The organism is Micromonospora salmantinae, from assembly GCF_022230905.1.
Classification (GTDB): domain Bacteria; phylum Actinomycetota; class Actinomycetes; order Mycobacteriales; family Micromonosporaceae; genus Micromonospora; species Micromonospora salmantinae.
The window spans coordinates 227164-283558 of sequence record NZ_JAKKFG010000004.1; the positions used below are offsets into that span (position 1 = coordinate 227164).

The following is a 56395-nucleotide window of genomic DNA, read 5'->3' on the forward strand; positions in this document are numbered from 1 at the left end:
GGACGGGGCAAGCTCCCGGACCACCCGACCGGCCAAGCCGTGCGCGAGGTTGAGGTGGTGCACCGCGGCCAGCGCCGCCGCCGGCTCGGTCCGACCCGGCGCGTGCACGCCGGAGGCGTAGCCCAGGTACGCGGAGCACCACGGCTCGTTGAGCGTCGTCCAGGTGTGCACCCGGTCACCCAGCGCGCCGACGATGCCCGCCGCGTACTCCTGGAAGCGCAACGCGGTCTCCCGCGCCGCCCACCCGCCGGCGTCCTCCAACTCCTGCGGCAGGTCCCAGTGGTACATGGTGGCCACCGGGCGGACGCCCCGCTCCAGCAGCCCGTCCACCAGCCGCGAGTAGAAGTCGATGCCGGCCTGGTTGAACCGGCCGGAGCCGCCCGGCTGCACCCGGGGCCAGGAGATGGAGAACCGGTACGCGCCGAGCCCCAGGTCGGCGATGTGGCCGAGGTCGTCGGCCCACCGGTGGTAGTGGTCGGCGGCCACGTCACCGGTGTCGCCGTTGAGGGTCCGACCCGGTGTGTGGCTGTAGGTGTCCCAGATGGACGGTCCGCGCCCGTCCTCGGTCGCCGCGCCCTCGATCTGGTACGCGGCGGTCGCCGAGCCCCAGACGAAGCTCTCCGGGAAGTGGTGTTGCGTCATCGTTCCGTCCCCTGGATCTCGCAGATGTAGCCCGTCGAGGTGCCGGCCACCAGTTCGGCGCTGGCCGTCCCACCCTCGTAGCGCACGTCGAACTCGGCGCCCGGACCGTTGCCGGGTGACGGTACCCGTACCCGGGTCCGCTGCCCCTCGGTCGGTGCGTACACCCGCAGCCGCACATCGTCGGCCCACTCGTAGTCCGGTCGGTCGGTGCGCGAGCCGAACGGGATGACCGCGCCCGGTCGGGCCAGCACCGGCAGGCTGTCGACGTCGTGCTTCTCGGTCAGCCAGGCCGGGCCGGTGACCTGGGCGCCGGTGACCAGGTGCGTCCAGGTGCCCGCGGGGACGTAGTACGTGACGTCGCCGTCGGCGCTGAGCACCGGGGCGACCAGCACGTCCGGGCCGAGCATGTACTGCCGGTCCAGGTGCGCCGTCGCCGGGTCGTCCGGGAACTCCAGGAACATCGGCCGCATCACCGGCGTCCCGTCGCGGTGTGCCTCCTGGGCGGCGGCCGCCAGGTACGGCATCAGGCCGAGCTTGAGGTGAGTGAAGTGCCGCAGCACGTCCACGGCCTCCTCGTCGTACGCCCACGGCACCCGGTACGAGCCGGACCCGTGCAGCCGGGAGTGCGAGGAGAGCAGCCCGAAGGCGACCCACCGCTTGAACACCGCCGGGTCGGGAGTGCCCTCGAAGCCGCCGATGTCGTGGCTCCAGTAGCCGAAGCCGGACGCCGCCAGGGACAATCCGCCGCGCAGCGACTCGGCCATCGCGACGAACGTCGACTCGCAGTCGCCGCCCCAGTGCACGGGGAACTGCTGCCCGCCGGCGGTGGCCGAGCGGGCGAACAGCACCGCCTCGCCCTCGCCGCGCTCGGTCTCCAGCAGCTCGAAGACCGCCTTGTTGTAGAGGTACGAGTAGTAGTTGTGCATCCGCTGCGGGTCCGAGCCGTCGTGCCACACCACGTCGGTGGGGATGCGCTCGCCGAAGTCGGTCTTGAAACAGTCGACGCCCATGTCCAGCAGGGCCTTGAGCTTGCCGGTGAACCAGCGGACCGCGTCCGGGTTGGTGAAGTCGACGAGCGCCATGCCGGCCTGCCACTTGTCCCACTGCCAGACCGAACCGTCCGGGTTGCGCACCAGGTAACCGGCCTCGCGGCCCTCCTCGAAGAGATACGAGCGCTGCGCGATGTACGGGTTGATCCAGACGCACACCTTCAGGTCGCGTTCGTGCAGCCGGCGCAGCATCCCGTCCGGGTCGGGGAAGGTCGCCGGGTCCCAGACGAAGTCGACCCAGTGGAACTGACGCATCCAGAAACAGTCGAAGTGGAACACCGACAGCGGCAGCCCGCGCTCGGCCATCCCGTCGACGAACTCGGTCACCGTCTTCTCGTCGTACGAGGTGGTGAACGAGGTGGACAACCAGAGGCCGTACGACCAGGCGGGGACCCGGGCCGGACGGCCGGTGAGGGCGGTGTACCGGCGCAGCACGTCCTTCGGTTGGGGCCCGTCGATGACGTAGTAGGTGAGCGACTGGCCCTCGACGCTGAACTGGGTCTGGGCGACGACCTCGGAGCCGACCTCGAACGACACGTGCTCCGGGTGGTCCACGAAGACCCCGTAGCCGGCGCTGCTCAGGTAGAACGGCACGTTCTTGTACGCCTGCTCGCTGGCGGTGCCCCCGTCGGCGTTCCAGATGTCGACGGTCTGCCCGTTCTTCACGAACGGGCCGAAGCGCTCGCCCAACCCGTACACCGTCTCACCGACGCCGAGGGCGAGCCGTTCGTGTACGTGCCGGCGGCCCTCGGCGTCGGTGACGACGCCGATGCTGCGTGCGGTGGACGCGGTGACCAGCCGGTCGCCGTGCAGGAAGTCGACCCGCCACCCGTCGATGAGCGCGACCCGCGCGGTCAGCTCGCCGGTGGTCAGCGTCGCGCTGAGCCCGGTGACGTCGACGGTGACCGGGTGCGTCTCGTCGGTGCTCAGCCCGAAGTGCGGCTCGCGGGGCAGCCCTCCGGTGTGGTGGGCGATGGTCACCCCGATGACGCCGGGGGCGGGGGAGAAGAAGCGGACCGTGACCAGGGGGCGGTTGAGGGTGTCGCCGCGGCCGGTGATCTGACCGGTCGGTGCGAAGACGGTGAAGCCGCGCTCGTCCGGCTCGATCGACTCCACGGTGCCGGGCCGCAGGACGCTGACGCCGGGGCGCAGCTGCCAGTACCCGTCGGTGAACTTCACTTCTCGGCTCCTGCCGTGATGCCGCGCGCCAGAGTGCGCTGGAAGATGAGGAAGAAGAGGATGGCCGGCACGAGGCTGATCAGCGCGCCGGCGTTTGTGGTCGGAGCGTCCATCAGCCGGTCGCCCTGCAACGACGCGAGCGCGACCGGAATGGTCTGCGTCTGGTTGTCGATCAGCATGACCAGTGGGATGAGGAACTCGTTCCACGTCCAGATGAAGAAGAAGATGAGCAGCACCGCGAGGGTGGGCCGCAGGTTGGGGAAGACCACCCGCCACAGCACCGTCCACTTGCCGGCGCCGTCCAGCGCGGCTGCCTCCAGCAGCGAGCGCGGGAACGTGCCCATCACCGAGGCGAGCAGGTACGTGCCGAACGCGCTCTGGATCACGGTGAAGATGATGATCACGGAGAGCTGGGTGTTGTAGAGGCCGACCTGCTTCGCCACGTAGTACAGCGGGTAGATCAGCGCCTCCTGCGGCAGCATGTTGGCCAGCAGGAAGAGACCGACGATCCACAGCCGGCCCCGGACCCGGCCGATGCCCAGCGCGTACGCGTTGAGCAGCGACACGGCGACGCCGAGCACTGCCACCGAGCCGGCGATGACGGCCGAGTTCCAGAACTTCAGCGGGAAGTTCACAGTGGTCCAGTACGTGCGCAGACCCTTTGTGTAGAACTCCGTCGGCCAGCTCAGCGGGCCGCCCGAGGAGTAGTCGCCGGGCGACTTGAACGCGTTGAGCAGCATGAACGCGAACGGCACCAGCATGACGAGCGCGCCGAGGGTGAGCAGGGCGAGCACCACCCAGCGGCTGACGCCGCGGTGGTGTCGATCGCGTACGGGCCGGGCCGGCGGCACCGGCGCGGCGCTCGGTGTGAGCGTGACGGCCATGTCAGAACCCCCGGTCCCGGCGCTCGCTGCGGGCCTGCATCCAGATGAAGATCCCGGCCACCACCACGATGATCAGTGTCAGCACCATGGAGATCGCGGAGCCGTAGCCGACCTGCAGCTTCTTGAAGAACGTGTAGTAGGCGAAGTACGACGGCACGTTCGTGGCATTGTCCGGACCACCCCGGGTCAGGGCGAAGATCGGCCCGAACACCTTCAACGCGGCGATCGTGCAGGTCAGGGCCACCACGAAGGTCTCCGGGCGGATCTGCGGAAGGGTGATCGCCCGGAACCGGTGCAGCCAGTTCGCGCCGTCGACCTCGGCCGCCTCGTACAGCTCGGGGTCGACCCGCTGCAACGCCGCCATGAAGACGACCACCGGGTAGCCGATCTGCACCCAGATCATCACTGCCATCACGGCCGGCAGGGCGGTGCCCGGGTCGCCGAGCCAGTCATGGCGTAACGCGCCGAGACCGACCGCGTCGAGGAGGCTGTTGAACGCGCCGTCGGGGCGCAGGATCCAGCCCCAGACGATGCCGGCCACCACGACGGGCAGCACCTGCGGGAGGTAGAACGCGGCCCGCAGCGCGGCGGCGGTGCGGGGCTTGAACCGGCGGCCGATGACGTCGAAGAGCACCGCGGCGAGCAGCAGCCCGAGCACTGTGGGCACCACCACCATCGCGACGAGCATCCAGACGGTGTTGCGGAACGACGCCCAGAACACGTCGTCCTGCAGCAACTGCTGGTAGTTGTCCAGGCCGACCCACCGGGGGTCGCCGATGCCGGACCACTTGGTCAGCGACAGGTAGAGGGTGCCGACCAGCGGCGCGCCGATGACGAGGAGAAAGAGCACCGCTCCGGGGAGCAGGTAGAGCCAGTACGCCGCGTTGCGGCCGCGGCGTCTGCGGCTGGGCGCGGGCGGGGTGGGGGTCGCGGCCGGCGGTGTGGCGGCGACCGTCTCGGAGACAGCCATGGAAGATCCTTCCCGGCGGGGCGGGCGGGCGCGCCGGTCGTGCCGGTCGCGCCCGCCGCTCGCCGTGTCACTTGCCGGTGATCTCCTTGACGCCATCGGCGTACGGCTTGGCGATCGTGTCGAGAACCTGGTCGGGCGACTTCGAGCCGTTGATCAGGCCCTGGAAGCCGGAGACCAGCACGTCGTAGTAGCCGGGGACCGGCCAGTCCGGGTAGAAGGCGAGCCCGTCGGACTTGCTGACCGTGTTGAAGTCCTCGATCAGCTTGCGGTCCTTCGGGTCGCTGATCTTCGACGCGTCAGCGGCGACCGGAACACCACCGTTGTTGCCGATCAGGTCCTGGATCTCCGGACGCAGGGTGATGTCGATGAAGTCGTACGCCAGGCTCTTGGCCTTGCTGTTCTCCGGGACGACCCAGAGGTTGCCGGAGGAGCCGGCCTGCAGGGTGTTGCCGGGGAAGAGGAAGGTGTCCCAGTTGGCCTTCATCTCGGTCTTGAACCGGCCGTACCACCAGCTGCCCGAGACGATCATCGGAACCTTGCCGCCGATGAAGGCGGTGCCCATGTCCTCGGCCTTGAGGCTTGCCGAGTTCTTCGCGACGTAGCCCTTCTGCACCCACTGGGCGAAGGTGTCCGCGCCGTACTTGAGCGGGTCGGCCTTGAAGTCGACAGGGTTCTTGTAGAGCTGGTAGTTGTCGACGAACTGCCGGTCGCCCTTGGAGAGGGCGAGCTGGTAGAAGAGCTGCCCGGCCGGGTACTCGGCGCCGGCCATGCCCAGCGGGGTGATGCCCTTGCCGACGAAGGTGTCCATCGCGGCGGTCATCTCGGCCATCGTGGTCGGGACCTTGACGCCGTTGCTCTGGAACAGGTCCTTGTTGTAGTAGACAGTGACGTACTCGCCGTAGTTCGGCACACCGAACCACTTGCCGGAGCCCATCACGCCCTTGTCGCTGTACCGGGCGGTGGTCTGCAGGCTGGGGCTGAGCTTGCCGGCCCAGCCGCGCTTGTCGGCCTCGCTGCTCAGGTCGGCCAGCAGGCCCTGGGAGGAGAGCAGCCCGGCGGTCGCGTTGCCCTTGTTGTACTCCATGATGTCCGGGCCTTCGGACGAGTTGATGATCATGCCCGCGTTCTGCTGGATCTGCTCGAACGCCTTGCGCTCGAAGCGCACCTCGACGCCCGGGTGTTCGGACTTGAAGATCTCGATCGCCCGGTCCCAGCCGATCCCCATGGCGCTGTTCTCGCTCTCGTAGTGCCAGAGCTTGAGGGTCTTGGCGTCGCTGTTGTCCCCGCTGTCACCACCGCCGCAGGCGGCCACGGTGGTCGTCGCGGTCGCCGCCAGGGCGAGCGCGGCGACGAGCCGGCGGAATCGCTGCATTAGCATCCTCCTCGTTGAGTATCTAGCCGGTACTTCACGAGGCCCGTCGTCGCGTTGCAGCGCGGCGGCGGGCCATTTACTGATCGGCCCCCATTGGCTGGCGGCTTCGAGGTGCGGCGGTCGACCCCCGGATCTCCAACGCGCACGGCAGCAGTTGCTGGTGACGAAGGTCGGCGGGGCCGTCCAGGTGGCGCGTGAGCGCCTCGATCGCGATCCGGCCGAGCGCCGAACCGGGTGACGTCATAGCGGTCAGCGCCGGGGTGGCCAGTTCGGCGACCTGCGGCGAGGTGACCATCGAGACGACGGAGACGTCGTCGGGCACCGACAACCCTCGGCCGGTCAGCTCGCCGAGGATGCCGAAGATCGCCGTCTCGTTCATGGCCAACACCGCGGTCAGCTCCGGGGCCTGCGCGAACGCGGCGGCCAGGGCGGCCCGCCCGCCGGCCGCGCTGTCCTCGGCCGCGATCATCACCGGCTCCAGGCCGTGCCCGGTCATCGCCGCGGTGAAGGCGTCACGGGTACGCAGCGCGGGCCCGTAGCCGCTGGCCAACGTGGCGGCCGAGTGGTTGACGTAGACGATCCGCCGGTGCCCGAGGCCGACCAGGTGCGCGACGGCCTCCCGGACGGTCTGATCGAAGTCGATGTCGACGTAGGAAAGCGTGCTGGTGTCGCCGGTGCGGCCGATCAGCACCAGCGGCACCCCCGCCTCCTGGAGCACCGTGACCCGCTCGTCGGCCAGCTGGACCTCCATCAGCACGACCCCGTCGAGCATCCGCTGACTGGCCAGCCGACGCAGGTCGTCGAGGTTGCCCCCGCCGACCGGCGAGAGCACCAGGTGGTAGCCGGCGACGCTGGCCGCGGCGGCGGCACCGGTGACGAAGGCGGTCTCGGTGGCGCCGAGGCCGCGTTCGTCCATCGGCATCAGCAGGCCGAGGATTCGGCTGCGGCGACTGGCCAGCCCGCGGGCCATCGCGTTGGGCTGGTAGTCGAGCTGCGCCATCGCGGCGAGCACCTTGTTGCGGGTGGCCTGCGAGATCGGCCGGGTGCCGGTGAGCACGTACGAGACGGTGCTCACCGAGACCTGTGCGAGGCGGGCGACGTCGTGCATGGTGGCCACCGCGTACCTCCTCCGGCCTGGGGTGGGACCGCTCCCGAACTTCGTCGAAACGCTTCGACGAAGCGGTTCGACAGGACGCTAGGCCACCTGTTACGGCGACGTCAATAGCCGATGTCGAAAAGAATTCAGGGGCCCGCATCATGAGCGGCCCGCGCCGATCTTGCGGTTCCTGTTGCCGATATGGAGGGATACGCACCTTTTGTCGGGGCAGAAAGTGCAAGATCGCGGAGCCGAGGGGCCGGGTGCGGTGCGGTGCGGGTCAGGGCAGGTTGAAGAGGGTGGCGGCGCTGGTCCAGCAGACCGCGCGTAGCCAGTCGTCGCCCAGGCCCAGCCGGGCCAGCCCGGTCACCTGGTCGGCGTACGGGTACGGGATGTTCGGGAAGTCGCTGCCCAGCAGCACCTTGCCGGCCAGCCCCAACTCGCGCAGCCGGGGCAACTCCTCGCCGGGGAAGGGCACGAACTGGTCGAAGAAGGGCGTGAACGCCATTGTGGTGTCCAGCCGGACCCGCTCGTACGTCTCGGCGAGGTCCAGGAAGGCCCGGTAGTCCGGGGCGCCCATGTGCGCCACCACCGCGGTCAGCCGAGGGTGGCGCGCGAGCAGGGCGGCGAACGGTTCCGGGCCGGTGTTGGCGGTCCCCACCGGGGCGTGCCCGGCGTGCACCACCACCGGCACATCCGCGTCGGACAGCATCCCCCAGACCGGGTCCAGCGCCGGATCGGTCGGTGCGAAGCCGCCGACCTGTAGGTGCAGCTTGAACACTCGGGCGCCTTCGGCGAGGGCCGCCTCGACGTACCCGGGGGCCTCCGGCTCGGGGTAGAACGTGGCCGAGGCCAGGCACCCGGGGGTGTCGCGGGCGAAGTCCAGCGTCCAGCGGTTGAGTTCCGCCGCCATGCCCGGCCGGTGCGCGTACGCCAGGGCGCTGAACGCCAGCACACCGAGCCGGCGCAGGTGCGCGACCCGGTCGGCGTCGCTCCACCGGTAGCGGATCGGCCACTCGGTGCCGACCAACGGCCCGGCGGCGTCGAAGTAGGCCCACACCCGCCGCAGCAGGCGCGCCGGCAGGAAGTGCACGTGCACGTCGGCGAGGCCGGGCAACCCCAGGGCGCGGCAGAACTCCGGTACGCGTTCGTCCTCGGCCGGTGGGATCGCCGGCGCCGGATCGATCATATGTCGATGTCGAAACGGCTCAGCACCGAGGGCGCGATCAGGCCGACGGTGGCGAGCGCGGAGACGACGGTCAGTGCGATGCGCATGCCGACCACTTCGGCCTTGCTGCCGACGCGCAGGGCGATGCTGTTCGGCAGGCCGATCATCATCCACATGCGCCGCTTGATCGGGATCGGCCAGAGGATCGGCACGCCCGCTCTGGTGATCATGTCGCCGAGGATGTGCACGAAGCAGCCCACGCCCAGCGCGGTGCCGATCAGCGGATAGCCGCGTCCGCCCGGCAGGTGGGCGAAGGTGAACCAGGCCGCCCCGGCCGACGCGAGAGTGATGATCACCCACCCGGCCCGCTCGGCCCACTCGTCGAACAGCCCGCGCAGCGCCAGGCCGAACATGAAGAACAGGATGGTGATGACCGCCCACTTGCCGTACGCGGCGCAGAGCGCTGTGGTGCCCCAGCCGACCAGCAGTGTGAACGGCAGCGTGTGGGTCAGCGTCCGGTGCCCGTTGCTGCGGCGGGGGTCCTTGCTGAGCTTGGTGGCGTAGTAGACCCCGAGAGAAATCTTCTCCATCACCTCGGCGGCGAAGAGTGAGAAGACTCCGAAGGTACGGGCCACGGTGGCCCCACCCTGGTTCTTGGTCACCTTGCCCGACATGTCGAGGTCGGGAAAGAGCGCGCCACCGGCGCACACAGCGGTGCCCACCGCCAACGCGAGCGGCGACTGGTGGTAGTCGGCGAACTGCTCCAGCGCCCAGGAGCCAGCCAGCCACACCGCCGCGCCGGACAGCGCGTGTTGCGGTCCCATCATCTCGGCTCACCCTCCCCAGGGATCTTGAGCGCCCAAAACTACGCCACTGTAGTCAGCGTCGGCGCCGCAGGGGCATCACCCGGAAGGTCCACATCGGACCGTGTCACAGGGTGGGGGTGAAGCTCTGCCGGATCATCGGCAAGTATGCCGCGTTGACCTGCCAGTCGAACTCTTCTGTCAACCACGAGACGGTGTAGGAGCGGTCGGCCGAGGTGTTCGCCAACAGCCGGAAGCTGTGCACCGGAACGCCGAGGGCGTTCTGCCAGCCGCACTCCCACACCGCGCCGCCCTTGAAGATGTCCATCGCGGAGATGTCCACCCTGCGATAGCCCGGCAGCGCGGCACTCGCGGTCAGCCGAGCCTCCTCGGCCTTCCAGTGCGCCACCGGATCCGGGCGGGCCGGCCCCGCCTCGACGCTGAGCACCCGCGACCCGCCGGATTTCCGGAAGCAGGTCACCGAGCCCTCGGTCCAGCGCGCCCACCCGACCGGCGCGGCGATCCGGAACCCGGTCGGGTCGTCGTACCAGGTCCAGCCCTCGCGCAGCCCGTACTTCACGCCGGGTGGCGGTGACACCGCCACCACCGGGGTCGCCGACGGTGGCGGGGACGACGTGCAGGCGAACGCCGCCGGCCGGGAGGTCGGCGCACCACCGCCCGAGCCGGACGGTGTGGTCCCGTCATCGTGCCGGTTTACCAGCGCCAGCGTGACGCCACCCGCGACGAGCACAGCGGTGGCCACACCTCCCAGGGCGATCAGACGCCGTCGCCGGCCGGGTGGGCGCCGCGGGCGCGCGCTCGGGGCTGGCGTGGCCGGCTCGCCCGACGGGGCCACCGGTTCGACGGGGTGCGGCGCGATGGCCCGCCCGGCGCTGAGGACCGCCACGACCGCCGAGGAGCGGACCGACCCGGCGGGCTCGTCGTCGCTCGCCGCGGCGCTGCGCAACAGCGGCTCCGCCTCGGCGGCGGTCAACCGCCGCCAGGGGTCGCGCTGCAACAGGCCGATGAGGACGGGACGCAACGGGCCGGCCCGACGCATCGGGTCCGGTGGTTCGGTGGCCAGCGCGCTGAGCGTCGCCATCGCGCTCGACCGTGCGTACGGTGACTGCCCCTCGACCGTCGCGTAGAGCGTCGCGCCCAGCGACCACATGTCGGTGCGCGCGTCGGACACCCCTTCGCGGGCCCGCTCGGGGGCGACGAACTGTGGTGAGCCGAGCACCGTGCCGGGCCCGGTCATCACACCGTCGCCGCCGTCGAAGGTGGCCAGCCCGAAGTCGGTGAGCACCACCCGCCCGTCGTCGGCCACCAGCACGTTGGGCGGCTTCACGTCGCGGTGCAGCACCCCGGCGGCGTGCGCGGCCCGCAACGCGGCGAGCACCGCCAGCCCGATCCGGGCGGTGCGCTGCGGGCTCAGCGGCCCCTCGGCGCCGATGATCTGCTGCACCGATCGCGACGGCACGTACTCCATCACGATCCAGGGGCTCTCCCGGTCGTGCACCACGTCGTAGATGCGGACCACGTTGGGGTGGTTGAGCCGGGCGGCGGTGCGTGCCTCGCGCAGGGTTCGGAGCCGCAACTCCGCGCGCTCGGTCTCGGCCAGCCAGGACGGCGGCACGACCTCCTTCACCGCCACGTCGCGGTGCAGCATCTCGTCGCGAGCAAGCCACACCCGGCCCATTCCGCCGGTGCCGACCAGGTCGAGCAGCCGGTACCGACCCGCGATCAGCAACTGATGCACGGTCGCTCCCCCTCGGTCACCCCGGGTTCCACGATAGCCACCAATGCCGGCTTTCTCATCCACTGAGCGGCCTCGATCCACGACGGACGGTGGTTCGGATCATGGCCATACGGTGCAGGTCAGCGGGGTGGTCGGAAACTCTTTCGGACCAGTTCCCAGTCCGCTGCGGCCCCGGCCCAGTCCTCGTCCCGGGTGATCCAACCCAGCGTCCAGCGGTCGGTGCCGAGGACCTGTTGTCGGGCGTGCAGCCATGAGCCGTGCGGCGTCTGCCAGCGCAACTCCCACTCGGCTCCGCCGTCGCCCGCGGCGAGCCGGATCTCGTCGTACCCCGGCAAAGCCCCCGCCCCGGCCGCCGTTCCGCGGGCGGTCCGCAGGAGTTCCAGGGGGTCGACGGCGCCGCCTTCGGCGACGCTGAAGGCCCGGCCGGTCGCCGGGTCCTGGAAGCACGCCACAGTGCCGTCGCGGGAGGTCAGCCACGTCGCCGGTACGGAGACCCGGAAGCCGGCGGTGTCGGCGTGCCAGACCCATCCGGGCGGCGGCCGGAGTTCTTCGCCAGAGGTCGGCGTGCCGGCCCGCACAGGCGATCCGACGACGTCCGGGCGGACACAGGCGAACGGGGGCGGGGGGACGTTCCGCCCGTTCGGTGGCGGGCCGGGGCCGAACGGCCCGCCGTTGGGCGGCCGGTTCGGCGGCGGCGAGGACCAGCCGGTGGGGTCGCTGGGCTTGTCGCCAACGAGGGTCAGCGCGGTGCCGACGCCGGCTACGACGGCCACCAGCAGCGCCACGGCGACCACCGCCACCCGACGCGCGGTACGTCCGGCGGTCGCCCGATCCGGGGCCGGCGTGGGGGAGGCGTCACCGGCTGCGGCCGGGACGGCCGGGTCGGGCAGTGGAACTGTGGGGTCCTGGTCGTCGGGGTCGTCCGCCGTGGCGGGCTGGCCAACCAGCCCTGGCGCCGGTCGGTCGGCCGAGGGGCGGTCGGTCGCCGACAGCGGGTCGGCGCGGCCGGTCGCGGCCGTCCTGAGCAACCGGCGGGCGGTGTCGTGGTCGAGGCGCTCGCGCGGGTCGCGGCGCAGCAACCCGTCCAGCACCGGGGCGAGCGCCCCGGCGTGCGGGGCAGGGTCGGGCGGGCCGGCGGCCAGCGCGCTCAGGGTGGCCATCGCGGTGCTGCGGGCGTACGGGGACTGCCCCTCCACCGCGGCGTGCAGGGTCGCCCCGAGCGACCACAGATCGGCGGCCACTGTGGACACCCCCTCGGCGGCCCGCTCGGGGGCCACGTACTGCGGGGAGCCGAAGACCATGCCGGGGCGGGTCATCGCGCCGTCGCCGCCGTCGAAGGTGGCCAGCCCGAAGTCGGTGAGCATCACCCGCCCGTCGTGCGCCACGAGCACGTTCTGCGGTTTGATGTCGCGGTGCAGCACCCCGGCGGTGTGCGCGGCCTGCAGCGCGTCGAGCACGGCCAGCCCGATCCGGGCCGCGCGGGCCGGTTCCAGCGGCCCCTCGGAGTCCACGACGTCCTGCAGGGTGCGGGACGGGACGTACTCCATGACGATCCATGGGCTGCCCTCGACCGCGACGACGTCGTAGAGCCGGACCACGGCGGGGTGGTTGAGCCGGGCCGCGGCGCGCGCCTCCCGCATGGTGCGTGAGCGCAGCTCGGCCCGTTCGTGATCGGCCAACCAACTCGGTGGAACGATCTCCTTGACCGCCACCTCGCGGTGCAGCATCTCGTCGCGGGCGCGCCACACCCGACCCATGCCCCCGCGACCCACCAGGTCGAGCAGCCGGTACCGACCGGCGATCAGCACCTGTGCACGCTCCTCCTCAGCCGCTGTCCGGGCTACACCCTAACCAGCGGATCGGAAGTCACCTATCGGTCGTCCGACTCGGCTCAGCAGGCGGCGTGGTCGGCGGCGGCAGCGAGCAGGTTCCCTTCCGGGATGGCGATCCGGGTCCGCCCGCCGCTCAGGCGGGCGGCGGCGCGTCGGGCCTGCACGGGGCCGTGTTCGCGACGAGCGGTGGCGTAGCTGGCGGCGGTGCGGGCCGCGATGGTGGCCCAGCCGTACCGCTCGCCGACCATCGTGCGGGCCCGGCGGGCCAGCCGCCGGGCGAAGACCTCGTCGCCGAGCAGCTGGCCGACCGCGCCGGCGAGCGCGTCCGGGTCGCTGTGCGGGAACGTCACCCCGGTCACGCCGGGTTCGACGATCTCGGCGAGGCCGCCGGTACGGGCCACGGCGAGGGGCGCCCCGGCGGCCGCCGCCTCCAGCGCCACCATGCCGAACGGCTCGTAGAGGCTGGGCACCACTGTCGCGTCGGTGGCGCCGAGCATCGCCGGTAGTTGGGTGGAGTCGAGGAACCCGGTGAACCGGACGGTCGAGCTGAGGGCCAGTCGCCGGGCCTCTGCCTCCAACTCGGTGCGGTACGGGCCGTCGCCGGCGATCACCACGCGCAGCCCCGGGTGTCGTTCGCGCAGCCGGGGCACGGCGTGCACCAGGTGCTGGACGCCCTTCTCGTAGACCAGCCGCCCGGCGTACCCGACCAACGGGCCGTCTCCGGCGAACCGTGCCCGGGCCGACGCGACCGCTCTTGGGCGGGCCCGCCAGGCCCGGTCGTCGACCCCGTTGGGCACCACGTCGACCTGGGCGGCCGGTACGTCGAACAGCGCGGTCACCTGGTCGCGCATGTAGCCGGAGCAGGTGATCACCCGGATGGAGGAGCTGCTGAGCCAGTGCTCGACGCCGTGGATGGTGCGGTTCATCTCCTCCGGCAGCCAGCCCTGGTGCCGTCCGGCCTCGGTGGCGTGCATGGTGGTGACCAGGGGGAGGTCCAGGTGCTCGGCCAGGGTGACGGCCGTGTGGGCGACGAGCCAGTCGTGGGCGTGGATGACGTCGTAGGAGCCGGCCTGGGTGGCGCGCAGGGCGGTGCGGGTGAGGGTGTGGTTGAAGGCCATGGTCCAGGCCAGCAGGGAGCCGGTGGCGAGGGGGAAGGTGACCGGGTCCTCGGGGGCGCGCAGGATGCGTACGCCGTCGGCGTATTCCTCCAGGGGTGCGCCGTCGGAGTGGCGGGTGACGACGGTGACCTCGTGGCCGGCGGCGGCGAGGGCGACGGAGAGGGCGTGCACGTGTCGACCGAGACCGCCGACGAGCACCGGCGGGTACTCCCAGGAGAGCATCAGCACCCGCAGCTGTCGGGCGGGGTTGATGTCGATCACGTGGGCATCGAGTGACATGCGGCCCCCTTTGAGTTGTCCCCGGGCGCGCGCCGACCGACACCGAATCGATGTCGCCGTCGCGTCTGGATCGGGGCCAATCCTGCCGGGATCGCGATAACCAGCGGCGACACCACCGTTGCGGTCGTGTAAAGCGCTACTGGCTCTTTCGCCGCACCCGCAGCAGCTCGGCCACCGACCATGCCTGGAACGGGCACCCGGTAGCGGTGTGCGGCGCGAGGCCATCGGCCGTCTCGCTCACCGAGCCTAACCCATATTCCACCAAATGAGCCTCAATGCCAACGAATACGTCATCGACGGACATCTTTCCCCGGCGTGCGGCGTCCACGTACGGGCCGAGCAACCACGGCCAGACCGTGCCCTGGTGGTAGCCCCCGTCCCGGTCGGCCGGGCCGCCCCGGTGCCGGCCCACGAACTCCGCGGAATCCGGGGCCAGACTGCGCGGCCCGAGCGGGGTGAGCAGCCCGCCCCCGACCCGGCGCAGCGTCGCCTCGTCCGGCTCCATCGGCGCGTACGGCAGCGACCACGCCAGCAACTGGTTGGGGCGCAACGCGTCGTCGTCGTGCAGGGCGGCGCCACCCAACGGGTACGCCGGCGCGGGCGCGTCCAGCACGTCGTGCAGCCAGCCGGTCGGGGCCGGGAACCGCTCCCGGAACGAGGCGGTGGCCTGCCGGTGGCGTCGCCACAGCTCGTCGGCGTCCTGCCCGGCCAGCTCGGTCAGCTCCGCGAGCCCGGCCAGCGCGTTGATCCACAACGCGTTGACCTCGACCGGCTTGCCGGTCCGCGGGGTGACCGGCACCCCGTACACCCGGGCGTCCATCCAGGTCAGCGCGGTGCCGGCGGCGCCCTGGGTGAGCAGCCCGTCGGCCGGGTCGACCCGGATCCCGTAGCGGGTGCCGGCGGTGTGGGCGTCGATCACCGCGCGCAGCGCGGGCAGCAGTTCGTCGCCGAGGTCGGTGTCGCCGGTGACTGTTACGTGCCGGCTCACCGCGTGCAGGAACCACAGCGTGCCGTCGACGGTGTTGTACTCCACCCGACCGGTGTCGGCCGTGTTGGCGAGCATTCCCTCGGACAGCGTCGCCGCGTACGCCCGCAGCAGCTCCCGACCCTCGTCGGCGCGACCCGTGCAGAGGAACAATCCCTCGTACGAGATCATCGTGTCCCGCGACCACGCCCCGAACCACGGGTAGCCGGCCACCACGTCCACCGCCGCCTGGTTCGTGCGCACCACGAACGCGTCGGCGGCCAGCGCCAGGGTGGCGTCCACGTCGTCGGCCGGCTTCGCCGTCGCCACCACCCGCCGGTTGCGCCGCCTCGCGGTCGCCACGATCTCCTCCGCCGGCGGCGGCTCGTCGTCGAGTCGACCGGCCCAGGCCCGCACCGACACCGTGTCGCCGGGCCGTTCCAACTCACCGGAGAAGCGGCCCGCGTACCAGAGGTCCTCGTCGGCGTTGAGGCCCCGGTTGGCCTCCTCGCGGTGGTGCACGCCCAGCCACCACTGCCCCTCGGGCGACCAACCCGGGCCGGCGAGCCGGTACGCGCCCTCGACCACCGCGCCGTCGGCCACCGCCTCGACCTGCGGGATCGGGCCGTCGGCCCGCCGTTCGCCGTGCGCGTCCCGCCAGGTGCAGGCGGCCGACAGCTCCAGCCGGACCGGACCACCGGCGACCAGCCGGTGCACCACCGCGACGCAGGAGCGGCCGGGCAGCATGGCCAGCTCCCGTTCGATCACCACAGGGCCGATCCGCCACCGCCACCGGGGCAGCCCGTCGACCAGGTCGAAGCGCTCCAACAGCTCGAAGCCTCGCGGGTCCACGTCGCCGGAGGCCCACTCGTGCGCGCCGAGGCGCACCCGCGCGCCGGACGGCAGGGTGACCGCCGGATCGAGGCTGACCAGTCCCACCTGGCGGGACGCCGGCGTTTCGCCGGGAACCACCAACAGGCCGTGGTAGCGACGTGTCCGCAGCCCGCCGACAGTGCCCATCGCGTAGCCGCCGAGGCCGTCGGGGACCAGCCACTCCCGGCTGGCCGCGCTGGTCAGGTCGCCGCAGATCTGCGGGCCGAAGTGAATGTCGATCAACTTTCCTCCACCGGCGGCGGGGTGTAACACGCCACGACGAGAATGGCCGCTGTGGTCAAGTACCGCGGCGACGTCAAAGATGTGCACGTGATCACTGACCGATCGTCCTCCGACGCCTCGCCACCCGACGCTGAGCGGCTCCGGCTCGCCCAGGCTGACGCGGGGGAGCAGGACTGGCGTGCATGGGGTCCCTATCTGTCCGAACGGGCGTGGGGGACGGTGCGGGAGGACTACAGCGAGCACGGTACGGCCTGGGACTACTTCCCGCATGACCACGCGCGGTCCAGAGCCTACCGGTGGAATGAAGACGGGATGGCCGGCGTCTGCGACGAACGACAGACCTTCGCGTTCGCCCTGGCCCTCTGGAACGGCAAGGACCCGATCCTCAAGGAGCGGATGTTCGGCCTCGGCGGCGACGGCGGGAACCACGGCGAGGACGTCAAGGAGTACTGGTGGTACGAGGACTCCACACCCACCCACTCCTGGATGCGCTGGCGCTACCACTACCCGCAGGCTGCCTTCCCGTACGACGAACTCGTCGCGGTGAACGCGTTGCGCGGCCGCGACGACACCGAGTACGAGCTGGTGGACACCGGGATCTTCGACGACGACCGGTACTGGGCGGTGACAGTCGACTACGCCAAGGCCTCCCCGACCGACCTCTGCATGGTGGTGACAGTCGCCAACCGGGGCGACCAGGCGGCCACCCTGCACGTCCTGCCCACCCTGTGGTTCCGTAACACCTGGTCCTGGGGCCTGCCCGGCGGCGACCGGATCCCCCGGCTGACCGGCCAGGGCACCCGGCTCGTCGGCGAGCACCGGGTGCTCGGCCAACTGCTGCTGGAAGGCGACGGCGGCCCGGTGCCGCTGCTCTGCGACAACGACACCAACGCCGAACGGCTCTGGGGCCTACCCGGTCGCTCCCCGTACCCGAAGGACGGCATCAACGACCACGTCGTCAACGGCGCGGCCACCGTCAACCCCGCCCGGGAGGGCACCAAGGGCGCGCTGCACTACGTGCTCGACGTGCCGGCCGGCGGGCAGCGCCAGATCCGGCTGCGGCTGACCCGTACCGCGTCGCCGCCGGCCGCCGCGCCGCCGCCCCCGGCCGACCTCAGCGACGGCTTCGAGGCCGTGGTGTGGGCGCGGCGGGCCGAGGCGAACCGGTTCTTCGCCGGAGTGATCCCACCGGCCGCCACAGCCGACGAGGCGCTGGTCGCCCGGCAGGCCATCGCCGGGCTGATGTGGGGCAAGCAGTTCTACCACTTCGACGTCAAGCGCTGGCTCGAAGGCGACCCGGGCTCGACACCGCCGCCGGCCGGGCGTCGGCACGGGCGCAACAGCGCCTGGTGGCACATGACCAGCTTCGACGTCATCTCCATGCCCGACCCGTGGGAATACCCCTGGTATGCGGCCTGGGACCTGGCCTTCCACTGCGTGAGTATCGCCCGGGTCGACCCGGGCTTCGCCAAGGAGCAGATCCTGCTCCTGCTCCGCGAGTGGTACCTGCACCCCAACGGGCAGATCCCGGCGTACGAGTGGGCGTTCGGTGACGTGAACCCGCCGGTGCACGCGTGGGCGGCGCTGAAGGTGTTCGAGATCGACGGCGGCCGGGACTACGAGTTCCTGGCCCGGGTGATGCACAAGCTGCTGCTCAACTTCACCTGGTGGGTCAACCGCAAGGACACCGGCGGCAACAACGTCTTCGAGGGTGGCTTCCTCGGGCTGGACAACGTCGGGCCGTTCGACCGCTCGGCGGCGCTGCCGGTCGCCGGGGTGCTGGAGCAGTCCGACGGCACCGGCTGGATGGGCATGTACGCGCTCAACCTGCTGGACATGGCGATCGTGCTCGCCGAACACGACCGGACCTGGGTGGACACCGCTACCAAGTTCTTCGAGCACTTCGCCTACATCGCCGCCGCCGCGTACGAGCAGGGGTTGTGGGACGACGAGGACGCGTTCTTCTACGACGTGCTGCGCCTCGCCGACGGCACGAAGGTGCCGCTGAAGGTCCGCTCCGTCGTCGGGCTGCTGCCGTTGGCCGCCACCACCCGGCTCACCGCCCGGACCCTGCACCGCCTGCCGGAGCTGGGCGCCCGGCTGCGTTGGTTCCTCACCAACCGCCCGGAGTACGCCCAGGTGATCGGCACCCGCCGCCTCGGCCCCGACGGCCGGCAGCAGCGACTGCTGTCCATGGTCGGCCCGGAGCAGGTGGTCCGCCTGCTCGCCCGGATGCTCGACCCGGACGAGTTCCTCTCCGACTTCGGTCTTCGTACGCTGTCCCGCGCCCACCTGGACAAACCGTTCTCGGTCACCCTCGGCGGGCAGGAGTTCTCCGTCGGCTACGAGCCGGCCGAGTCGACCAGTGGGCTGTTCGGGGGCAACTCGAACTGGCGCGGTCCGATCTGGATGCCGACGAACTTCCTGCTGATCAGCGCGCTGCGCGACTACGCGGCGTTCTTCGGCGACGACCTCCAGGTGGAGTACCCGACCCGCTCCGGGGTGAAGCACACCCTGGACGAGATCGCCGACGACCTCTCCGCCCGGCTGATCTCGCTCTTCACCCAGGACGACTGGGGTCGACGGCCGATCTACGGTGCCGCTCAGATGTTCCAGACCCACCCGGACTGGCGCGACCTGATCGCCTTCCCCGAGTACTTCCACGGCGACAACGGGGCCGGCCTGGGCGCCTGGCACCAGACCGGCTGGACGGCCCTGGTAGCCGACCTGATCCTCACCCTGCGCCGCTGACCCCGCCCGCCCTCGCCCCGCCCTTGCGGTCGGGTCCGAGTCCGCCCGCCTCTGCGCCTCGTCGGCATGATCGCGCTCGATCCAGGTTGTAGTGGCATCGCCGGCGTCGGGAGGCCACTCGATCCTGGATCGAGCACGATCATGTCGGTCGACGGAGGCAGCACCACCCTCGGGCTGCTCGAACTATTCGGTGAGCACCTTCACGGTGTCTGCTAGTCCGTCGTTCCGGTTGATGCCGACGAAGAATTCGCTCCCCACGTGGGTGACATCTTCGATCTCATCGACCAAGTTGTTCCCCGGAATTCCGATGTCACTCTCCACATCGCCTCCAGACCAGTTGTACTGGTACACCCAATTCCACCCGGTAGCGGGCGTTGAGGTGTTGATCGACTTGGTGTTCCAGATATAGTTCTCTGAGCAGTCAATGCCTTGGTCGGAACGATTATCGTGACTCGTCAGGTTGCTCTTCACCAGCGTCCATCCGCTCGTAAGCGCGCCGGCGCCGGGATGTGTCCACAGGCTACCCAACCGTCGGGCAGCATATTTGCCGGCTCCACCGGCGGCCGTGGCGCTGTAGCAGAGACCGCTGATGTTGCCTATCGGTAGACGCACTTCCCCGGTTGTGCCAACAGATCCGTCGGCGTTCAGGCGCACGATTGTCACCTTGTCGCTCAGAAACGCGGATTGGCTCCCCTGGGTAGCAATCAGGGCCGGGCCCTGGCCCAGATAGTTCGCGTTGTAGGCGAGGTCGTTACCGTGGCCGAGTGTGGGTATGGACCTTGGTGCCCCGGCGCAGACCCAGCTGGTGCCGTCCCAGGTTGAGCCGTCGCGCAACCACCTGGACAGGACGGGCTCCGCGCCGGCCGCCTTGGTGAAAATGATGTAAAGCTGGCCGCCTGGCCCTGCCACCATGCCTTGCATGACCGTGCGACCGTCCTTGCACGCACTGCTGTTCGGGATGTTCAGCCGTTCCGCCCCGCTCCTGTCCGTAGCAGCGTAGGCAGATGCCGCTGGGACGATAGCGATTCCAACTGAGAGTGCGAGCACGGTCGCGACGCTCGATAGTTTCTTCAATTCGGTGTCTCTCCTCTGCGGGTAAGGCGAGGGGAGGGTATCAGTTGATGTCGACTTGTCTATGCTGCCTGTGTCGTGGTGGCGAACCGGGCCTCGCCTGCTGCTTGGCCTCGATGATTCGCGCTGGGGGTGGGCCCCTTCGCCCGGCAGCCGCTGTGGTGTGTTGCCGCCGCGCGTGCCCGCTACCGGCGCACCGGTAGCTGCGGCGGCGAGCCTTGGTGCGATCCTCCGTAACCAGCCCGAGCACGCTGCAGCGGTCAGGTGGTGACCACGCCGAGCTTGATGAGGCTGTCGGCGGTGTCGGTGATGGTCGTCTCCACCGGGCGGGGCCGCCAGCCGAGGACGGTGCGGGCCTTGTCGTTGCTGATCACCGGGACCTGACCACCGAGGGCGGCGGCCTCACGGAGCGCCGGCTCGGTCTTCGCGGCCTCCCGGACCTCGTCGTCGCTCAACTCGCGGGCCGGCACCCGGTCGGCCAGGCTCGGCAGGTGTCGGGCGAGCATCTTCGCCAGGTCGAGGAAGCTGATCGACCGGCCACTGACCCCGATGAACCGCTCACCGGCGGCGTCCGGGTGCAGCATCGCGCGCAGGTGCAGGTCGACCACGTCCCGGACGTCGACCACCCCGAAGTGCATCCGGGGTACGACCGGCATCGCCCCCTGCAGGAATGCCTGCACCAGGCCGGTCGAGGCGGACACCCGCGACCCGAGCAGCGGCCCGAAGATGCCGGTCGGGTTGACGACGCTCAGCTCGACCCCACCGTTGTTCCGGACGTAGTCCCAGGAGGCGCGTTCGGCGAGCGTCTTCGACCGGTGGTACGCCGGGATGTCGTCGTCCACGTTCGTCCAGTCCGCCTCGGTGTACTGGCCGTCGGGCTTGACGGTGTAGCCCACCGCCGCGTACGACGAGGTCAGCACCACCCGCCGTACGCCGGCCTCGCGGGCGGCGCGCAGGACGCGCAGCGCTCCGTCGCGGGCTGGCCGGATCACCTCGTCGTCGTCAGTGGGCGGGGTGAACGGGAACGGCGACGCGTGGTGCAGCACGTAGCGCGCCCCGGCGACCGCCTCGGCCCAGCCCTCGTCGGCGGAGAGGGCTGCGGTGCGGAACTCGACCCGGCCATCCGGGTTCGTGCCCGCCTGCCGGACCCGGTCGAGCACCTCGTCGCCCTGGCCCGGCTCACGGACGGTGATCCGCACCCGGTAGCCCTCGTCGAGCAGTCGGGCGACGGAGTGCCCGCCGAGGTGACCGGTCGCGCCGGTCACCAGCACCAGGGCGTCGTCGGTGCAGCGAAGTTGAAGATCGGTTGACATGGTGTGTCCCATCGTTGGTCAGAAATCCTGAAGAGCGCGCTCCACCTGCTCGACCGCGCGGGTTTCGGCAGCGGCGTCGTCTCGGTGCCGGGCATCCCACATGTCTGCCTTGGCGCGCAGGTACGCCTGGCGTACCCGTAGCCGCTCGATCTCGGCGGACAGTCGGTCGGCGTGCCGGGCGAAGAGGTCGCGTTGTTCGGCGGCGGCCGCCCGGTCGCCCTCGTCGAGCAGCGTCAGATACCGGCGCATGTCCGCGACGCTCATCCCGGACGACCGCAGGCAGGCCAGGGCGTCGACCCGCTCGGCGAGTGGGGTGTCGTAGCGGCGGTGGCCGCTGCTGTCGTCGCGGGGCACCGCACCGAGCAGGCCGACCTTCTCGTAGTAGCGCAGAGTCGGCTCGCTGAAGCCCGACCGCTGCGCCATCTCCTGGATGGTCAGGGGCCATTCGGCCTGCTCCCGGCCTTCCCTCGTCGCTGCCATGGATGAAGCGTCCCCAACTTCAAGCGCTTCAAGTCAACCGATGTGACGCGGGGCACCGCTCAACGATTTGCCCGTTCGATACCTCGTCGGACGAGGCCGCTGACGCCGGGCAGGGTGATCGCCCGGATGGTCAGATCGCTCATCCAGACGTGGAATCGGCTGGGTGGCGCGTACTGGGCCATTCCCCGGCGGGCGAGTGCCTGCCGTTTGTTGACCTCCGGGCGTAGTCCGGTCTCCCACTCGGCGAGTGCTGCCGGGAGGTCGTCGGCGTGCCGTCGCAGGGCGGCGCCGAGGTGGTCGGCGCCGGCCAGGGCGAGGGCCGCGCCGTGTCCGGCGAAGAGCGTCACGCACCACGCCGCGTCTCCGAGCAGGACGACGCGACCGGCGCTCCAGCGCGGCATGACCACCTGGCTGACGGCGTCGAAGTAGGCGCTGGCCGGGTCCTTCGCAAGATGGTCGATCGCGTCGGGCACGCCGCCCGCCAGATCTCCGAACGCGGCCCGCAGCGCGTCGACCGGCCCGCGCCTCAGGTCTGCGGCGGGCTGCGCGCTGCGATAGGTGAAGAACGCCGACGACCGGTCCGGGCCCAGGTTGACCATCGCCGCGGTGCGCCCGGGGCCGATGTGCGTGGTGGCTGACGACTCGGGCACGCCGGGCACCGGGTGGGTCACGGGGAAGGCGGCCACGAGGTACGGGAGGTCCACCCGGAAGTCGGGGCCGAACACGGCGGTACGGGTGGCCGAGTGCACCCCGTCGGCACCGACCAGCAGGTCGGCCTGCTCGATGGTGCCGTCGCTCAACTTCACGCGTACGTGATCGGTGTCCTGGTCGATGGACGTGACGGTGGTGCCGAAGCGGATGTCGACCCGGTCCCGCACCGCTTCGAAGAGGCTGGCTTCCAGGTCGCCGCGGAACACCGAGAGGGCCCGCTTGCCGAGTGCGGCCTCGGCGATGGCGGTCGGCACTGTGAACTTGGGGCGTCCGTCGGCGTGGACCAGCACTGTGGTGAACAGCCCGAGGTCGGCGGCGGTCAGCGCGGGGAGCAGGCCGAGGCGTTCGGCGGCGTCGTAGCCCGGCCCGATCAGGTTCACCATGTAGCCGCTGCTGCGCCGGGCCGGGGCTCGTTCGGCCGCGAGGACCTGCCACCCGTCCTGGTGGAGTCGCAGGGCTGTGGCCAGCCCGGCTATCCCCGCACCCACGATCACCGCACGTTTCATCCGGCACCTCCGTCACCTGGAATGAGCATCTGCTCAAACCAGTATGAGCGACTGTTCATACCGGCGCAAACGGCGGCGGCGGCACCGCCTAGACTTCAGCCATGCCGCGCGGAGTCGCCATCCCAGCGCTCAGACAGCAGCTCTTCGCTGCCGTCGAGCGGTTGATAGTGGAAGAGGGGCCGAGCAGGCTCACCGGCCGGGCCGTGACGCGCGAGGCCGGCGTCGCGACCGGCCTGCTCTACGCGCACTTCGCGAACTTCGACGACTTCCTGACCGGGTTCGCTGTCGACCGCGTCTTCCAGATCTCCGGCGAGGTGGCCGGCCTGCCGGAGCGCGCCGGGTCCGGCACTGTCGCCGACAACCTGCGTCGGGCCGTCCTGGCCACGCCGTTGGGCACGCTGACGGCGTTGACCCGGCTGACCGCCTTCCGCCCGGAGTTGACGGCGAACGTCGAGGCGGTCCTGGGCAGTGGGATGTCGGGGCTGCGGGGGATCGAACGCGCGGTCGCCGACTATCTGGCCGCCGAGCAGACCCGTGGGCGGGTGCCTGCCGGCGCCGACGCCGAGGCACTGGCTCTGGCGGTGGTCAGCGTCCTGCACCACGTCGCGTTGACCGGCCACACCGACTCGTCAGCGGATCACCGGATCCAGCGGGTGATCGGCGCGCTCACCGACGGTTTCCCCGCCGCCGCACCCTCCTGAGCGCCGCGCCGCCCCGCGCGGGCCGCGCCGCCACCCTGCGGAGAACAGCGGGGCACCGTCGGTCAGCCGGGGCGGGAGCGGGCTCAACTCAGCCGGTGAAGGGCTCGGGTCCGAGGCGGCCCCAGGCCACGAACGCGGCCAGCGCGAGATAGATCAGATTCAGCACCATGAACCTCGCCTCGCCGTAGCGCAGGTGGGTGATCATCGCGCCGACCATCAGCAGAACCCAGCAGATCGCGGTCACCGGCACGAGCACCGGTGCGATGTCGAGCACGGCGGGCAGGATGAAGCCGACAGCGGCCAGGAGTTCGAGGACCCCGAGGGTCTTGACGAAGCCCACGCTGGCGTCGCCGGTCCACCCGCCGCCGTTGGCGGCGGACAACTTCTGCTTGGGTACGAACGTCTTGGTGATGCCGCCGGCCAGGGCAATTGTGGCCAACAGGCCGGCCGCGATCCACAGTGCCAGGTTCATGATTTGCCTCCGTATCGGGTCGCACAGGAGACACCGCCGGCCGGTGCGCTGTGACAGCTCGTGAAGTGACGAGGAGCACCGACGCCCGGTGTCACAGAAGTCGGGAGGCCGGTGTCTGGTGAGCGACGCGGTCGAGTTCGGCGAGACTGGAGGACGTATGGATGCGGGAGGCGGAATCGTGAGTGCGGACGGCCGGGGGGACGGCACCGTCGACGCGTTCGTCAACCACAGAAACCTCCTCTTCACCGTCGCGTACGAGATGCTCGGTTCGGCTGCCGACGCGGAGGACGTACTCCAGGAGACCTGGCTGCGGTGGGCGGACGCGGATCACGCGACGGTTCGGGACCAGCGTGCCTACCTGGTCCGGATCACCACCCGCCAGTCGCTCAACCGGCTGCGTGCGGTCGGCCGGCGCAGGGAGTCCTACGTCGGCTCCTGGCTACCCGAGCCGTTGCTGACAGCGCCCGACGTCGCCGACGACGTCGAACTCGCCGAGAGCGTCTCGATGGCGATGCTGCTGGTGCTGGAGACGCTGGCGCCGACCGAGCGGGCGGTGTTCGTCCTCCGTGAGGTCTTCGACATTGGATACGACGAGATCGCCGAGGCGGTCGACAAGAGTTCGGCAGCGGTCCGTCAGATCGCCCACCGTGCGCGGGCGCATGTCGCCGCGCGCCGGCCGCGCGGGATGGTCTCCCCGGCGGACACCCGGCGGGCGTTGGACGCGTTCCGGCTGGCGGTCGAGACCGGCGACGTGCAGGGCTTGCTCGACGTCCTCGCGCCGGATGTCGTGCTCCTCGGCGACGGCGGCGGCATCAAGCAGGCCGTGCTGCGGCCTGTCGCCGGGGCCGACAAGGTGGCCCGCCTGCTGTGCAGCAGACACGCCAGGGTCGCGACCATGTCGCTGCACCCCGCTCAGGTCAACGGTCACCCGGCGCTGGTTCTGCGGCTCGACGGCGCTGTCGACACGGTCCTCGCGTTGCGTATCGACGGCGGTCTCATCAGTGGGGTCTACGCGGTGCGCAACCCTGAGAAGTTGTCCCACATGCGGCGGGAGACCACGCTGCGCCGTTGACTGCCTAGTACGGGGGCGTGGGTGTCTCTGATGGGTGTCGACGGGAGCGTCGCGCGTCCGCGCTGGCGACGCCGAGCAGCACCACGGCGGCGACGGCGCCGGCGGTGAAGGGCTGGAGGTGCAGTGCTGCCGGGATCAGCAGGCCGAAGGCCAGCAGGCCGGCCAGCCGGGACCGGGACACCCGACCGAAGACCTGGTATTCCAGCGCCGATCGTCCGGCGAGGAAGAGCACCGGGCCGCCGAAGATGGCGATGAGCCAGGTCGCCGGGAGGTGCCCGAGCGGCTCGGCGATGAACAGCTCGAAGCCGACGCCGGTGAGCACGATCCCCGCGATCATGACCATGTGGGCGAACGCCATGTCGGTAGCGAGTCGGGCCGGGTTACGAGAATGATCGACGGCGGTGCCCAGCATTCCTCCCGCGACGTGGAAGTAGATCCGCCAGAGCAGGACTGTGCTCGCCAGCGCCAGGACGAACCCACCCGTCTGGTCGATGTGGAACTCGCTGCCGCTGAAGGCGAGACCGATGACGAAGATCGCCTCGCCGAGAGCGATGAGGAGGAACTGTTGGTACCGCTCGGCCAGGTGCTCGGCGGCGATCATCTGCACGCCGAGCCGTTGCGCGCCGAGTCGGGGGGTCGGCCAGCCGAGGAACAGCCCGGTGTAGTCGATCAGCACGGCGAAGGTCCAGAGTGACCCACGAACCGTGCCGTCGTCGACCAGCCCGCCGACGACCCAGAGCGGTGCGCTCAAGCCGAACCAGAACAGGATCCGGATCGACTGGTGTGGGTCCGGCCGGCCGTGCCCGGCGACGTGGAAGAACACCACTCGGCCGATCTGGAGGGTCACCAGGGTGATGGCGAAGAGGGAGGCCCGTGCGCCGAAGCCGTGCGGCACGGCGACGGCCATCGTCATGGCACCCACCAGCGTCATGACGATGACGGTCTGGACGATCGGGGCGTCCGGGTCAAGCCAACTGGTCGACCAGACCGTCACCGACCAGACCGCCCACAGCGCCAGGAACAGCAGCAGAGCCTGGCCGAGGCCCGCGTACACGCCCCGTTGGCCGTCGGTGAAGTCGGCGATCAGCCGCGCCGAGATCCGGGTGAGGGCGAAGACGAAGACCAGGTCGAGGAAGAGCTCCAGAAAGGTGGCCCGCTGGCGGGATGCCTCGCTGCGCAACAGTCTGTCGGGGGTGTTCCTCATGGGCTCGCCACGCGCCGGTGTCGCCGCACGATCACGTGCCCCTCCCGTCGCGGTGATCTCCTCGCCTAACGAGCCAGGGGGCGGCTGTGGCACGTGGAGCGAGGGAACCGGCCCACCACAACAGTCACCAATCCGTCACCCGACCGCTACGGCAGGTGTACGCCTCTACGCTCGTGGGCGTGCCCGGACCTGCCGAGAAGGCCACTGAACAGGACCGGCGTGACCTCATCGTCACCGTCGCGCGAGAGCTGGCCGAGACGGAGGGCTGGGCGGGCGTGACCACCCGACGGCTCGCCGAACGCACCGAGATCGACATGGGCGACATCTATCGGCACTTCGCCGATCTGGAGGCGCTGATCGCCGCCGTCGCGGTGTGCGCCTTCGCCGATCTGGCCGCCGACCTCGCCGAGGCGCACGCGGAGACCGCCGGCAGCCCCGACGGGGCTTGGCCGGCGGTCGCGACCGCGTACCTCGACTTCGCGTACACGAATCCTGAGGTCTATGACGCCATGCTCGCGCTGACCCCCGACCTGGCCCTCGGCGTGGATGGTGTGCCGGCCGCGCCGCGGTCGGTCTTCGCCGAGTTGCGGGCGGCCCTGACCCCGCTGGCCGAGGGGCGGGACCCGGACACCCTGGCCGAGGTGGGTTGGAGCCTGCTGCACGGCGTGGTGATGCTCACCCGCGGTGGCCGGCTGCGACCCGAGGGGCAGGAGGACCGCGAGGCGTTGATCGCGCAACGGTTGCTGCGGTGGCCCTGACCGGGCCGCCGCCGACGCCCCCGATCGTGGTCAGTTGATGGGCTGGCGGTCGGCCGGGCCCTTGTCGGTGAACCGGAACGTGGTGTTCAGCTTGGCGTTGCCCAACTCCTTGAGGACGAGACCGTTGCCGGGGAGGTGCTGCAGGAATCGGGTCTCGCTGCCGATCGCGTACGTGCCGTCGCCCTTGGCGACGATGGTGAACCGCTGGATCGGGTCGTCCTGGTCGCAGACGACGGCCCCGATGGTCAGTTCGGGCTCGATGTCCAGGCCGTTCACCTGCCAGCAGGACGGGTCGTCATTGACGGGGTGGTCGTCCCTGGTGCCGAATGCCCTGATCACGTACCGGTCGCCGCCGATCGGTGTCGGCACGAACAGGATGCGACCGCCGGTGTCGCCGCCCTCCTCGAGTCGCCCGCTGATCTCCAACGGCTGCCCCGAACCCTGCACGCGGGTGATCGTGACCTCGCGCTTGCCGGACAGCAGTGGGTCGGTCGCCGCTGCCGACGACGTGGTCGGCCCCGCTGCCGTCGGTGTCGGCGCGCCTGTCACGGCGCCCGACGGCGTCGGCGTGCCCGCCGCGGCGCCCGGCGCCTTGGCCGCACCGCCCTGGCACGCCACCAGCGCGCTGGCGCAGGCCAGCATCGCCGCCCCGGTGACCCACTTCGTGGTGAACATGCCGCACTCCTCAAGAGCCGTCCCGAACCTGATGTCGCCTCCGCATGACGACGGCCGTGCCGGAACGGTTCACGAAAATCCGGAAGATCTCAAATCGATCTCCCGCCTATCCTGTCTCTCGGCCTTGGGGGCGGTGGCACGGGGAGGGGATGGCATGACGGTCGGCGTGGCGGCGCGACGACAGGCACAGGTGTTGATCTTCGATGCGGACGACACGTTGTGGGAGAACAACGTCGTCTTCGAGCGGGTGATCGACGACTTCCTGGGCTGGCTGGACCATCCCACCCTGGACCGGGCCGCGCTGCGGGCCGTCCTCGACGACATCGAGCGGGCCAACGCGGTGGCGCACGGGTACGGCAGCAAGGTCTTTCTGCGCAGCCTGGCGGAGTGCCTGGAGCGGCTGCGCGAGCGGCCGGCCACCGACTCCGAACGTCAGGAGATCGACCGGCTGGCGGTGGCCCTCGTCGAGCACCAGGTGGAGCTGATGCCCGGGGTGGCCGACGCGCTCGACGAGTTGGGCGGCCGGCACGAGTTGCTGCTGCTCACCAAGGGCGATCGGGAGGAGCAGCAGCGCAAGCTGGACGCCTGCGGTCTGCTGCACCACTTCGGCGCCGCGCACATCGTCGCCGAGAAGAACGTCGACACGTACCGGTGGCTCACTCGGGAGCACGGCTTCGCGCCGGACGGCGCGTGGATGATCGGCAACTCCCCGAAGTCCGACATCCTGCCGGCGCGGGCCGCCGGGTTGAACGCGGTGTTCATTCCGAACGCGAACACCTGGGTGCTGGAGGACGACGAGCTGGACCCGACAGACGGTGGGGTGCTGCGGCTCGCCGCGTTCCGGGACCTGCTGCGCCACTTCTGACCGTACCGACGCCGAACAGCGTCGGGGATCATGGTCGCGTTACGCCGACCTGCCCGATTTTCAGCGTGGAAGAAGTCCTGCCGCCGGTCGTCCGACGCGGCTTGTCCGGCCGGTCGGAGCGCGCCTAACCTGGTCCGGCGCTCACGGCCCTTCGGGGTGTGTCGGGGCGCGTCGGCGTTCGGCGGGTGAGCACCGTGGAGCTGAGTGCGAAGTGGCTGGCTCACCCCGTTCTGGCGCGCGGCGTCGTGCCACGCCCGCGCGGCGGGGTGCCGGAGCTGTCCGCTTCCCTGTCGGACGGCCGAGGGTCAGGGCCGGGTAGTTGCGGACCCGGTCCTGACCCGCCCGCGAATCGTTCGACCGTTGCGAGCGGGGCAGACCGCGCGCCGGTTCGACTGTCAGGACGGCGGCATGAAGCGCAGATCTCTCCTCAGCTCAGCCGATACTGAGAGCCGCTGCGGCTCAGCCGGCCTCGCGGCGGACGATCGCCACCGCCACCCGGCAGAACTCGTCCATGTCCGGGTTGAACCCGGCAGCGATGTCGGGATGCAACCCGGAGCGGGTCTCCTCCAACAGCCGCTGGCAGACCTGCTCTACCGGTTCACCGGCGTAGCCGGAGCGGACCCGCTCGGTGGCCGCCTGAAGCGCCGAGGTCAGCTGCTCCTCCAGCGGGCCGCGCAGCTTCTGCTGCACGGGATCGAGCCCGCGGGGGTCGAGCGTGACATGTGGCTCCGACATCGGTGCTCCCTTCGTCGGCGTCCGCGATACCCCACCGCGGACGTCGGTCAAACCCCGGTCGGTACGGCGGCGACCCGCACCTGGTACGAGAACTCCTCCGCCGGCTCCTCGTGGTACGACAGCCGGCGGATCTGCCGGTCGTCGTCGTAGAGGGCGACGTCCACCAGCACGCCGAGGTGGGCGAGGCCGATGTTCGACACCCGCTTCTTGTCCTGCAACACCGCACAGACGCCGCCGAGAAGGGTGCTGGCGTCGGACGTACGGTGCCCTGGCGGGCAGCGCAACACCAGGTCCACCTCGATCGGCCCGGGCAACGGCGTCCAGCCGGTGCGCTGGGCCGCGGCGAGGGCGGCCTGGAGCAGGGTGCGGACCCTCGTCGCCTGCCGGTGCCCGGCGGCGAAGATGGACAACGCTTCGGTCTTGACCGGTGGCAGGCCGCTCACCTCGAACGTCAGGGCGAGAGCGCGGGTGTCCTGCACGACGGCACCTCCTCGTTGGGACGATCCTGCCGAACCGGGGGAGCGGCGGTGGGACGTTCCCGCGATTACCAACCGATCGGGCAGGCATGGGTCGGCCGGAGGCGTGTCGACGGCGGCGGCGAACGCGCTGGCTACGGCGCTAGGAAAACGCTAGCCGACGACGCCCGCGCTCGGTAGTCGGTCGTTCACCCGGTGGGGCGTGGGGTGAAGGCGCAGAACTCGTTGCCCTCCGGGTCGGCCAGCACCCACCACCAGTGCGCCTCGTCGAGCGGCTCACTCAGCAGCGTCGCGCCCGCCGCGATCAGCGCCATCGGCTCCGGGTCGACCAGGTCGACGTCCCAGTGCAGCCGGTTCTTGACCGTCTTGGGCTCGGGCACCCCGACGAACACCCAGTAGTCCCAGGGGAAACCGGACGCGCCGACCACCGACGAGGTGCTCGGCTCGTGCTCGACGGTGCCGCCGACCACCCCGGCCCACCAGGTCGCCTGCGCCGCCGGGTCGGTCGAATCGACGACCAGCTCGAAGGGGCCCGGTCGGGTGCCGTCGCGGGCCGGGAACGCGCAGAACTCGTTGCCCTCCGGGTCGTCGAGCACCCACCAGGTCGCCTCGCCGCCCGGTTCGCGGACCAGCCGGGCGCCATCCGCGACCAACGCCGCCGGGTCCGCCCCGGCCAACCGCAGATCCAGGTGTACGCGGGTCTTGCCGACCCGAGGCTCGGGCACCTTGTTCACCCAGATGGACTCGGCGTTCGAGCGCGCCGAGCGGGGGTCCACCCGGGTGTCGTCGTCACCGGCATCGGCCACGTCACCGTCGAGCATCCGGGCCCAGAAGGCGCCGAGCGTGAGCGGGTCGGTGGCGTCGAGACAGAGGTCCTTGAAGCGCGCGATCATCGTCCCAGCATGCCTGGTCCGGGCGAACGTGTCCGGGCAGAGGTTCTGGGCCGGAGCGATCCCAAATAGAATCCTTGCCGTTATATAACGCCGCACGTACTATGCGCTCATGCATGAATCTACCTTCCTCATCCTCACCGCTCTGGCCGCGCAGCCGTTGCATGGCTATGGAGTCGTGCAAGCGGTGGAGGAGTTGTCGGCGGGTGACGTCAAGCTGCGGCCTGGCACGCTCTACGGCGCGCTCGACCGCCTGGTCGAGCAGGACCTGATCGAGGTTGACCGGGAGGAGGTCGTCGACGGGAGGCTGCGTCGCTACTACCGGCTCAACGAGGCGGGAGCGGCCGCCCTGCAAACCCAGGCCGAGCGGTTGCGTCGGCACGCCACGGCGGCCGATACCCAGTTGAGCAAGCGCCTCGGTGGTGCCCCGGGCTTCGGGACGGTGATCGCATGACCGCCGCCGCCTGGTCGACCGACGACCACAGTCTCGAACGCCACTACCGCACGCTGCTGCTGGCATACCCGGGCCGGCACCGGCAGCGGTACGGCAACGAGATGATCACGACGCTCCTCGAGATGGCGGCCCCCGGGCAGCGCCGCCCTCGGCCCGGGGAAGCCCTGCACCTGCTCGCCAGCGGCGTGCGCCACCGGCTCCGGCTCCCCGCACGCCGGCCGTTTGCGGTTGTCGCGGCGGTCCTCCTCGCCCTGACGATGGGCGCTTTCGGTGGGGCCGCAGGGTCGTGGGCAGGTTCCCAGACGTTCGCGGACCTACCCGACGACGCCACGATCGCCAGCCTGGCCCAGCGGGCCAGCGGTGCCGCCAGCGATTCCAGCCAGCTGCGTGTCGCGTCACCGTGGGTGGAGGAGTCGATCTCGACGACTACCGAAGTCGATGGCGCCTGGGACGCTGAGAAGGCCCGGCAGCGGTTCGCCGCTGACGGCTGGTCCGTTTCCGACATCACGCCGCTCGGCGGCAAAGCGGTCGCGTTCAATCCCGACACCAAATCCTTCGTCGACCTGCCGATGCGCAACTCAACGTTCACCGCCACGTCGAACGGGCTGACACTCCAGGTGCGGGGCTACCTCACCGCCGACCACGGTTCTGTCCACCTCGACGGTTGGGCGCAGAGCAGGCCCATGTTCCTACCTCTGATCGTGATGGGCATCCTGATCGGACTTGTCGTCGGGTGGCTGTTCGCAGCGGCACTCGCCTACCGGATCGTGGAGGCGTCGGCCGAACGGCGACGCGCCTCCGCCGGGCTCTGGGCCGTCGCTCTGATCGCGCTCGCTCTGCCGGCAGTAGCCCTGTACGGCAACGTGTTGCGGACATTCCGAGATCACGGCGACGTCGGTCCGGTCTTCACCGTGCACAGCGCATTCACACCCGGCCCCTACTACCCGTTCGGACCGGCCTGGCAGATTCTCGCCCTGACCATCGCCGGTGCCGTGCTCGCGGGTGCCACGACCCGGCTCGCCCGTCCGGGCACCCAGCCGGAAACGCAGGAAGCAGCGATAGCAAGCTGAGGCTCAGGCCGCTGCTGTCCGATGGCCGGGGCGGTAGTTCGTCATCGAACTGACTGCCGGCGGTCGCGGGACTTTTCAGGGTAGATCTTGGACAGTTTCCGTTCTGTCATAACGGAAACTGTCCAAGATCTCAGAGTGCCCTAGGTAGAGGGGTCTTCTCCGAGTTTCGTGTTCAGTGCTGCTTGGCGTACGCGACGAACGTCTTCCAGGCGGTCGGGTCGACGTGCAGGGTGCCGCCGTCGCGGTCCTTGGTGTCGCGCACCAGCACCACGCTCGGCAGGTTGTCGGCGACCTCGACGCAGGACCCGCCGTTGCCGCCGGACCGGGTCGACTTCCGCCACTGTGGGGTCAGCATGCCCATGACTTCGCCACTTCCTTGATCAGCTCGATTGACTGCCGGCGGGGGAGCGCCTCGTTCCGCACGATCTCCCACGTCTTCGCCAGCTTAGCGACGTCGGTCGGTGCATCGACGAACTGCGCGGTGAGCTGGTTGTCGGCGTGAGCCACCCGCTCACCGTCCGGCATCTCGGCGATGATGAACTGACCGGCCAATCCCATATACATCCCAGCATCCACCGGCACGATGTGCACCTGGATATGCTCCGCCGTCGCCAACTGGGCCAGGTGCTCGCACTGCTCGACCATGAGACCCGGCTGGTCGAGCACCGGCCGGCGCAGCACCGCCTCGTCCAGTACGGCGATGAGCTGCGGCGGGCGCGGGCGGTGCAGGATCGCCTGGCGCTCCAGCCGGGAGGCGACGATTCGGTCCACATCCTCGGCGTCGAACCGGCCACCGGCCAGCGTCGCGCGGGCGTACCGCTCGGTCTGGAGCAGGCCCGGCACGTACGCCAACTCGAACCAGCGCAGCGTGGTCGCCTCCCGCTCGAACTCGATCCACTCGCGCAGCCAGGCCGGCTCGGCGTCGAGCCGGGCCAACCCGTCCAGCATGCGGAGGAAGCGTCCGCCGGTCTGGTGGTGGTTGTCGACCGCCCTCATGTACTCCTTCGTGGGCGGTCGTCCGCCGGTCTCCACCGAGCTGACGTGCGAACCCGAATAGCCGATGCCCCTGCCGAAGTCGTCCTGACTGAGCCCGGACCCCGCCCGGAACAGACGCAGTTCCTCCAGCACGTAGTCGGTGACGGTCCCCATTGATTCCCCAACCTTCGCTCAGTCTGGCCCGGCGCGTCCCTCGTGGGTGCTCACCTGGACCGCTGAGCTGCACAAACGGCGCGAGCACGTATCGACGGTAGTCGCCTCATCACCACACTGTCACCAGTGGCGGGTCCGCTGGTGGCCGGAATGGCGGCGGCGGGCCCTGCCCTCCGGGGTCGCTCCCGTCTCCCCCTTGCGGGAGCGGCCCCTTGCCCGTCCCCGAGGAGGTCGATGTGCTCACCCCGACAACCCAGCAGCCCTCGGCGCGGTGGCGGTGATGGTGGTCCGGCCGCCCGTCCCGCACGTCGCCATGCGTCCGCTGTGGCGGTGCCGGAACTGTGGCACCGAGTGGCCCTGCCAACCGGCCAAGCTCGCCCTGCTGACGGAGTACCGGACCAGCCGGACCGCACTGCTGATCTACCTCGGCACTCTGATGCACGAGGCGACGAACCAGCTCACCCAACTCCACCCGGATCATCCACCGACTAGGATGACCGAGCGTTTCCTCTCCTGGGCCAGGGCCCGAAGCTGACGCTCGGCCCGCCGTCGTTCATCCCGGAAAGTGGATCAGCGGCACCCCGTCGGAGTATCAGGGCCCCTCGCCGGTGAGCACCGCGGCGTCGTGGATCAGGCCCGCCACGGCGGCCGCCGCCAGGTCGAAGCGGCGGGTCCTGCGCTGCCAGAAGGCCGACTCCCGCAGAAGGACGGCGTATCCCAGCAGGGGCGACCGGTCCAGGATCAGTCGGCCTGGTGGCTGCGGCTCCGAGGTCATGCGGCATCGGCGCGGGGAGCGGCGTCGTCGCCGTTCATTTCGGCTTCCACGGCGGTGTTGATCTTGGCGTGCTCCGCCTCGAACCGCTCCGAGGGCCACTCGGCTTCCACGCCTAATCGTGTGAGCGGCATTTGTCAGGCTGGCGGCCAGCATCGCAGAGCGGTGTCGGCGACGCGTCGGAGGTCCTCGCGTTCCGCACCACCCGCCGCTTGCACGGCCATGCCGTTCGCGATCGTCATGACGAAGCGGGCGATCAGGTCTGGGTCGGCGTCGGCGGGCAGGTCGCTCTCCTCGACGGCCCGCTGGAACCGCTCGCGTAGGTGCGCCTGGCCGTGGGCGCGCCACTCGGTCAGGGTGTCGTGCGCGATTCGCCCGGTCTTGCCGACGGCCAGCGCGCCCTGCACGCCCAGGCATCCGGTGGGCCATCCGGGCAGGGTGTTGGCCCGAATGGAGCCGGCGAGGAACATCGTGGCCACCTCGCGGGCGGTGGGTGCTTGTAGCGCCTGGCTGACGTAGGCGCCGGGGCCTTCGGTGTATCGCTGCAACGCCTTTCGGAAGAGCTGCTCCTTGTTGCCGAAGGCCGCGTACATGCTCTTGCGGGAGATGCCCATGGCTTCGGTCAGGTCAGTGAGGCTGGCTCCCTCGTAGCCTTGCTCCCAGAAGATCACCATTGCCTTTTCGAGCGCGGCGTCGGCGTCGAACGCTCGCGGCCGGCCCATTCGTGTCTCCTCCATCACAGCATTCTACTGCTTGTGCACCGATCGGTGCTGAACTGCTAGTGTCAGGTTCGGCACCGATCGGTGCCGAAATCTGTGGAGCGCAGATGCTTCGCATCGAGCGGCACCAACGAAAGGGGCAATCCGATGGCTGAAGACGAGCTACGTAGCTGGTACATGCGGTACGCCGCAGCGCTCAACGCCCATGAGTTCGACGGCATGGACGAGTTCATCAACGACCAGGTCCTGCTGAACGGCGAGCCTGGCACCCGGGACGACGTCGTCACGGTCCTGAAGGGAATCGTCGATGCCGTTCCCGACATTCACTGGGAGGTAAAGGAACTGCTCTTCGACCGCGACGGAATCGCCGTACGCGCGATCAACACCGGCACTCCGGCGAAGGAGTGGCTGGGTGTTCCTCCTTCCGGTGCCTCGTTCGAAATCGTCGAATACGCGATTTACAAAGTCAGTGACGGTCGATTCGTGCAGATGACGAACCTGCACGATTCAGCCGAGATGCTTCGGCAACTGACCGCCTGACCTCGAAGTCTTTGGTCGGCTTCCGAAGGGCTGCCGACCAAAGTCCCGACTACGGGAATCAGATCGGCCAACCGAAGATCACGTCCACTGACATGCCGCGGAGCGCTCGCTACCCGGGTGGTCGGCATCCTGGCGGCCATCACGCACCACCTCGGGCGCAACGTGCAGAAGCAGCGAAACCTCGAGTTCACCAGCGTGCATGTCCTGGTGTGCTCGGCTGTGCAGGCCGGCGGGCAGTCGAGCGTCGTCCCAGTCGGCCCGAGCGGGAACAGAGTCATCCTCGGTCCGGCGACGTTGGCTTTCTGAACGACGTTGCTTCTGCCGACCGCCAGCGCTTCAGAGATGACCCTGATCTGTGTCTTTACGTAGATTGCATGTTTTCTGAAGGGCGACTTCGACGGCTCGCCGTCGAAGTGCGCACGGCCAGGCGCAACCTGCCCTGCCAGCGAGAAGGTGGCGAGTGCCCGGGCGTCGTGAGACGCCCGGGCAACCGATCGTTAGATCCGGGCGAGGATCTTGTTCATGGTGGCGATCTCGGCCTGCTGGTCATCGATGATCTGCTGGGCGAGGGCCTTGGCGTCGGCGTTGGCGCCGTTTGTGGTCTCGTCCTTGGCCATGGTGATAGCGCCCTGGTGGTGGGCGATCATCATGGTGAGGAACTGCTTGTCGAACTTGGTGCCGGTGGCGGCGGCGAGTTTGGCCATGTCGGCGTCGGTCATCATGCCGGGCATGCTGTGGTCCATGCCGGGCATGGCGCTGGGGCTCGTGCCGTGGTGCGTGCCGGTGTTGTTGGCCGTCGGTGTGGGCGTGCCCCAGGCGGCCAGCCACTGGGTCATGGTGTCGATCTCTGGCCCTTGGGCGGCCTTGATCTGGGCGGCGAGTTGCTTGACCTCGGGGCCGGTGGCGCGGGTGGCGGCGAGGTCGGCCATCTGCACGGCCTGCTGGTGGTGCGGGATCATCATCTGGGCGAACATGACGTCAGCCGGGCCGGCCCCAGGGCTGGTGTTCTGGCCGCTGGTGGCGGTCGGGCTGGCCATGGTGGAGCTGTGCCCGCCCGCGGCGGAGCTGTGGTCGCCGGCGCCGCATCCGGTGAGGATGACGGCGGCGGTGAAGGTGAGCGCGGCCATGACGGCGCGGCGCAGGCGAGTGCGAGTCATCGCGGGTTGTGCCTTTCGGTGTCAAGGAAAACTGCGTGCATGGGACAGGCGCGCGACGCAGCCGACGGAGGTACCCGCCGGGCGACGCGGGTGCCCCTATGTGCGCAGCACCGACACCGAGGCCAGGTGTAGTCCGAGCCTGCGCGCGGGCGGTGCCCGGCAACTTGTGGCACGGCAGGCAGAGCGGATGCGAATGTGGGCGCGGCTGGTGCGCGTGAACAGCAGGAGACCGAGGACAACCGCGAGGCTGAGAGCGGTGACCACGGCCAGGCACACCTGCCAGCCGGGCATGTGCCCGTTGCCGTGGCCGGCCGGTGTGACCGTTTGCTGGTCGCAGGTGTCGCTGGTGCATCCGTCTTGGGCGGCGGGCGGGGCCAGTACGGCGGTGGTGGGGCTGCTGTGCCCGCTGTGCCCACCGTCGGATTGCATCGAGGACGGGTCGTGGCCGAGGCTGTGCATGGCGGCCAGCCCGATGAGGGTGCAGGCCAGCAGCACGAACCGGACCAGATGTCTGGTTCGTGCTGCTGGCTGGGTCATGCGCTCCACGCTAGCGTGCCGCCGGGCGCTCATTCCCGCCGATCCCGCGATCGCCGTGCCTCAGTCATCGGCGGGGCGTAGGTGCACGCGGCGCAGGAGTTGGGCGTTGAGGGCGACCACGATGGTGGAGGCGGACATCAACACCGCCCCGACCGCGGGGCTGAGGGTCACCCCAGCCCAGGCGAGCACGCCGGCGGCCAACGGGAGGGCGATCACGTTGTAACCGGCGGCCCAGGCCAGGTTCTGGATCATCTTTCGGTAGGAGGCGCGCGACAGTCGGATCACCCCTGCGACTGCGCGCGGGTCGGAGGAGGCGAGGACCACCCCGGCGGACTCGATGGCGACGTCGGTGCCGGCGCCGATCGCGATCCCGACGTCGGCGCGGGCCAGCGCGGGGGCGTCGTTGACGCCGTCGCCGACCATCGCCACTCGTAGTCCGCGTTTCTGTAGTTCGGCCACGGCGTCGTCCTTGTCCGCCGGCAGCACCTCGGCGAACACCTCATCCTCGCCCGGGCGGAAGCCCAGGTCCGCGGCGACCGCCTCGGCGACCGGACGGGCGTCACCGGTGATCATGGCGATCTTGCGGATGCCCTGCTGGCGTAGTTCGGCGATGGCTTGCCGCGCTTCGGGGCGGACCTGGTCTTCGAGGGCGAGGGCGCCGATCACGCTGGCCTGATCGTCGTCGAGGCGCAGCAGGTGCAGCACCGCGGCTCCCCGGCCCGACCACTCGTCGTGCTGGCGGCGCAGGTCATCCGGCGCCGTGGCGTGCAGTTCGCGCAGCAGCGCGGGCCCGCCGACGGCGTAGCTGACGCCGTCGACCTCGGCGCGTACCCCGCGCCCGGTCAGTGACCGGAACCCCGTCGCGGTGCGCCGGGCCCCCTGCTGGGCGGCGGCAGTGACGATGGCCCGGGCGAGGGGATGCTCGCTGTCGGCTTCCACCGCCGCCGCGATCGCCAGGACGTCGGCGTCGCTGCTTCCGGTGGCGGCGGCGACGCCGGTGACGGCGTGTTCGCCGCGGGTGAGGGTGCCGGTCTTGTCGAACAACACCGCGTCGACCGTGCGCATCCGTTCCAGGGCGAGGCGGTCCTTGATCAGGATGCCGCCCTTGGCGGCGACGGCGGTGGACAGAGCGATCACCAGAGGTATGGCCAGGCCGAGCGCGTGCGGGCAGGCGATCACCAGCACCGTCACCGTGCGCACGACCGCCTCGTCGAGGTTGCCGAACACCGTCCAGGCCAGCAGCGTCACCACGGCTGTGGCGGTGGCGATGTAGAACAGCCAGGCGGCGAACCGGTCGGCCAGCACCTGCGCCCGGCCGCTGGACTGCTGCGCCTGCGCGACCAGGCGCTGGATCCCGGCCAGGGCGGTGCCCTCACCGACGGCCTCGACCCGGACCCGGATAGCCGCGTCGGTGGCCACCGTGCCGGCCACCACCCGATCCCCCGCCTCGCGCGGCACCGGACGGGACTCACCGGTGATCATCGACTCGTCAAGCTCCGCCCGGCCGTCGGAGATCCGCCCGTCGGCCGGCACCCGCCCGCCTGGTCGCACGAGCACCACATCGCCGACGTCCAGGTCACTGACGCGCACCTGCTCGGGCTGACCGTCGCCACCGAGACGTTCGGCGTCGTCGGGCAGCAGCGCCGCCAAAGCGGACAGCGCGCCCTGGGCCTGGCCGATGGCCTTCATCTCCTGCCAGTGCCCGAGCAGCATGATCGTGACCAGGGCAGCCAGCTCCCACCAGAAGTCCAGGTCGAACGCGCCCACCGCCGTCGCCAGAGAAGCGACGTAAGCGACGGTGATCGCCATCGCGATCAGCAGCATCATTCCCGGCGCCCGGTCGCGGAACTCCCGCACCGCGCCCTGCAGGAACGGCCACCCGCCGTAGGCAAACACCACAGTGCCCAGCACCGGACCCACCCACCCGATGCCCGGGAAGTCCAACTGATAGCCGAACCAGTCCATCACCATGTGACTGGTCACCACGATCGGCACCGTCAACGCCAGACTCAGCCAAAACTTGCGCCGAAACGCCTCCGGGTCATGCCCGGCGTGCTTGTCATGCCCGGCGTGCGCGTCGTGCTTTCCTGCGGGGGCATCGCGCCCGCCGGGTTCCTTCGAGTGACCGGCGTGGTCACCGTGTCCGTTCATCCGGTCTATCGCCTGGGTGGAGATGTTCATCTGGTGGTGCTGGTGGTCGTGCGACATCACGATCGCCTCCTCGCTCCCAACATACCCCCGGGGGGTATCGGCGTCTAGGGTCGCCGATGTCTTGCACGTCACCTGAGCGGGCCTGTGCGGCGCGGCGCGGCGAGTCGGGGTGCCAGCGGCAATGCTCGTGCCTATCGGCCTGATCCCGCCCGGCCGAGGTTGACCGACTTCGGGTAGGTCTCGAACCTCGACACAGCGGTGTTCGCATGGGTGCCTTCCAAACTTGGCGAGGAGTCGGTGCGCTGCCGCTACCCGCCCGCGCGCCGATCATGCTCACACCGCCCGTCGGTTACTGCCGAACCCTCCGCTGCCAGCGCGATCACGCGCGGTCGGGGCGCAGGGCACCGAGGGCCGGTCGCTGTGTGCACTCTCGGTGTGACAGCCAGGTTTCGCGACTTCGCGGGTGGGGCAGAGTAGCCGCTACAGAGCATCCGGGCCGGAGTTTCCGCAGCTTGCCGACTCGGAATCGGCTCGCCGTGCGCCGGGGCACGGATGCCCTCCCCGGTCTTTCGCCGAGGAGAGGGGGAGGGCGATGACGGACCCCGAAACGGCTCGACACCAACGCCGGCCGGTTGTTCGGCTGGGCGCGGCGGCTGCCGCGCTGGCACTCGTGGCGCCGCTGGCCGCGTGTGGCGCGGACGACGCCGGTGGCCCACCGACGATCAACCTGTACTACCCGCCGGAGCAGAACCTGCAGAAGGTCGTCGACGACTGCAACGCGCAGGCTCAGGGACGGTACGAGATCGCCTATCGGGTGCTGCCCCGGCAGGCCGACGACCAGCGGGTGCAGATGGTGCGCCGGCTGGCCGCCGAGGACAGCGGGATGGATCTGCTCGGGCTCGACGTCACGTGGACCCAGGAGTTCGCCAGCGCCGACTGGATCCGCGAGTGGACCGGCCAGGACAAGGCCGAGGTCGAGCAGGGCACCCTCGCCGGGCCGTTGGACACCGCCCGGTACGAGGACAAGTTGTACGCGGCGCCGAAGAACACCAATGTCCAGTTGCTCTGGTACCGCAAGGACCTGGTGCCGCAGCCGCCGACCACCTGGGACCAGATGATCAGCGCGGCCCAGCAGCTCAAGGACCAGGGCAAGCCGTACCAGGTGCTCACCATGGGCGCGCAGTACGAGGGTCTGGTCGTCCTCTACAACACCCTCGCCGAAAGCGCCGGCGGGAAGATCCTCAACGACGACGGTACGAAGGCCGTGATGGACGAGGGCACGGTCCGGGCGTTGGAGCAGCTGAAGACGTTCGCCACGTCGGGCGTGACCTCGCCGTCGTTCAGCAACGCCACCGAGGACCCGGTTCGGCTGGAGTTCCAGTCCGGCGCGGGCGCGTTCCAGGTGAACTGGCCGTTCGTCTACCCCGCTCTTCAGGAGGCGAACCCGGAGCTGGCCAAGCAGGTCGGCTGGGCTCGGATCCCGGGCATCGACGAGGGCACCCCCAGCAAGGTCACCATCGGTGGGGTCAACCTGGCGGTCAGCTCCTACTCCAATCACCCGGAGCAGTCCTTCGAGGCGGCCCGGTGCATCCGCAGCGCCGAGCATCAGAAGTTCTCCGCCATCAACGACGGTGTGCCGCCGACCATCGAGGCCGTCTTCGACGACCCGGAGATGACCGAGGCGTACCCGATGAAGGACACCATCCTGGAGGAGCTGAAGGAGCCCGCGACGCGTCCGCTGACCCCCGCCTACCAGAGCATCTCCACAGTGATGTCGGCGATCCTGTCGCCGCCGTCCGGGATCAGCCCGCAGCAGACCGCCGACGAGCTGCGCGGCGCCATCGCCGACGCCCTCCAGTCCAAGGGGGTCCTGCCGTGAGTGTCAACGCCACGCCGACCGGCGCCGACGTCGCCGCTGAGGAGACCCGCCGGCCCGCCGCCGTACCGAAGCAACGCGGCGGCCGTCGCAAGCCCCCGTTGAGCGAGAACAAGAAGGCCGAACGCCGGCTCGGTCTGCTGCTCTGCGCGCCAGCCGCGCTGGTCATGATCGCGGTGACCGCGTACCCGATCATCTACTCGGTCTGGCTGTCGTTGCAGCGCTTCGACCTGCGCTTCCCCGACCAGCGTGAGTTCATCGGGCTGGAGAACTACGTCACTGTGCTCACCAACGAGTTCTGGTGGACCGCGTTCGGGGTGACCATGCTGATCACGGTGGTCACCGTCGCCGTCGAGCTGGTGCTCGGCATGGGCCTGGCGATCATCATGCACCGCACCCTGGTCGGGCGCGGCCTGGTCCGGACCTCGGCGCTGATCCCGTACGGGATCGTCACAGTGGTCGCCGCGTTCTCCTGGCGGTACGCCTGGACGCCCGGCACCGGCTACCTGGCCGACCTGTTCAGCGACGGCGCGCCGCTCACCGAACGGGCCAGCTCCCTGGCGATCATCATGCTGGCGGAGATCTGGAAGACCACCCCGTTCATGGCGCTGCTGCTGATGGCCGGCCTGGCGCTGGTCCCGGAGGACCTGCTCAAGGCGGCCTCCACCGACGGCGCGACCGCCTGGCAGAAGTTCACCAAGGTGATGCTGCCGGTGATGAAGCCGGCGATCCTGGTCGCGTTGCTGTTCCGCACCCTGGACGCGTTCCGGGTCTTCGACAACATTTTCGTGTTGACCGCCGGAGGCAACGAGACGTCGTCGGTGTCGATGCTCGCCTACAACAACCTGATCCGGGGCCTCAACCTCGGCATCGGTTCGACGATGTCGGTGCTGATCTTCATCACCGTGGCGATCATCGCCTTCGTCTTCGTGAAGCTGTTCGGCACCGCTGCTCCGGGCAGCGACGACGGAGAGAGGCGCTGACATGGCTGTCGAAACCACTACCAGGGCAAAGCTGCGCTGGGGCCTGCTCGACGTCCTCGTGGTCGTCTTCGCGCTGGTCCCGGTGCTGTGGATCGCGTCGCTGTCGTTCAAGACGCCGGCCACCCTCACCGACGGGAACTTCATCCCCCGGGAGTGGACGCTGGACAACTACCGGACCATCTTCGACACCGACCAGTTCGTCCGGGCGCTGGTCAACTCCATCGGCATCGCGCTGATCGCCACGCTGATCGCTGTGGTGCTCGGCGCGATGGCCGCGTACGCGATCAGCCGGCTGGACTTCCCCGGTAAGAAGCTGCTGGTCGGCGTCTCCCTGCTGATCGCGATGTTCCCGCAGGTGTCACTGGTGTCGCCGCTGTTCGAGATCGAGCGTCAGCTCAAGATCTTCGACACCTGGCTGGGGCTGATCCTGCCGTACATCACCTTCGCGCTACCGCTGGCGATCTACACGCTGTCGGCGTTCTTCAAGCAGATCCCGTGGGACCTGGAGAAGGCAGCGAAGATGGACGGCGCCACCCAGGCGCAGGCGTTCCGGCGGGTGATCGCGCCACTGGCCGCGCCCGGGCTGTTCACCACGGCGATCCTGGTCTTCATCTTCTGCTGGAACGACTTCCTGTTCGCCATCTCGCTCACCTCGACCGAGCGGTCCCGCACGGTGCCGGCCGCGTTGTCGTTCTTCACCGGCGCGTCCCAGTTCGAGGACCCCACCGGGGCGATCTGCGCCGCCGCCGTGGTGATCACCGTTCCGATCATCCTGTTCGTTCTCTTCTTCCAGCGTCGCATCGTGTCCGGTCTGACCTCCGGCGCGGTCAAGGGATAGGTGGGTAGTCATGGCTGACATCGTGCTGGACAAGGTGAGCAAGAGCTTCCCGGACGGGACCGTCGCCGTGCAGGACGTCGACCTGGAGATCGCCGACGGCGAGTTCGTGATCCTGGTCGGGCCCTCGGGCTGCGGGAAGTCCACCACCCTCAACATGATCGCCGGGCTGGAGGACATCAGCTCCGGTGAGCTGCGCATCGCCGGGCAGCGGGTCAACGACAAGGCACCCCGGGACCGGGACATCGCCATGGTGTTCCAGTCGTACGCGCTGTACCCGAACATGACAGTGCGGGAGAACATGGCGTTCCCGCTGCGGCTGGCGAAGCTCGACAAGGAGACCATCGACCGCAAGGTCGACGAGGCGGCGAAGGTGCTGGAGCTGACCTCGCTGCTGGACCGCAAACCGGCCAACCTCTCCGGTGGCCAGCGTCAGCGGGTGGCGATGGGCCGGGCGATCGTCCGCCAGCCGAAGGCGTTCCTGATGGACGAGCCGCTGTCCAACCTCGACGCCAAGCTGCGGGTGCAGATGCGCACCGTGGTGTCCCGCCTGCAGAAGCAGCTCGGCACCACCACCGTCTACGTCACCCACGACCAGACCGAGGCGATGACCCTCGGCGACCGCGTGGTGATCATGCGCGGCGGCGCGGTGCAGCAGGTCGGGCCGCCGCAGGAGCTGTACGACCACCCGAAGAACCTCTTCGTGGCCGGCTTCATCGGCTCGCCGTCGATGAACTTCCTGCACGCCGCGGTGCAGGACGGCGAGCTGCACACCGCCCTGGGCAAGGTGCCGATCGGTGACCGGGTCCGCCGGGAGCTGGAGTCGGCCGACGCGCCCCGCGAGCTGATCCTCGGGATCCGACCCGAGCACTTCGAGGACGCCGAACTGGTCGACGACGACACCCGTCGGCGGGGCATGGAGTTCGAGGCGCCGGTGGACATCGTCGAGTCGATGGGCTCGGACAAGTACGTCTACTTCACCGTCGAGGGGGAGAAGGCCAGCGCCGCCGAGTTGGAGGAGCTGGCCGCCGACGCCGGCGCCGCCGACTTCGCCGGCGCCGGCGGCAACCTGGTGACCCGGCTGTCCGCCGAGTCCGGCGTCGCCGAGGGGCAGTCCCGGCGGGTCTGGTTCAACCTGGAGAAGATCCACCTGTTCGACCCGGCAAACGGCCGCAACCTGACCCTGCACGAGGGCCGGGCCGCCGGAGCGCTCGCCGACTGACGGTCCATTTCGCGCCGATCTTGCACTTTCGGTTGTCGACATGGGGTGGACTGCCCCTTCTGTCGGGACAGAAAGTGCAAGATCGGCGCTGGGGGTTCGGAGCGGCCCGCCGTGTCCTGCGGGGTGGGGGTGGGCGTGGCAGGGTGGTTGCAGGTTTCGTCGTGGAGCGGGGGCGGGATGAACCGACGGTTGGCCGCGCTGGCAAACGCGCACGGTGTTTCCACCTGGTACGAGGATTGGCGGCACCGCCGCGTCGCTGTCGCACCGCAGACCGTGGTGGGTGTGCTGGGGTTGCTCGGCGTGGACGCCACCAGCCCGTCGGCGATCGCCGCCGCACTCGCCGCCGCCCGTGCTGTCGACCGGAGCGCCCTGCCGGAGACGGTCGTGCTCACCCACGGCCGCAGCCGGGCGCTGCCCGGCCCGGGGGTGGTGACACTGGAGGACGGTCGCCGTCGCGCGGTCGACGGTGAGCTGCCAGCGGACCTGCCGCTGGGGTGGCACCGGCTGGCCTGCGCCGACCGCGAGGTGACAGTGGTGGTGGTGCCGCGCCGACTGCCGGTGCCGCCGTCGAGCTGGGGGTGGATGCTCCAGCTCTACGCGCTCACCTCGGAGCGCTCCTGGGGCATGGGTGACCTCGGTGACCTCGCCGAGTTCACCGAATGGGCGGGTGCCAACGGGGCGGGGCTGGTGCTGCTCAACCCGCTGCACGCGGTCGGGCCGGCGCACCCGGTGGCCACCTCACCGTATTCGCCGGCCAGTCGACGCTTCGTCAATCCGCTCTACCTGCGGGTCAGCGACACCGCCGCGTACCGGGCGGCGGACCCGGCGACCCGTGCGGTGGTAGACGCGTTGCGTCCCGACCGGGGGCCGCTGATCGACTACGACGAGGTGTGGGCCGCCAAGCGGCGCGCCCTGGAGTTGCTGCACCCGTACGCCCAGCCGGTGGATCTTGCCGCGGACCCGGCGCTGGCCAGCTTCGCCACCTGGTGCGCGCTCGCCGAGCGGCACGGCAATGACTGGCGTGCCTGGCCGGCGGAGCTGCACCACCCCGACGCCCCGGCGGTCGCCGAGCAGCGTCGGCGCCTCGCCGACCGGGTCGCCTTCCACGCCTGGTTGCAACACCTCTGCGACGAGCAACTCGACGCCGTCACGGCGGCGGCCCGCTCGGCCGGGATGCCGGTCGGCGTCGTGCACGACCTGGCCGTCGGCATCGACCCGGGCGGCGCGGACGGGTGGCAGCTCGCCGACGTGCTGGCCCAGGGTGTGCGGGTCGGCGCGCCGCCGGACGACTTCAACCAGCTCGGCCAGGACTGGGGGCTCGCCGCGTGGCGTCCAGACCGGCTCGCCGCCACCGGCTACGCCGCGTACCGGGACATGCTGCGCCGCACCCTGCGGCACGCCGGTGGTCTGCGGGTCGACCACGTCGCCGGCCTGTGGCGGCTGTGGTGGGTGCCGCCGGGCGGCGGCGCGGCCGAGGGCACCTACGTGCGCTACGACGCCGAGGCGATGCTCGGCATCCTCGCGTTGGAGGCGCACCGGGCCGGCGCGGTGGTGGTCGGTGAGGACCTCGGCACTGTCCAACCGGCGGTGACCCGAGGGTTGCGGGGGCGCAACATGCTCGGCTCGACAGTGCTGTGGTTCGCGCGCGACGAGGCCGGTGACTTCGTCCCGCCGGCCCGGTGGCCGCGCAACGCCCTCGCCACCATCTCCACCCACGACCTGCCCACCGCGCCGGGCTTCCTGACCGGTGAGCACGTGCGGGTGCGCGACGAGCTGAAGCTGCTCGACACCGATGTGGCGGTGGAGCGGGCCCGCGCCGCCGCCGACCGGGACCGGCTGCTCACGATGTTGCGGGCTGAGAACCTGCTGCCCGAGCCGACACCGCAGCTACCGACCGTGACTGTCGCCTCCGCGGGTGCAGAGCAAAGGACGGATGCCGATCCGGCGTTGCCTGAGGCGACGGCGACGCCCGACGACGGCGAGGTGGTGGTGGCCATGCACGCCGCGCTCGCGGCCAGCCCAACCCGGCTGCTCGGTGTCTCCCTCTACGACGTGCTGGGCGAGGTGCGCCAACCCAACATGCCGGGCACTGTGGACGAGTACCCGAACTGGCGGCTGCCGCTGCCGGCCAGCGTGGCGCAGATCCGCGCCGACCCCCGGGTGGCCCGCATCGTCGGCCTGCTCAGCGCCGCCCGCCCACGACCGGCGGCCCCGACGCCGGCCGCCGACGAGTGACGCGGCCCGCTCAGGTCAGCCAGTCGAAGCGGGCCGGCAGCCCGAGGAAGTCGGCGTAGCGCCCGAGCGCCCGCTCCACCCGGGCCCGCGCCGCGACGTCGAGCGTATTGAGCGGCTGGATCGTCACGGTCACCGCGGTGCGGCCGATCCGGCGCTTCCACACGCCCACCACCCGACCGGCGCGGACCACTGTGGCCTGGAAGATGCCGTTGTTGCCCGGCACGACGGCCGCCTGGTGGGCGGGGTCGAGCATCAACGTGCGGTCCCGGAAGCCGAGCAGATACTCGTCGAAGCCGGGTAGCGCCAACACGTCGTCCGGCGCGGTGCGCGGCGCGTCGGCCACTGCCGCGTCGACGTACATCGGAGTGCCGTCGACGCGTACCGTGCTCAGTGCGTCGTCGGCGGCGGCCAGGCCGCGTCGGGCGTCGGTGAGGGTGAGGCCGCTCCACCCGGCGAACTCGCGGTCGGTGACCGGGCCGTGGCCGCGGACGTAGCGGTGGGCGAGCAGGGCCAGCGCCTCGTCCCGCTCCAGCCGGTGGGACGTGGGTGCCCACTCGTCGAGCAGGGCGAAGGTCTGCTCGGTGCCGACGTTCGGCGCCACGCACGTCACGCCGCGAACGCTCGCATACCACAGCAGGTGGTAGCCGCGCTGCCCGTCGGTGCCCAGGCCGGCCGCCCGCAGGGTGGCCAGGCACTGCGCGCGGGTGAGTCGACCGCCGCCGGCCAACGCGGTGCCGAGGACGTCCACCGCCCGGTCCGCGTCGGCCTCGGTGAGCCCGAGCTGCGCGCGTCGGGTCGCCACGCCGGCCAGGGATCGTACGCCGGTCAGCTCCAGCATCCAGCGGGCGTCGGCGGGCGGGACGAGGTGCACGGTGCCCCGCATCGGCCAGGTGCGCAGCGCCTCACGCCGCTCCAACGCCGCCTGCACGTCGGCCACGCCGCGACCGGGCAGCCGGGCGCCCAGCGACCACAGCCCGCTGGCCAGATCCTGTGCCTGCATCGCGCCGAACCACTCGACCACCTCGGCGACGGTGCCGGGTCGGGTGCTCGGGTGTGGGCGCAGCAGCAGGCTGGTCATCCGCAGCGCCAGCGCGTCGGCAGCGCTGAGGTCGACAGGCATCGGGCGCTCCTTTTCGTGGCTGGGCGGCCAGCCTAGGGCCGACCACCGACACTTCTGCTGGTGGGAGGCGTAACGGCGGTCGTCGGGGGAATGCGGCTCGCCGGAAGTGCGCGCGCCGCGCGTACGGAAGGGAATCTCATGACTGCCGCAAGCGAGCCGGCGCGGGGCGCCGGCGTAACGGCCGGGTCCCGCGGCCATCGGGGGGACGCCCGCGCGAAGACGAGTGCCGCGGCGACCTTCGCCCTGGTGTTCGGAGTGGCCGCTCTGTTCAGCGTGCTGACGGCGATCCTCGCCTGGCTGGGGTTGGTGCTCGGCATCATCGGGATCATCCTCGGCATCGTCGGCCTCAAGATGGCGCGCCGACCCGGGGTGACCGGTCGTGGCGTGTCGATCGGCGGTCTGGTGCTCAGCATCCTGGCCGTGCTGATCGGGCTCGGTCTGGCCGCGGGCATCACCACGTTCGTCAACAACGAGAACGCGGTGGACCGCCTGCAGACCCAGGTCGACAACCTGCGCGACAAGCTCGACTGACCCGCGCGTGCCGGTCTGGGCCGGCCCGCCACCCGTTCCGGCCGGCCACAGTAGGGTGGGCGGCGTGCTCCGCCAGGTCACCGCGATCCGTTACGTCACCCCGCTGCGCGAGGGTGGGTCGCTGCCGGGCGTGGTGGAGGCCGACGACCTGGGCACCTACGTGGCGAAGTTCCGAGGCGCCGGTCAGGGGCCCAAGGCGCTGATCGCCGAGGTGATCTGCGGTGAGTTGGCGCGCCGGCTGGGGTTGCGGGTGCCGCCGCTGGTGATCCTCGACATCGACCCGGTGATCGGGCGGGCCGAGCCCGACCAGGAGGTGCAGGAGCTGCTGCGCAACAGCGGCGGCGCCAACCTCGGGATGGACTTCCTGCCCGGGGCGCTGGGCTTCGACCCGGTGGCGCACCCCGTCGACCCGGCGTTGGCCTCCCGGGTGCTCTGGTTCGACGCGTTCGTGGAAAACGTCGACCGGAGTTGGCGCAACCCGAACCTGCTCGTCTGGCACCGGGAGCTGTGGCTGATCGACCACGGCGCCTGCCTGTACTTCCACCACAACTGGCCGCGCGCCGAGGCCGCTGTGCACCGGGCCTACCGCGCTGAGGATCACGTGCTGGGCCCGTACGCGTCGCGGCTGGCCGAGGCCGACGCCGAGCTGGCCCCCCAGGTCACCCCGGAGCTGCTCACCGAGGTGCTGGCCCTGGTGCCGGGGGAGTGGTTGACCGCCGCCGACTTCGAGACGGCCGACGCGGCGCGCCGCGCGTACCTGGATCACCTGTCCCGCCGGGTCGCCCGCACGGCCGACTGGCTGCCATCGGGGAGCGGGGCATGAGGCAACCCTTCGAGTACGCGCTGATCCGGCTCGTGCCCCGAATCGAGCGCGGTGAGCAGATCAACGTCGGGGTGTTGCTCTACTGCCAGCAGCGCGACTTCCTGGCCGCGCGGACGCACCTGGACGCCGACCGGGTTCGCGCGCTGGCGCCCGACGTGGACCTGCCGGCGGTGGCCGCGGTGCTCGACTCCTGGGACCGGACCTGCTCCGGTGACGGGCCGGCGACCCGGATGCGGCTCGGTGAGCGGTTCCACTGGCTGGCCGCGCCGCGCAGCACGATGATCCAGACGGGGCCGGTGCACACCGGTCTCACCGTCGACCCGGCGGCCGAGCTGGACCGGCTGATGGCGGCCCTGGTCCACTGAGCCGGAGCGGGGCGTGGGAACGGTGATCGTCCCCTGATCGCGCTACGCCAGCGCCGTTGCCGGCGGAGCGCGATCCCCCGTTCAGGTGCCCGGTGCGGGGCGGCGGCTCGATCCCGCCGGCACCGATGGCACCAGGATCGCGGTCCGCGCGCGACGTCGGGCCGAAACGACCGGGAAGTTGCGGAAAACTTGAGCAGACGGACCGGTAGCCGGCAGCGCCGGGGGCAGTCGTTAGAGCACGTCCGCAGCGGGTAGTCGCGGGAGCTGATCCGAAAAAAAGAAGGGGACACTCTGATGGCTGCCCAGACCAAGGTAGCGGTGATCTACTACAGCGCCACCGGCATCACGTACCAGATGGCGCAGGCCGTGTGTGAGGCCGCCGGGGACGCCGGTGCCGACGTGCGCCTGCGCAAGGTGCGCGAGTTGGCGCCCGACGAGGCGATCCGCTCCAACTCCGGCTGGCAGGCGCACCGCCTGGAGACCCAGGACGTGCCCGAGGCGATGGTCGACGACCTGGCCTGGGCCGACGTGGTGATCCTCGGCGCGCCGACCCGGTACGGCATGGTCGCGGCGCAGCTGAAGCAGTTCATCGATACCACCGGCCCGCTCTGGGCCCAGGGCGCGCTGGCCAACAAGGTCTACTCCGCCTTCACCTCGACGGCGACTTCGCACGGGGGTCAGGAGACCACGCTGACCTCGCTGTTCAACGTCTTCTACCACTGGGGCGGTGTGGTGGTCACCCCCGGTTACACCGACACCAGTCAGTTCATCGCCGGTAACCCCTACGGCCCCTCGCACACCAGCAACAACGGGGAGATCGCCCCGGACGCCGTGGCGCTCGGGGCCTGCGCGCTGACCGCCCGGCGCGCAGTACAGATGGGTGCCGCGCTGAAGGCGGGCCTGACCGGCTGACCGGCTGACGGGGCGAGGCGACCGGCGGCGCGGGCGGAGGCTCTCGGTCCGTCCGCGCCACCGGTCCATTCAGCCCTACCCTCGGGCCGGGGCGACTATGCGCCTCCGCGCGTCGCGGACAGCTCGTCCGGGCGCGGCGCGGGCAGCAGCCCGGTCAACAGCTCGCTGAGCACGGCGAGCCCGTCCGGGCTGAGCACCGACTCCGCGTGGAACTGCACGCCGGCGAAGCCGTGCCCCCGCAGGGCGTGCACGGCGCCGTCGTCCGGGTCGCGGGCCAGCTCCACCGGCCCGTACGCGGTGGCCAGCCGGTCGGCCTCGGCGCGGGCGGTGAACGTCGAGTAGAACCCGACCCGGCGGGCCCGGCCGAACAGCGTCACCTCCCGCTGCAACCCCTGGTAGGGCGCGTCCCGGCGGTGCAGCGTCAGCCCCAGCAGCCCGGCCAGCACCTGATGGCCGAGGCAGACCGCGAGGGTGGGACGGCCGGTGGTCAGCAGTCCGGTCAGCAGCTTGCGCAGCGCCAGCATCTTCGGCTCGTCCGCGCTGCCCGGGTCGCCCGGTCCGGGACCGGCGACCACCAGGTCGTAGTCGTCGACCGGGCCGCTCGCGTGCCAGGGACGGGTGGTCACCGCGAGACCCAACGCGCTCAGTTGGTGGGCCAGCATTCCGGTGAAGGTGTCCTCGGCGTCCACGATCAACACCCGGCGGCCGACCAGTCCGGGCAGTCCGGGCGCGTCCGGTGCGCGTTGGTCCAGCCAGAACCGCGCCAGCGGTGCGTTGCGGGCGGCCAGCGCGTCGCGTACCGCCGGGTCGTCGGTCAGCCGCGCGACCGGCCCGCTGTCGCCGACGGACGCCGCCGGCCCGAGGCCGAGCGCGGCCAGCACGCCGGCGGCCTTGGCGTGCGTCTCGGCCACCTCGCCGGCCGCCGTCGAGTGCCGGACCAGGGTCGCGCCGACCGGCACCCGCAGTCGGCCGGTGGGGGAGATCTCGGCGGTCCGGATCAGGATCGGGGCGTCGAGCGTCTGCCGGCCGGCGTCGTCCTGGCCGAGCAGTGCCAGCACGCCCCCGTAGTAGCCCCGGCCCCGGTGTTCGTGGCGGGCGATCACCCGGCAGGCGTTCTCGATCGGGCTGCCGGTGACGGTGGGGGCGAACATCGTCTCGCGCAGCACCTCCCGCACGTCACGGGTGCCCCGCCCGGCGAGCAGGTACTCGGTGTGCGCCAGGTGCGACATCTCCTTCAGGTACGGCCCGATCACCTGCCCACCGTGCTCGGCGACGGTGGCCATCATCTTCAGCTCCTCGTCGAGCACCATGTACAGCTCTTCGGTCTCCTTCTCATCGGCGAGGAAACGCAGCAGGGCCGCCCGGTCCGCGACGCCACCGGGGCAGCGGAGGGTGCCGCTGATCGGGTTCATCATCACCAGTCCGTCGTCGACGCTGACGTGGCGCTCCGGGCTGGCGCCGACCAGCGTCCGGGTGCCGGTGTGCACCACGAACGTCCAGTATGCGCCGCGTTCGGCGATCAGCAGCCGGCGCAGTGCGGCCAGCGCGGCCCCCAGCGGTGGGCCCTGCACCGTGGCGTGCAGGGCGCGATGGATGACGAAGTTCGCGCCCTCGCCGCGGCCGATCTCCTCGGACAGCACCCGCTGCACGGTCCGCGCGTACTCCTCGTCGCTGACGTCGAAGCCGGCGTCGGTGGTGTGCACCGGTTCGTCGGGCAGCGCGGCGAGGGCGTCGGCCAGCGCGATCCGTTGGTGCTCGCGGACCTGGAGGAACTCCAGCGGGGCGCCGTCGTCGACGCAGGCGAAGCCGCGTTCGGTGATCTGCCGGTACGGCACCAGGGCCAGCGTCCGTGCCCCGGGCGGGCCCGCCGGCAGCGGGAGGTCGGTGAGCGCTTCGACGGTGTCGATCGGGCCGGTGAACAGGTCCAGTTCGTCCGCGCCCTCGCGGCGCAGCAGCGCGAAGGGGCCGGGGTCGACGCCGTGCGCGACGGCGGCGAGCAGGTCGGTCAGGTGGGTCATCGGAGTCTCCGTCGGGCTGGGTGCCGCCGTCGGGCGGCCCTGGAGCCGGGAGATCCGGCGACCGCCTCGATGGCGGCCGCGTGGATGGAGCTACGCGCGGGAGATGGCCGCCGGGTCGGCGGGCCACCAACTGGTCAACTGCGCGAGCATGTGATCCACCCTACGCGCCCGTCGGCCGGCTGGCACGGGGTAACTTGACCGGCGATGAACATTCTCGCGCTCGACCTGGGCACCTCCTCGGTACGCGGGCTGGTGCTGGACGCGGGCACCCAGCCGCTGCCGGGTGCCCTGGCCCGCCGCAAGGTCGACCTCGCCATGGGCGACGACGGCACCGGCACGCTGTCCGCCCGGGACTATCTGGCGAGCCTGGTCGAGTGCCTGGACGAGCTGGCCGACTCGGGCCACCTGCACGACGTCGGCCTGGTGGCGATCTCCGCCCAGTGGCACTCGGTGCTCCCGCTGGGCCGCGACGGCGCCCCCATGGGCCCGGTGATCACCTGGCTGGACACCCGGCCCGCCCCGGTCGGGCGCACCGCCGGGCCGGCCGACCCGGACGGCTTCCACCAGCGCACCGGCTGCTGGTGGCACCGGTCGTACTGGTCGATGCGGTTGCCCTGGTTGCGTGAGCAGTCCGGCACCCAGATCGCCCGGTTCGTCGGTCTGCCCGAGTACGTGCTGGGCGAACTGCTCGACGCGGCGCCGATGTCGATCTCCCAGGCCTCCGGGACCGGTCTGCTGGATCTGCGCACCCTGAGCTGGGACGAGGAGGCGCTGACGCTGGCCGAAGCGCGACCGGAGGAGCTGCCGCCACTCGGCGAGCTGGACTGGCACGGCCGGCTCCGGTCCGACCTGGCCCGTCGGTGGCCGCAGTTGGCGCAGGCCCGATGGTCGCCGCCGGTGGGCGACGGTGGGGCGTCGAACGTCGGCTCGGGCTGCGTCGACCCGAGCCGGGCCGCCGTCACAGTGGGCACCTCCGCAGCCGTACGGTTGATGCAGCGGATCCCGGCGGGCGAGCCGATGCCGCGCCTGCCCGAACGGTTGTGGCGGTACCGGGTCGACCACGACCACGTGGTGACCGGGGCCGCGTACGCCAACGGGGGCAACCTGTTCGCCTGGGCGAACCGGGAGCTGCGGTTGCCGCGGGGCGCCGAGCTGGACGCGGCGCTGGCGCTGGTGCCGGCGGGTGGTGGCCGACCGGCGGACCCCCGCTTCGGTGGCGACCGGCCGCCCGGGTTGGCGCCGGCGGGCAGCGGTGAGCTGCGCGGTCTGAGTTTCAGCAGCACCTCGGTCGACATCCTGGCCGGGCTGATGCAGGGGTTGTGCGAGCTGGTCGCCGAGGATCTCGGGGTGCTGGAGTCCACGATCGACAAACCGGTCGGCGTGGTGCTGGGGGGCGGTGCGGTGGCCGCCTCGGTGTGGTGGCGGCAGGCCTTCGCGACCGCGCTGGCACCGAGACCGGTGTCGCATCAACGCAACCCGGAGATCGGCGCCACCGGTGCCGCGTTGGTGGCGCTGGGGCGCTTCGGTGACGCGATCGAGCTCGCCGACATCGGCCGGACGGACGAGCTGGTTTTACCGACCACGGCAGGAGGTTCCCACCCGCAGTATCCTTCCTGAACCTCGGCCTCGCCCGGGCCGTTGACAGCGGTACCGAGCCTGGTTGGATGGACTGCGCTCCCCCGACCGCGGTGGACGCGGTAGGACGGAGGAGGCAGGGTGGCGGCAGGTCCCGACCCGGCGAACGGCGCGGTGTCGAACCATCGCCGACGCCGCTTCGATGTCCGAGTCGTTCCGCATCGACGGCGGTCGCCGTTCCGGCTGCGCGACTGGCGGATGAGCACGAAGCTCGCCACCGTGCTGCTGGTGCCGTCGATGGCGTTCCTCCTGCTCGCCGGGGTGCAGACCAGCACCCTGGTGGGGCGGACGACGGCGTTGAACGACTTCTCCAGTCAGGTCGGCATCGGCCGGCAGATCACCGCGGCGGTGCACCAGCTCCAGCAGGAGCGTGACCGTTCGGCGGGCGAGCTGGGTGAGCTGCGTAAGGGTGGTGACCGGCAGGCCGCCGCGAACGACCTGAAGCCGTTGCAGGCGGCCACCGACAAGGCCATCGTGGATTTGAGCCGGGCCGCCGAGCCGTTGGCGGACGCGGACGCGTCCTGGCGGGTGGCCTTCTCCGAGGCGCTGGAGGCGTACGACCAGGTGGTCGACATCCGCTCGGCGATTCCGCCGGCGGTGCTCAGCACCGAGACCATCCTGAGCAACTACCACCGGGCCGTCGGGGCGTTGCTCGACCTGCTCGCCGAACCGACGCCGGGGCAGAACCAGCCGGCGTTGAACGACGCGGTGCTGCGCTACGTCCAGTTGGCCCGGGTCAAGGAACTCTCCTCCCGGGTGCGGGGCCAGCTCTACGCCGCCGCCCGCGCCGGTGCGTACGGCACCGAGGACCGGGTGGTCCTCGCCGACCTGCGCGGTCAGCAACTCACCGCGCTCGGCGCGTTCCGGGTGGCAGCGACCAGTGCGCAGATCCGCCGCTACGACGAGACCTCGGTGTCGCCGAGTTTCCTGGTCGCCACCGGGTTGGAGGAGCGCAGCCTGTCCTCCGGCGCCGCGTCGCCGCAGGTGCTGCCGTCGGAGCAGTGGTGGTCGGCCAGCCAGCAGCGTCAGGAGTTGCTGCGTCAGCTTGAGGCGGGTGTGCTCGACGACGCCGTACGGCAGGCCGAGGAGGCCAGCGACGATCAGCTGAGGACGACCCTGCTGGTCGTCGGCGGGGTGGTCACGGTCCTGCTGGCCGCCCTGCTGATCTCGTTGCTCATCGGGCGGTCGGTCGCGCGGTCCATGAGGATGCTGCGCAGCCAGGCGCTGCGGATCGCTCAGGTCGAGTTGCCGGACGCCCTGGACCGACTGAAGACCGTCACCGGTGGGGTGCCGCGCATCGATGTCGCGCCGGCGGTGGTCCGTTCACTCGACGAGATCGGCGAGCTGGCCGAGGCGTTCGTGGCGGTGCACCGCAGCGCGGTCACCGTCGCCGTCGAGCAGGCGCTGATGCGGCGCAACGTCAACGCGATGTTCGTCAACCTGGCCCGCCGTAGCCAGGTGCTGGTGGAGCGTCAACTGGAGCTGCTGGACGACCTGGAGCGCGAGGAGAGCGACCCGGACCAGCTGGAGAACCTGTTCAAGCTCGATCACCTGGCCGCCCGGATGCGCCGTAACGACGAGAGCCTGCTGGTGCTCGCCGGCACCGACTCGACCCGCCGGTGGAACCGGCCGGTCGGGCTCGGTGCGGTGCTGCTGGCCGCCGCCGCGGAGATCGAGCAGTACCAGCGGGTCCGGATCGAGTCGGTGGCCGATGTGCACGCGGTCGGGCACGCGGTCGGCGAGTTGGTGCACCTGCTGGCCGAGCTGCTGGAAAACGCCACTGCCTTCTCCCGCCCGGACACCGTCGTAGTGGTGACCGCCCGGGTCGAGGCGGGGGGTGCGCTGATCGAGATCGTCGACCGGGGTCTGGGTATGAGCCCGACCGCGTTGGTGCAGGCGAACGAGGTGCTGGCCAGCCCTCCGGCCGCTGACGTCGCGGCGGTGGAGCGGATGGGGCTCTTCGTGGTCAGTCACCTCGCCGCCCGGTTGGGCGTCCGCGTGCGGTTGGAGGGCGGCGAGGACGGCCTGGTCGCCCGGCTCGCCCTGCCCGCCGTGTTGCTGGCGCCGGCGGGCAGTGTGGAGCTGGACGCGCCCCCGTCGGCGCGGATGCTGGCGGCGAGCGCGGCGCGAGGGCTGGTTGCGCAGCCCGGGGCAGCCCGGCAGGGCCCTGGCCCGCTGTCGAACGGCGCGGTGCGGGACCTGCCGGTGGCCGGCCGCCCGCCGGGCGTCGGCGTGCCGCGTCAGGGCCGCCCGGTGCCGGTACGCGCCGAGGACGTGTTGACCCCCGCCGCTGCTCGCGGTACAGGCGGGGGCTGGTATTCGCGGCAGGGCCCGACCGCGCCGGTGGTGCCCGCTGCGGCGGCGCCACCGACGATCCCGG

General features: G+C 70.7%; 51 protein-coding genes and 1 pseudogene (2 of these 52 running past the window's edge). 20 read left to right on the forward strand and 32 right to left on the reverse strand.

Features of this window, described 5'->3' with window-relative positions; genetic code table 11:
* From PSH03_RS03575 to PSH03_RS03630, 12 genes are all read right to left on the reverse strand, one after another.
* A protein-coding gene (locus tag PSH03_RS03575; RefSeq protein WP_238688237.1) for a GH1 family beta-glucosidase crosses the window boundary here: on the reverse strand, positions 1 to 642 show its beginning. Its footprint begins 768 nt before the window's first position; 642 of the gene's 1410 nt are visible here — the first part of the coding sequence; its start codon is at positions 640 to 642; its stop codon lies off the left edge, out of view.
* The gene (gene yicI / locus PSH03_RS03580) at positions 639 to 2870 is read right to left on the reverse strand and encodes an alpha-xylosidase (RefSeq protein ID WP_238688238.1); all 2232 of its coding nucleotides are present in this window, start codon (positions 2868 to 2870) and stop codon (positions 639 to 641) included. Before yicI ends, PSH03_RS03575 begins: the two co-directional genes overlap by 4 nt.
* The gene (locus tag PSH03_RS03585; protein WP_238688239.1) at positions 2867 to 3754 is read right to left on the reverse strand and encodes a carbohydrate ABC transporter permease; all 888 of its coding nucleotides are present in this window, start codon (positions 3752 to 3754) and stop codon (positions 2867 to 2869) included. Before PSH03_RS03585 ends, yicI begins: the two co-directional genes overlap by 4 nt.
* Position 3755: 1 nt before the next feature.
* Positions 3756 to 4724: a carbohydrate ABC transporter permease gene (locus PSH03_RS03590; RefSeq protein ID WP_112583000.1), complete on the reverse strand. Its 969-nt coding sequence runs from the start codon at positions 4722 to 4724 to the stop codon at positions 3756 to 3758.
* A 67-nt stretch (positions 4725 to 4791) separates the two neighbouring features.
* Positions 4792 to 6096, reverse strand: coding sequence for an ABC transporter substrate-binding protein (locus PSH03_RS03595; RefSeq protein WP_210781966.1), 1305 nt, complete (start codon positions 6094 to 6096; stop codon positions 4792 to 4794).
* A gap of 76 nt (positions 6097 to 6172) precedes the next feature.
* Positions 6173 to 7204 (reverse strand): LacI family DNA-binding transcriptional regulator, encoded by a 1032-nt coding sequence (locus PSH03_RS03600; protein WP_238688439.1) that lies wholly within the window; start codon positions 7202 to 7204, stop codon positions 6173 to 6175.
* 268 nt (positions 7205 to 7472) lie between these two features.
* Positions 7473 to 8381 carry an amidohydrolase family protein gene (locus PSH03_RS03605; RefSeq protein WP_238688240.1) on the reverse strand — a complete coding sequence of 303 codons (909 nt, stop codon included), beginning with the start codon at positions 8379 to 8381 and terminating at the stop codon, positions 7473 to 7475.
* A complete protein-coding gene (locus tag PSH03_RS03610; RefSeq protein ID WP_210781960.1) occupies positions 8378 to 9187 on the reverse strand; it encodes a metal-dependent hydrolase in 810 nt (269 codons plus the stop codon). The genes PSH03_RS03605 and PSH03_RS03610 overlap by 4 nt, the downstream gene beginning before the upstream one ends.
* Before the next feature lie 103 nt (positions 9188 to 9290).
* Positions 9291 to 10922 carry a serine/threonine-protein kinase gene (locus tag PSH03_RS03615; RefSeq protein ID WP_238688241.1) on the reverse strand — a complete coding sequence of 544 codons (1632 nt, stop codon included), beginning with the start codon at positions 10920 to 10922 and terminating at the stop codon, positions 9291 to 9293.
* Positions 10923 to 11041: 119 nt separating this feature from the next.
* Complete coding sequence (locus PSH03_RS03620) at positions 11042 to 12730, reverse strand: serine/threonine-protein kinase (RefSeq protein ID WP_308194344.1); 1689 nt, start codon at positions 12728 to 12730, stop codon at positions 11042 to 11044.
* A gap of 83 nt (positions 12731 to 12813) precedes the next feature.
* On the reverse strand, positions 12814 to 14151 hold the full coding sequence (locus PSH03_RS03625; RefSeq protein WP_210781958.1) for a glycosyltransferase family 4 protein: 1338 nt from the start codon (positions 14149 to 14151) through the stop codon (positions 12814 to 12816).
* Positions 14152 to 14287: 136 nt separating this feature from the next.
* Positions 14288 to 16231, reverse strand: a complete 1944-nt coding sequence (locus PSH03_RS03630; protein WP_238688242.1) for an amylo-alpha-1,6-glucosidase — start codon at positions 16229 to 16231, stop codon at positions 14288 to 14290.
* Positions 16232 to 16273: 42 nt separating this feature from the next.
* Here PSH03_RS03630 and PSH03_RS03635 point away from each other — a divergent pair, with 42 nt between their 5' ends.
* Positions 16274 to 18982, forward strand: coding sequence for an MGH1-like glycoside hydrolase domain-containing protein (locus tag PSH03_RS03635; protein ID WP_210781954.1), 2709 nt, complete (start codon positions 16274 to 16276; stop codon positions 18980 to 18982).
* A gap of 183 nt (positions 18983 to 19165) precedes the next feature.
* Here the strand turns inward: PSH03_RS03635 and PSH03_RS03640 are convergent, their stop codons facing one another.
* The 4 genes from PSH03_RS03640 to PSH03_RS03655 all read right to left on the reverse strand — a co-directional run bounded on the left by PSH03_RS03640 (position 19166) and on the right by PSH03_RS03655 (position 23063).
* Positions 19166 to 19903: a hypothetical protein gene (locus tag PSH03_RS03640; RefSeq protein ID WP_238688243.1), complete on the reverse strand. Its 738-nt coding sequence runs from the start codon at positions 19901 to 19903 to the stop codon at positions 19166 to 19168.
* Positions 19904 to 20313: 410 nt separating this feature from the next.
* Positions 20314 to 21366: an NAD-dependent epimerase/dehydratase family protein gene (locus PSH03_RS03645; RefSeq protein ID WP_238688244.1), complete on the reverse strand. Its 1053-nt coding sequence runs from the start codon at positions 21364 to 21366 to the stop codon at positions 20314 to 20316.
* A gap of 18 nt (positions 21367 to 21384) precedes the next feature.
* Positions 21385 to 21846 (reverse strand): MerR family transcriptional regulator, encoded by a 462-nt coding sequence (locus tag PSH03_RS03650; protein ID WP_210781948.1) that lies wholly within the window; start codon positions 21844 to 21846, stop codon positions 21385 to 21387.
* Between the two features lie 59 nt (positions 21847 to 21905).
* On the reverse strand, positions 21906 to 23063 hold the full coding sequence (locus PSH03_RS03655; RefSeq protein WP_210781946.1) for an FAD-dependent oxidoreductase: 1158 nt from the start codon (positions 23061 to 23063) through the stop codon (positions 21906 to 21908).
* 101 nt (positions 23064 to 23164) lie between these two features.
* Here PSH03_RS03655 and PSH03_RS03660 point away from each other — a divergent pair, with 101 nt between their 5' ends.
* Positions 23165 to 23764, forward strand: coding sequence for a TetR/AcrR family transcriptional regulator (locus PSH03_RS03660; RefSeq protein WP_210781944.1), 600 nt, complete (start codon positions 23165 to 23167; stop codon positions 23762 to 23764).
* 88 nt (positions 23765 to 23852) lie between these two features.
* On the opposite strand, the gene PSH03_RS03665 is transcribed toward PSH03_RS03660, so the two are convergent.
* Positions 23853 to 24236, reverse strand: a complete 384-nt coding sequence (locus PSH03_RS03665) for a DoxX family protein (RefSeq protein WP_210781942.1) — start codon at positions 24234 to 24236, stop codon at positions 23853 to 23855.
* Between the two features lie 157 nt (positions 24237 to 24393).
* Between PSH03_RS03665 and PSH03_RS03670 the strand changes: the two genes are divergently transcribed.
* Positions 24394 to 25308 carry an RNA polymerase sigma-70 factor gene (locus PSH03_RS03670; protein ID WP_210781940.1) on the forward strand — a complete coding sequence of 305 codons (915 nt, stop codon included), beginning with the start codon at positions 24394 to 24396 and terminating at the stop codon, positions 25306 to 25308.
* Between the two features lie 4 nt (positions 25309 to 25312).
* Here PSH03_RS03670 and PSH03_RS03675 read toward each other — a convergent pair whose 3' ends face one another.
* Positions 25313 to 26512, reverse strand: coding sequence for a low temperature requirement protein A (locus tag PSH03_RS03675; protein ID WP_238688246.1), 1200 nt, complete (start codon positions 26510 to 26512; stop codon positions 25313 to 25315).
* Positions 26513 to 26691: 179 nt separating this feature from the next.
* On the opposite strand from PSH03_RS03675, the gene PSH03_RS32755 reads away from it, so the two are divergent.
* Positions 26692 to 27270 (forward strand): TetR/AcrR family transcriptional regulator, encoded by a 579-nt coding sequence (locus tag PSH03_RS32755; RefSeq protein ID WP_238688247.1) that lies wholly within the window; start codon positions 26692 to 26694, stop codon positions 27268 to 27270.
* A gap of 30 nt (positions 27271 to 27300) precedes the next feature.
* On the opposite strand, the gene PSH03_RS03685 is transcribed toward PSH03_RS32755, so the two are convergent.
* On the reverse strand, positions 27301 to 27945 hold the full coding sequence (locus PSH03_RS03685; protein WP_238688248.1) for a hypothetical protein: 645 nt from the start codon (positions 27943 to 27945) through the stop codon (positions 27301 to 27303).
* Positions 27946 to 28099: 154 nt separating this feature from the next.
* Here PSH03_RS03685 and PSH03_RS03690 point away from each other — a divergent pair, with 154 nt between their 5' ends.
* Positions 28100 to 28810 carry an HAD family hydrolase gene (locus PSH03_RS03690; RefSeq protein ID WP_210781932.1) on the forward strand — a complete coding sequence of 237 codons (711 nt, stop codon included), beginning with the start codon at positions 28100 to 28102 and terminating at the stop codon, positions 28808 to 28810.
* A gap of 459 nt (positions 28811 to 29269) precedes the next feature.
* On the opposite strand, the gene PSH03_RS03695 is transcribed toward PSH03_RS03690, so the two are convergent.
* The 3 genes from PSH03_RS03695 to PSH03_RS03705 form a co-directional block, all read right to left on the reverse strand.
* On the reverse strand, positions 29270 to 29545 hold the full coding sequence (locus PSH03_RS03695) for a hypothetical protein (protein ID WP_210781930.1): 276 nt from the start codon (positions 29543 to 29545) through the stop codon (positions 29270 to 29272).
* 47 nt (positions 29546 to 29592) lie between these two features.
* Entirely contained in the window at positions 29593 to 30024 is a 432-nt protein-coding gene (locus PSH03_RS03700) for a RusA family crossover junction endodeoxyribonuclease (protein WP_210781928.1), read from the reverse strand.
* Positions 30025 to 30209: 185 nt separating this feature from the next.
* The gene (locus tag PSH03_RS03705) at positions 30210 to 30914 is read right to left on the reverse strand and encodes a VOC family protein (protein WP_238688249.1); all 705 of its coding nucleotides are present in this window, start codon (positions 30912 to 30914) and stop codon (positions 30210 to 30212) included.
* A gap of 109 nt (positions 30915 to 31023) precedes the next feature.
* On the opposite strand from PSH03_RS03705, the gene PSH03_RS03710 reads away from it, so the two are divergent.
* On the forward strand, positions 31024 to 31365 hold the full coding sequence (locus PSH03_RS03710; RefSeq protein ID WP_210781926.1) for a PadR family transcriptional regulator: 342 nt from the start codon (positions 31024 to 31026) through the stop codon (positions 31363 to 31365).
* Positions 31362 to 32435 (forward strand): hypothetical protein, encoded by a 1074-nt coding sequence (locus tag PSH03_RS03715; protein WP_238688250.1) that lies wholly within the window; start codon positions 31362 to 31364, stop codon positions 32433 to 32435. The genes PSH03_RS03710 and PSH03_RS03715 overlap by 4 nt, the downstream gene beginning before the upstream one ends.
* Positions 32436 to 32607: 172 nt before the next feature.
* On the opposite strand, the gene PSH03_RS03720 is transcribed toward PSH03_RS03715, so the two are convergent.
* Both PSH03_RS03720 and PSH03_RS03725 read right to left on the reverse strand, forming a co-directional pair.
* A complete protein-coding gene (locus tag PSH03_RS03720) occupies positions 32608 to 32790 on the reverse strand; it encodes a DUF397 domain-containing protein (protein WP_210782013.1) in 183 nt (60 codons plus the stop codon).
* Positions 32784 to 33584, reverse strand: a complete 801-nt coding sequence (locus PSH03_RS03725) for a helix-turn-helix domain-containing protein (RefSeq protein WP_210781920.1) — start codon at positions 33582 to 33584, stop codon at positions 32784 to 32786. The genes PSH03_RS03720 and PSH03_RS03725 overlap by 7 nt, the downstream gene beginning before the upstream one ends.
* Positions 33585 to 33864: 280 nt before the next feature.
* On the opposite strand from PSH03_RS03725, the gene PSH03_RS03730 reads away from it, so the two are divergent.
* The gene (locus PSH03_RS03730) at positions 33865 to 34119 is read left to right on the forward strand and encodes a flavin reductase (RefSeq protein ID WP_112602373.1); all 255 of its coding nucleotides are present in this window, start codon (positions 33865 to 33867) and stop codon (positions 34117 to 34119) included.
* Between the two features lie 57 nt (positions 34120 to 34176).
* On the opposite strand, the gene PSH03_RS03735 is transcribed toward PSH03_RS03730, so the two are convergent.
* Positions 34177 to 34359: a hypothetical protein gene (locus tag PSH03_RS03735; protein ID WP_210781916.1), complete on the reverse strand. Its 183-nt coding sequence runs from the start codon at positions 34357 to 34359 to the stop codon at positions 34177 to 34179.
* Between the two features lie 134 nt (positions 34360 to 34493).
* Positions 34494 to 35093 (reverse strand): TetR/AcrR family transcriptional regulator, encoded by a 600-nt coding sequence (locus PSH03_RS03740; RefSeq protein ID WP_238688251.1) that lies wholly within the window; start codon positions 35091 to 35093, stop codon positions 34494 to 34496.
* Positions 35094 to 35222: 129 nt separating this feature from the next.
* Between PSH03_RS03740 and PSH03_RS03745 the strand changes: the two genes are divergently transcribed.
* Entirely contained in the window at positions 35223 to 35615 is a 393-nt protein-coding gene (locus PSH03_RS03745; RefSeq protein WP_210781913.1) for an ester cyclase, read from the forward strand.
* Positions 35616 to 35717: 102 nt separating this feature from the next.
* Here the strand turns inward: PSH03_RS03745 and PSH03_RS32760 are convergent.
* The 4 genes and pseudogenes from PSH03_RS32760 to PSH03_RS03765 form a co-directional block, all read right to left on the reverse strand.
* Positions 35718 to 35932 (reverse strand): annotated as a pseudogene (locus PSH03_RS32760) (creatininase family protein); the annotation flags it as partial.
* Positions 35933 to 36112: 180 nt separating this feature from the next.
* Complete coding sequence (locus PSH03_RS03755; protein ID WP_238688252.1) at positions 36113 to 36772, reverse strand: DUF305 domain-containing protein; 660 nt, start codon at positions 36770 to 36772, stop codon at positions 36113 to 36115.
* A gap of 96 nt (positions 36773 to 36868) precedes the next feature.
* Complete coding sequence (locus PSH03_RS03760; protein WP_238688253.1) at positions 36869 to 37309, reverse strand: DUF6153 family protein; 441 nt, start codon at positions 37307 to 37309, stop codon at positions 36869 to 36871.
* A gap of 60 nt (positions 37310 to 37369) precedes the next feature.
* Positions 37370 to 39460, reverse strand: coding sequence for a heavy metal translocating P-type ATPase (locus PSH03_RS03765; RefSeq protein WP_210782011.1), 2091 nt, complete (start codon positions 39458 to 39460; stop codon positions 37370 to 37372).
* 592 nt (positions 39461 to 40052) lie between these two features.
* Between PSH03_RS03765 and PSH03_RS03770 the strand changes: the two genes are divergently transcribed.
* The 5 genes from PSH03_RS03770 (at position 40053) to malQ (ending at position 46611) form a co-directional block, all read left to right on the forward strand.
* Positions 40053 to 41339, forward strand: a complete 1287-nt coding sequence (locus tag PSH03_RS03770; protein WP_238688254.1) for an ABC transporter substrate-binding protein — start codon at positions 40053 to 40055, stop codon at positions 41337 to 41339.
* Positions 41336 to 42319 (forward strand): carbohydrate ABC transporter permease, encoded by a 984-nt coding sequence (locus PSH03_RS03775; protein WP_308194345.1) that lies wholly within the window; start codon positions 41336 to 41338, stop codon positions 42317 to 42319. Before PSH03_RS03770 ends, PSH03_RS03775 begins: the two co-directional genes overlap by 4 nt.
* Position 42320: 1 nt before the next feature.
* Complete coding sequence (locus tag PSH03_RS03780; RefSeq protein WP_124858597.1) at positions 42321 to 43157, forward strand: carbohydrate ABC transporter permease; 837 nt, start codon at positions 42321 to 42323, stop codon at positions 43155 to 43157.
* Positions 43158 to 43167: 10 nt separating this feature from the next.
* Positions 43168 to 44376 carry an ABC transporter ATP-binding protein gene (locus tag PSH03_RS03785; RefSeq protein ID WP_210781905.1) on the forward strand — a complete coding sequence of 403 codons (1209 nt, stop codon included), beginning with the start codon at positions 43168 to 43170 and terminating at the stop codon, positions 44374 to 44376.
* Positions 44377 to 44553: 177 nt separating this feature from the next.
* Complete coding sequence (malQ, locus tag PSH03_RS03790; RefSeq protein ID WP_238688255.1) at positions 44554 to 46611, forward strand: 4-alpha-glucanotransferase; 2058 nt, start codon at positions 44554 to 44556, stop codon at positions 46609 to 46611.
* A 10-nt stretch (positions 46612 to 46621) separates the two neighbouring features.
* Here malQ and PSH03_RS03795 read toward each other — a convergent pair whose 3' ends face one another.
* The gene (locus PSH03_RS03795; RefSeq protein WP_238688256.1) at positions 46622 to 47731 is read right to left on the reverse strand and encodes a winged helix DNA-binding domain-containing protein; all 1110 of its coding nucleotides are present in this window, start codon (positions 47729 to 47731) and stop codon (positions 46622 to 46624) included.
* Between the two features lie 138 nt (positions 47732 to 47869).
* Here PSH03_RS03795 and PSH03_RS03800 point away from each other — a divergent pair, with 138 nt between their 5' ends.
* The 4 genes from PSH03_RS03800 to wrbA all read left to right on the forward strand — a co-directional run bounded on the left by PSH03_RS03800 (position 47870) and on the right by wrbA (position 50362).
* Positions 47870 to 48262 (forward strand): hypothetical protein, encoded by a 393-nt coding sequence (locus tag PSH03_RS03800; protein WP_238688257.1) that lies wholly within the window; start codon positions 47870 to 47872, stop codon positions 48260 to 48262.
* A gap of 64 nt (positions 48263 to 48326) precedes the next feature.
* Positions 48327 to 49085 carry a HipA family kinase gene (locus PSH03_RS03805; RefSeq protein ID WP_238688258.1) on the forward strand — a complete coding sequence of 253 codons (759 nt, stop codon included), beginning with the start codon at positions 48327 to 48329 and terminating at the stop codon, positions 49083 to 49085.
* Positions 49082 to 49450 carry a DUF3037 domain-containing protein gene (locus tag PSH03_RS03810; RefSeq protein ID WP_210781894.1) on the forward strand — a complete coding sequence of 123 codons (369 nt, stop codon included), beginning with the start codon at positions 49082 to 49084 and terminating at the stop codon, positions 49448 to 49450. Before PSH03_RS03805 ends, PSH03_RS03810 begins: the two co-directional genes overlap by 4 nt.
* A gap of 294 nt (positions 49451 to 49744) precedes the next feature.
* Positions 49745 to 50362: an NAD(P)H:quinone oxidoreductase gene (gene wrbA, locus PSH03_RS03815; RefSeq protein WP_238688259.1), complete on the forward strand. Its 618-nt coding sequence runs from the start codon at positions 49745 to 49747 to the stop codon at positions 50360 to 50362.
* Between the two features lie 95 nt (positions 50363 to 50457).
* On the opposite strand, the gene PSH03_RS03820 is transcribed toward wrbA, so the two are convergent.
* Complete coding sequence (locus tag PSH03_RS03820) at positions 50458 to 52380, reverse strand: anthranilate synthase family protein (RefSeq protein ID WP_210781893.1); 1923 nt, start codon at positions 52378 to 52380, stop codon at positions 50458 to 50460.
* A 204-nt stretch (positions 52381 to 52584) separates the two neighbouring features.
* On the opposite strand from PSH03_RS03820, the gene PSH03_RS03825 reads away from it, so the two are divergent.
* Together PSH03_RS03825 and PSH03_RS03830 are read left to right on the forward strand one after the other, a co-directional pair.
* Positions 52585 to 53997 carry an FGGY family carbohydrate kinase gene (locus tag PSH03_RS03825; RefSeq protein ID WP_238688260.1) on the forward strand — a complete coding sequence of 471 codons (1413 nt, stop codon included), beginning with the start codon at positions 52585 to 52587 and terminating at the stop codon, positions 53995 to 53997.
* 99 nt (positions 53998 to 54096) lie between these two features.
* Positions 54097 to 56395, forward strand: the 5' portion of a protein-coding gene (locus PSH03_RS03830) for a sensor histidine kinase (protein WP_238688261.1). 239 nt of this gene lie beyond the right edge of the window; the window shows 2299 of its 2538 coding nt (coding positions 1-2299); it begins with the start codon at positions 54097 to 54099; its stop codon lies off the right edge, out of view.

Coding starts and splice junctions, on each gene's coding strand:
- PSH03_RS03585 (WP_238688239.1), bottom strand. CDS start 3,754: ATGGCCGTCACGCTCACACCGAGCGCCGCGCCGGTGCCGCCGGCCCGG.
- PSH03_RS03590 (WP_112583000.1), bottom strand. CDS start 4,724: ATGGCTGTCTCCGAGACGGTCGCCGCCACACCGCCGGCCGCGACCCCC.
- PSH03_RS03595 (WP_210781966.1), bottom strand. CDS start 6,096: ATGCAGCGATTCCGCCGGCTCGTCGCCGCGCTCGCCCTGGCGGCGACC.
- PSH03_RS03600 (WP_238688439.1), bottom strand. CDS start 7,204: ATGCACGACGTCGCCCGCCTCGCACAGGTCTCGGTGAGCACCGTCTCG.
- PSH03_RS03605 (WP_238688240.1), bottom strand. CDS start 8,381: ATGATCGATCCGGCGCCGGCGATCCCACCGGCCGAGGACGAACGCGTA.
- PSH03_RS03610 (WP_210781960.1), bottom strand. CDS start 9,187: ATGATGGGACCGCAACACGCGCTGTCCGGCGCGGCGGTGTGGCTGGCT.
- PSH03_RS03625 (WP_210781958.1), bottom strand. CDS start 14,151: ATGTCACTCGATGCCCACGTGATCGACATCAACCCCGCCCGACAGCTG.
- PSH03_RS03635 (WP_210781954.1), top strand. CDS start 16,274: ATGGCCGCTGTGGTCAAGTACCGCGGCGACGTCAAAGATGTGCACGTG.
- PSH03_RS03640 (WP_238688243.1), bottom strand. CDS start 19,903: ATGCAAGGCATGGTGGCAGGGCCAGGCGGCCAGCTTTACATCATTTTC.
- PSH03_RS03645 (WP_238688244.1), bottom strand. CDS start 21,366: ATGTCAACCGATCTTCAACTTCGCTGCACCGACGACGCCCTGGTGCTG.
- PSH03_RS03650 (WP_210781948.1), bottom strand. CDS start 21,846: ATGGCAGCGACGAGGGAAGGCCGGGAGCAGGCCGAATGGCCCCTGACC.
- PSH03_RS03655 (WP_210781946.1), bottom strand. CDS start 23,063: ATGAAACGTGCGGTGATCGTGGGTGCGGGGATAGCCGGGCTGGCCACA.
- PSH03_RS03660 (WP_210781944.1), top strand. CDS start 23,165: ATGCCGCGCGGAGTCGCCATCCCAGCGCTCAGACAGCAGCTCTTCGCT.
- PSH03_RS03665 (WP_210781942.1), bottom strand. CDS start 24,236: ATGAACCTGGCACTGTGGATCGCGGCCGGCCTGTTGGCCACAATTGCC.
- PSH03_RS03670 (WP_210781940.1), top strand. CDS start 24,394: ATGGATGCGGGAGGCGGAATCGTGAGTGCGGACGGCCGGGGGGACGGC.
- PSH03_RS03675 (WP_238688246.1), bottom strand. CDS start 26,512: ATGAGGAACACCCCCGACAGACTGTTGCGCAGCGAGGCATCCCGCCAG.
- PSH03_RS03685 (WP_238688248.1), bottom strand. CDS start 27,945: ATGTTCACCACGAAGTGGGTCACCGGGGCGGCGATGCTGGCCTGCGCC.
- PSH03_RS03690 (WP_210781932.1), top strand. CDS start 28,100: ATGACGGTCGGCGTGGCGGCGCGACGACAGGCACAGGTGTTGATCTTC.
- PSH03_RS03695 (WP_210781930.1), bottom strand. CDS start 29,545: ATGTCGGAGCCACATGTCACGCTCGACCCCCGCGGGCTCGATCCCGTG.
- PSH03_RS03705 (WP_238688249.1), bottom strand. CDS start 30,914: ATGATCGCGCGCTTCAAGGACCTCTGTCTCGACGCCACCGACCCGCTC.
- PSH03_RS03710 (WP_210781926.1), top strand. CDS start 31,024: ATGCATGAATCTACCTTCCTCATCCTCACCGCTCTGGCCGCGCAGCCG.
- PSH03_RS03715 (WP_238688250.1), top strand. CDS start 31,362: ATGACCGCCGCCGCCTGGTCGACCGACGACCACAGTCTCGAACGCCAC.
- PSH03_RS03720 (WP_210782013.1), bottom strand. CDS start 32,790: ATGCTGACCCCACAGTGGCGGAAGTCGACCCGGTCCGGCGGCAACGGC.
- PSH03_RS03725 (WP_210781920.1), bottom strand. CDS start 33,584: ATGGGGACCGTCACCGACTACGTGCTGGAGGAACTGCGTCTGTTCCGG.
- PSH03_RS03730 (WP_112602373.1), top strand. CDS start 33,865: ATGGTGGTCCGGCCGCCCGTCCCGCACGTCGCCATGCGTCCGCTGTGG.
- PSH03_RS03735 (WP_210781916.1), bottom strand. CDS start 34,359: ATGACCTCGGAGCCGCAGCCACCAGGCCGACTGATCCTGGACCGGTCG.
- PSH03_RS03740 (WP_238688251.1), bottom strand. CDS start 35,093: ATGGAGGAGACACGAATGGGCCGGCCGCGAGCGTTCGACGCCGACGCC.
- PSH03_RS03745 (WP_210781913.1), top strand. CDS start 35,223: ATGGCTGAAGACGAGCTACGTAGCTGGTACATGCGGTACGCCGCAGCG.
- PSH03_RS03755 (WP_238688252.1), bottom strand. CDS start 36,772: ATGACTCGCACTCGCCTGCGCCGCGCCGTCATGGCCGCGCTCACCTTC.
- PSH03_RS03760 (WP_238688253.1), bottom strand. CDS start 37,309: ATGACCCAGCCAGCAGCACGAACCAGACATCTGGTCCGGTTCGTGCTG.
- PSH03_RS03765 (WP_210782011.1), bottom strand. CDS start 39,460: ATGAACGGACACGGTGACCACGCCGGTCACTCGAAGGAACCCGGCGGG.
- PSH03_RS03770 (WP_238688254.1), top strand. CDS start 40,053: ATGACGGACCCCGAAACGGCTCGACACCAACGCCGGCCGGTTGTTCGG.
- PSH03_RS03780 (WP_124858597.1), top strand. CDS start 42,321: ATGGCTGTCGAAACCACTACCAGGGCAAAGCTGCGCTGGGGCCTGCTC.
- PSH03_RS03785 (WP_210781905.1), top strand. CDS start 43,168: ATGGCTGACATCGTGCTGGACAAGGTGAGCAAGAGCTTCCCGGACGGG.
- malQ (WP_238688255.1), top strand. CDS start 44,554: ATGAACCGACGGTTGGCCGCGCTGGCAAACGCGCACGGTGTTTCCACC.
- PSH03_RS03795 (WP_238688256.1), bottom strand. CDS start 47,731: ATGCCTGTCGACCTCAGCGCTGCCGACGCGCTGGCGCTGCGGATGACC.
- PSH03_RS03800 (WP_238688257.1), top strand. CDS start 47,870: ATGACTGCCGCAAGCGAGCCGGCGCGGGGCGCCGGCGTAACGGCCGGG.
- PSH03_RS03810 (WP_210781894.1), top strand. CDS start 49,082: ATGAGGCAACCCTTCGAGTACGCGCTGATCCGGCTCGTGCCCCGAATC.
- wrbA (WP_238688259.1), top strand. CDS start 49,745: ATGGCTGCCCAGACCAAGGTAGCGGTGATCTACTACAGCGCCACCGGC.
- PSH03_RS03820 (WP_210781893.1), bottom strand. CDS start 52,380: ATGACCCACCTGACCGACCTGCTCGCCGCCGTCGCGCACGGCGTCGAC.
- PSH03_RS03825 (WP_238688260.1), top strand. CDS start 52,585: ATGAACATTCTCGCGCTCGACCTGGGCACCTCCTCGGTACGCGGGCTG.